The organism is Shewanella jiangmenensis (genome assembly GCF_018596335.1).
Classification (GTDB): Bacteria; Pseudomonadota; Gammaproteobacteria; order Enterobacterales; family Shewanellaceae; genus Shewanella; species Shewanella jiangmenensis.
Map to the genome: position 1 here is coordinate 1 of NZ_JAHEPS010000011.1, position 57,671 is coordinate 57,671.

The 57,671-nt window shown below is 52.2% G+C and carries 42 protein-coding genes (1 of these 42 running past the window's edge); 17 read left to right on the plus strand and 25 right to left on the minus strand.

What is annotated here, in order from left to right:
• Positions 1-107: 107 nt before the first annotated feature.
• The 11 genes from KJI95_RS19610 to KJI95_RS17820 all read right to left on the minus strand — a co-directional run bounded on the left by KJI95_RS19610 (position 108) and on the right by KJI95_RS17820 (position 16,585).
• Positions 108-341, minus strand: a complete 234-nt coding sequence (locus tag KJI95_RS19610) for a helix-turn-helix domain-containing protein (RefSeq protein ID WP_214508598.1) — start codon at positions 339-341, stop codon at positions 108-110.
• Positions 342-598: 257 nt separating this feature from the next.
• Positions 599-2,290: a hypothetical protein gene (locus KJI95_RS17775; RefSeq protein WP_214508549.1), complete on the minus strand. Its 1,692-nt coding sequence runs from the start codon at positions 2,288-2,290 to the stop codon at positions 599-601.
• A complete protein-coding gene (locus tag KJI95_RS17780) occupies positions 2,278-3,462 on the minus strand; it encodes an AAA family ATPase (RefSeq protein ID WP_214508550.1) in 1,185 nt (394 codons plus the stop codon). The genes KJI95_RS17775 and KJI95_RS17780 overlap by 13 nt, the downstream gene beginning before the upstream one ends.
• Positions 3,459-5,312, minus strand: coding sequence for a DUF1998 domain-containing protein (drmB, locus tag KJI95_RS17785; RefSeq protein ID WP_214508551.1), 1,854 nt, complete (start codon positions 5,310-5,312; stop codon positions 3,459-3,461). Before drmB ends, KJI95_RS17780 begins: the two co-directional genes overlap by 4 nt.
• Positions 5,302-8,484: a helicase-related protein gene (locus KJI95_RS17790; RefSeq protein ID WP_214508552.1), complete on the minus strand. Its 3,183-nt coding sequence runs from the start codon at positions 8,482-8,484 to the stop codon at positions 5,302-5,304. Before KJI95_RS17790 ends, drmB begins: the two co-directional genes overlap by 11 nt.
• Positions 8,484-10,136, minus strand: a complete 1,653-nt coding sequence (locus KJI95_RS17795) for a nuclease-related domain-containing DEAD/DEAH box helicase (RefSeq protein ID WP_214508553.1) — start codon at positions 10,134-10,136, stop codon at positions 8,484-8,486. Before KJI95_RS17795 ends, KJI95_RS17790 begins: the two co-directional genes overlap by 1 nt.
• A gap of 73 nt (positions 10,137-10,209) precedes the next feature.
• The gene (locus KJI95_RS17800) at positions 10,210-11,451 is read right to left on the minus strand and encodes a type II restriction endonuclease (protein ID WP_214508554.1); all 1,242 of its coding nucleotides are present in this window, start codon (positions 11,449-11,451) and stop codon (positions 10,210-10,212) included.
• Positions 11,452-12,150: 699 nt separating this feature from the next.
• On the minus strand, positions 12,151-13,929 hold the full coding sequence (gene dcm, locus KJI95_RS17805; RefSeq protein ID WP_349356756.1) for a DNA (cytosine-5-)-methyltransferase: 1,779 nt from the start codon (positions 13,927-13,929) through the stop codon (positions 12,151-12,153).
• A 73-nt stretch (positions 13,930-14,002) separates the two neighbouring features.
• Positions 14,003-14,563: a very short patch repair endonuclease gene (locus KJI95_RS19720; RefSeq protein WP_214508556.1), complete on the minus strand. Its 561-nt coding sequence runs from the start codon at positions 14,561-14,563 to the stop codon at positions 14,003-14,005.
• Entirely contained in the window at positions 14,529-15,896 is a 1,368-nt protein-coding gene (locus KJI95_RS17815) for an MvaI/BcnI family restriction endonuclease (RefSeq protein ID WP_214508557.1), read from the minus strand. Before KJI95_RS17815 ends, KJI95_RS19720 begins: the two co-directional genes overlap by 35 nt.
• Positions 15,897-16,405: 509 nt before the next feature.
• Positions 16,406-16,585: an AlpA family transcriptional regulator gene (locus KJI95_RS17820; RefSeq protein ID WP_214508558.1), complete on the minus strand. Its 180-nt coding sequence runs from the start codon at positions 16,583-16,585 to the stop codon at positions 16,406-16,408.
• 218 nt (positions 16,586-16,803) lie between these two features.
• Here KJI95_RS17820 and radC point away from each other — a divergent pair, with 218 nt between their 5' ends.
• The 5 genes from radC (at position 16,804) to KJI95_RS17845 (ending at position 20,079) form a co-directional block, all read left to right on the plus strand.
• Positions 16,804-17,277, plus strand: coding sequence for a RadC family protein (radC, locus tag KJI95_RS17825; RefSeq protein ID WP_214508559.1), 474 nt, complete (start codon positions 16,804-16,806; stop codon positions 17,275-17,277).
• Between the two features lie 216 nt (positions 17,278-17,493).
• The gene (locus KJI95_RS17830; RefSeq protein ID WP_214508560.1) at positions 17,494-17,856 is read left to right on the plus strand and encodes a hypothetical protein; all 363 of its coding nucleotides are present in this window, start codon (positions 17,494-17,496) and stop codon (positions 17,854-17,856) included.
• A gap of 75 nt (positions 17,857-17,931) precedes the next feature.
• The gene (locus KJI95_RS17835; RefSeq protein ID WP_214508561.1) at positions 17,932-18,351 is read left to right on the plus strand and encodes a DUF2787 family protein; all 420 of its coding nucleotides are present in this window, start codon (positions 17,932-17,934) and stop codon (positions 18,349-18,351) included.
• A gap of 231 nt (positions 18,352-18,582) precedes the next feature.
• Positions 18,583-19,143, plus strand: coding sequence for a tyrosine-type recombinase/integrase (locus tag KJI95_RS17840; protein ID WP_214508562.1), 561 nt, complete (start codon positions 18,583-18,585; stop codon positions 19,141-19,143).
• A gap of 210 nt (positions 19,144-19,353) precedes the next feature.
• Positions 19,354-20,079, plus strand: coding sequence for a lecithin retinol acyltransferase family protein (locus KJI95_RS17845; RefSeq protein WP_214508563.1), 726 nt, complete (start codon positions 19,354-19,356; stop codon positions 20,077-20,079).
• A gap of 38 nt (positions 20,080-20,117) precedes the next feature.
• On the opposite strand, the gene KJI95_RS17850 is transcribed toward KJI95_RS17845, so the two are convergent.
• Positions 20,118-20,717 (minus strand): inovirus Gp2 family protein, encoded by a 600-nt coding sequence (locus KJI95_RS17850; RefSeq protein WP_214508564.1) that lies wholly within the window; start codon positions 20,715-20,717, stop codon positions 20,118-20,120.
• Positions 20,718-21,148: 431 nt separating this feature from the next.
• Here KJI95_RS17850 and KJI95_RS17855 point away from each other — a divergent pair, with 431 nt between their 5' ends.
• The gene (locus KJI95_RS17855) at positions 21,149-22,078 is read left to right on the plus strand and encodes a hypothetical protein (RefSeq protein WP_214508565.1); all 930 of its coding nucleotides are present in this window, start codon (positions 21,149-21,151) and stop codon (positions 22,076-22,078) included.
• Between the two features lie 620 nt (positions 22,079-22,698).
• Positions 22,699-24,954, plus strand: a complete 2,256-nt coding sequence (locus KJI95_RS17860; RefSeq protein ID WP_214508566.1) for an ankyrin repeat domain-containing protein — start codon at positions 22,699-22,701, stop codon at positions 24,952-24,954.
• A gap of 291 nt (positions 24,955-25,245) precedes the next feature.
• Here KJI95_RS17860 and KJI95_RS17865 read toward each other — a convergent pair whose 3' ends face one another.
• From KJI95_RS17865 to yjjG, 4 genes are all read right to left on the minus strand, one after another.
• Positions 25,246-26,202: a transporter substrate-binding domain-containing protein gene (locus tag KJI95_RS17865; RefSeq protein ID WP_214508567.1), complete on the minus strand. Its 957-nt coding sequence runs from the start codon at positions 26,200-26,202 to the stop codon at positions 25,246-25,248.
• A gap of 117 nt (positions 26,203-26,319) precedes the next feature.
• A complete protein-coding gene (gene pulA, locus KJI95_RS17870) occupies positions 26,320-30,645 on the minus strand; it encodes a pullulanase-type alpha-1,6-glucosidase (protein WP_214508568.1) in 4,326 nt (1,441 codons plus the stop codon).
• A gap of 65 nt (positions 30,646-30,710) precedes the next feature.
• On the minus strand, positions 30,711-33,686 hold the full coding sequence (locus KJI95_RS17875; RefSeq protein ID WP_214508569.1) for a TonB-dependent receptor: 2,976 nt from the start codon (positions 33,684-33,686) through the stop codon (positions 30,711-30,713).
• A gap of 424 nt (positions 33,687-34,110) precedes the next feature.
• Complete coding sequence (gene yjjG, locus KJI95_RS17880) at positions 34,111-34,803, minus strand: pyrimidine 5'-nucleotidase (RefSeq protein WP_214508570.1); 693 nt, start codon at positions 34,801-34,803, stop codon at positions 34,111-34,113.
• A 191-nt stretch (positions 34,804-34,994) separates the two neighbouring features.
• Between yjjG and KJI95_RS17885 the strand changes: the two genes are divergently transcribed.
• On the plus strand, positions 34,995-35,363 hold the full coding sequence (locus tag KJI95_RS17885) for a response regulator (protein WP_214508571.1): 369 nt from the start codon (positions 34,995-34,997) through the stop codon (positions 35,361-35,363).
• A gap of 345 nt (positions 35,364-35,708) precedes the next feature.
• A complete protein-coding gene (locus KJI95_RS17890) occupies positions 35,709-36,338 on the plus strand; it encodes a paraquat-inducible protein A (protein WP_214508572.1) in 630 nt (209 codons plus the stop codon).
• Between the two features lie 20 nt (positions 36,339-36,358).
• Here the strand turns inward: KJI95_RS17890 and KJI95_RS17895 are convergent, their stop codons facing one another.
• Positions 36,359-37,651, minus strand: coding sequence for an ATP-binding protein (locus KJI95_RS17895; protein WP_214508573.1), 1,293 nt, complete (start codon positions 37,649-37,651; stop codon positions 36,359-36,361).
• 3 nt (positions 37,652-37,654) lie between these two features.
• On the minus strand, positions 37,655-39,079 hold the full coding sequence (locus KJI95_RS17900) for a sigma-54-dependent transcriptional regulator (RefSeq protein WP_214508574.1): 1,425 nt from the start codon (positions 39,077-39,079) through the stop codon (positions 37,655-37,657).
• Positions 39,080-39,338: 259 nt separating this feature from the next.
• Between KJI95_RS17900 and KJI95_RS17905 the strand changes: the two genes are divergently transcribed.
• Genes KJI95_RS17905 through KJI95_RS17915 form a run of 3 tightly spaced genes read left to right on the plus strand, consistent with a single transcriptional unit; the run spans position 39,339 to position 43,752 of the window.
• The gene (locus KJI95_RS17905; protein WP_214508575.1) at positions 39,339-40,592 is read left to right on the plus strand and encodes an efflux RND transporter periplasmic adaptor subunit; all 1,254 of its coding nucleotides are present in this window, start codon (positions 39,339-39,341) and stop codon (positions 40,590-40,592) included.
• Between the two features lie 30 nt (positions 40,593-40,622).
• Positions 40,623-41,348, plus strand: coding sequence for an ABC transporter ATP-binding protein (locus KJI95_RS17910; protein ID WP_214508576.1), 726 nt, complete (start codon positions 40,623-40,625; stop codon positions 41,346-41,348).
• A gap of 1 nt (position 41,349) precedes the next feature.
• Positions 41,350-43,752 (plus strand): ABC transporter permease, encoded by a 2,403-nt coding sequence (locus KJI95_RS17915; protein WP_214508577.1) that lies wholly within the window; start codon positions 41,350-41,352, stop codon positions 43,750-43,752.
• A gap of 212 nt (positions 43,753-43,964) precedes the next feature.
• Here KJI95_RS17915 and KJI95_RS17920 read toward each other — a convergent pair whose 3' ends face one another.
• The 3 genes from KJI95_RS17920 to KJI95_RS17930 form a co-directional block, all read right to left on the minus strand.
• Positions 43,965-44,252 (minus strand): PDDEXK family nuclease, encoded by a 288-nt coding sequence (locus KJI95_RS17920; RefSeq protein WP_250885940.1) that lies wholly within the window; start codon positions 44,250-44,252, stop codon positions 43,965-43,967.
• Positions 44,253-44,358: 106 nt separating this feature from the next.
• A complete protein-coding gene (locus KJI95_RS17925; RefSeq protein ID WP_214508578.1) occupies positions 44,359-47,499 on the minus strand; it encodes a DEAD/DEAH box helicase in 3,141 nt (1,046 codons plus the stop codon).
• A 400-nt stretch (positions 47,500-47,899) separates the two neighbouring features.
• Positions 47,900-48,403 (minus strand): lactoylglutathione lyase family protein, encoded by a 504-nt coding sequence (locus tag KJI95_RS17930; RefSeq protein WP_214508579.1) that lies wholly within the window; start codon positions 48,401-48,403, stop codon positions 47,900-47,902.
• 303 nt (positions 48,404-48,706) lie between these two features.
• On the opposite strand from KJI95_RS17930, the gene KJI95_RS17935 reads away from it, so the two are divergent.
• Both KJI95_RS17935 and KJI95_RS17940 read left to right on the plus strand, forming a co-directional pair.
• On the plus strand, positions 48,707-49,741 hold the full coding sequence (locus KJI95_RS17935; protein ID WP_214508580.1) for a LysR family transcriptional regulator: 1,035 nt from the start codon (positions 48,707-48,709) through the stop codon (positions 49,739-49,741).
• Between the two features lie 48 nt (positions 49,742-49,789).
• Entirely contained in the window at positions 49,790-50,503 is a 714-nt protein-coding gene (locus KJI95_RS17940) for a sulfotransferase (protein ID WP_214508581.1), read from the plus strand.
• 75 nt (positions 50,504-50,578) lie between these two features.
• Here the strand turns inward: KJI95_RS17940 and KJI95_RS17945 are convergent, their stop codons facing one another.
• The 4 genes from KJI95_RS17945 to KJI95_RS17960 form a co-directional block, all read right to left on the minus strand.
• Positions 50,579-52,030 (minus strand): MFS transporter, encoded by a 1,452-nt coding sequence (locus tag KJI95_RS17945; RefSeq protein ID WP_214508582.1) that lies wholly within the window; start codon positions 52,028-52,030, stop codon positions 50,579-50,581.
• Between the two features lie 401 nt (positions 52,031-52,431).
• A complete protein-coding gene (locus tag KJI95_RS17950; RefSeq protein WP_214508583.1) occupies positions 52,432-53,499 on the minus strand; it encodes a phosphotransferase enzyme family protein in 1,068 nt (355 codons plus the stop codon).
• Positions 53,492-54,355 carry an NTP transferase domain-containing protein gene (locus tag KJI95_RS17955; RefSeq protein ID WP_214508584.1) on the minus strand — a complete coding sequence of 288 codons (864 nt, stop codon included), beginning with the start codon at positions 54,353-54,355 and terminating at the stop codon, positions 53,492-53,494. Before KJI95_RS17955 ends, KJI95_RS17950 begins: the two co-directional genes overlap by 8 nt.
• Before the next feature lie 104 nt (positions 54,356-54,459).
• Entirely contained in the window at positions 54,460-56,235 is a 1,776-nt protein-coding gene (locus KJI95_RS17960) for a hypothetical protein (protein WP_214508585.1), read from the minus strand.
• A gap of 175 nt (positions 56,236-56,410) precedes the next feature.
• Between KJI95_RS17960 and gmk the strand changes: the two genes are divergently transcribed.
• From gmk to spoT, 3 genes are all read left to right on the plus strand, one after another.
• Positions 56,411-57,034 (plus strand): guanylate kinase, encoded by a 624-nt coding sequence (gene gmk, locus KJI95_RS17965; RefSeq protein WP_214508586.1) that lies wholly within the window; start codon positions 56,411-56,413, stop codon positions 57,032-57,034.
• Between the two features lie 76 nt (positions 57,035-57,110).
• Positions 57,111-57,389 carry a DNA-directed RNA polymerase subunit omega gene (rpoZ, locus tag KJI95_RS17970; protein ID WP_214508587.1) on the plus strand — a complete coding sequence of 93 codons (279 nt, stop codon included), beginning with the start codon at positions 57,111-57,113 and terminating at the stop codon, positions 57,387-57,389.
• An 18-nt stretch (positions 57,390-57,407) separates the two neighbouring features.
• Positions 57,408-57,671, plus strand: the 5' portion of a protein-coding gene (spoT, locus tag KJI95_RS17975; protein ID WP_214508588.1) for a bifunctional GTP diphosphokinase/guanosine-3',5'-bis pyrophosphate 3'-pyrophosphohydrolase. The gene runs 1,836 nt beyond the window's last position; 264 of the gene's 2,100 nt are visible here — the first part of the coding sequence; the start codon lies at positions 57,408-57,410; its stop codon lies beyond the right edge, outside the window.

Genomic DNA, 57,671 nt, shown 5'->3' on the forward strand with positions numbered 1-57,671 from the left:
TGGGGTTGTTAGTATGCAACATGAGAGTTACCTCTTTTGTTTTGATTGAAGATTCGACACCTTTATCAAAACGGGTAACTCTCACCTTTTCAAGATGATGTGTCAGATCAAGTCGCGACTAATACAGCTAACCTTATTAGAAAGCCCGACCTGTCGGTCTCAAGAGCCTGTAGCAACTTATCAAGTGTATCCAAGGTGATGTTTCGACAACATCTTTCGACACCGGAGATAAATGTCCTATCAATACCAGACATTCGGGCCAATCTCTCCTGACTAAGCCCTTTCTCCAATCTAACTACTTTCAAAAGCTCTGCAGTCTTAACCCTTAACTCAAGCTCCATCTCTCTTGACACTGCCGCCCCCTTTTTTAAACCTTCTGGTCGAAGTGTAAACCTTCCCTACCGCAGTGACACCTCCTTTCAGGGCTTTTTGTATAAACGGCTGGGGTTAATTGGTCAGCTCTGCATTATTGATGACCTAAGGAAGCCGCTGCTCACCATAAACATGGCCTTGTGGCAATATTGCCACAAGGCCATGTTTATGAATTAGTTTGGACCAATCTAGGCTTTGTATATACAACAACATCACATGCATAGAGTCAGTAAAAATCTATCGCTGAAGTCTCTCTCTCATAGCTATCCGCTCTACTAGCAACATGCTCCAAATGAGCAATCAGCTCCTTTTCATCCATAGTGCTCTGGATCTGATCAACGGCAACAATAACTGCCTGCATCGACTCATCAATGGCAAAACGACAGCACATACCAGCGCTGCTGTTTCTTAGCAAAAGGTCATATAGCCTTTCTTTAACCAATTTAGCTCCTTTATCCTTGAGCCCCAAGCAGGGCGAGTAAAAGCGGAGCACTACATCTTTGTCTGTTGCAGATTGACTTTTAGCAACATATACCCGCTGTTTTCGCCCTCCAGGAAAGTCTATCTGTGTCCACAGGCATTGGTGCTCATGATTATAATGAAGCTGATAATTAGCTCCTAGAGCTTGGTAATATACCTGCGCGAGGACTGGGTCAGGCTCACTGGACCACTGCCTGATGACCTTGCCTTGGTACAGGAGCTCATACTTGGCAACCAGCCCCTCTGGCTCAGGACACCGAGTATAAAGAAGCTGCTCTTGAGTCCTTCCCGTCAAACGTTCAAGAACCGATGCGATAAATCTGAAATACAGTTTTGCATCTTGTTGCAGAAATGAGCGCAAATTCTGGTGACCGCAAAGCGCTCCTAAAAAACAAGCTGCCAACAATTTCACCCGTGGACCGGGGCGCAGCGAGGACGTAGCAAGCTTCCCGAACCGTATAGGATTGCTTCTCAAAGCAAGCAATACTACTGCCCGCTTGATAAGGCTGTTTTCGTCTCTAAGTTGGTCAACACCATTCTCAGAATCAAATATATGTGAAATCTGCCGTAACCAATTGGCAATATGGTGGCGTGCCTCATCGTCTAGCTTTTCAGCCTTCTTCTGAATCACTTCTATAAGTTGATCTTGAGTAAACGCATCCGGTCCTGCCAGCTTAATGCAGTAATCAAATACTGTTCTTAACAGCCAGCGATCTACCTTAGCTTTAACACCGACTGCATCACCGGCACTGATCATCAGTAAATTTTCACGACACAATGAATCTAATCGTTCATCATTGCCAGTGGCTACCGCTTCGACCAAGAGTATTAGGATCTCTATACTGCTACTCGAAAACTCATAGAAGTTGAGCATGGCTATGACGGAGCCCAGTCTTTCTATGCTATGCACCGGCTCCTCGGCATCGATTATTCTTACGACCGCCTCGCCTTGATACCATTGCGGATACCCAGCTTCTGCCGTAGCAAAATACTCTTCACCGAAAGTTTTCTCACTAATGCTTCTAACGATGAAATCTTCTCTTTCAGCAGCATTTCTGAAAACGATTCGCTTCAAATATTTAAGAGGAATTAGACCATTAACAACAACCAACTCACTAAGCGCTTGGCCTGTATCGCTGGCACCTTGAATCCACTCCATTAAACTGTCTGAAAACTCTAAAATGACCGGAAAATCAGGACCATCCATCGTCCACAAAGGCTTAAGCTCATCTGGAATAGAGCCCGCCACAAGAGGGATCGAACCATTGTACAGCTCCCTTGAATCATCTGTGTAACGCCAAGAACGATTGGAAGTAGTAACATACCCTGCATCCAAGATAGTTAGCAGATTGGTTCGGTTTGTAATAAACCGGAAGGTCACCAGTGACGGCTGTGAGGGGATATCAAACAGCTCCTTTTGAGTATTTAGTTCTTCCATTTCATCAATCCTTCATCTTCAGACGGCAACAGTTTGAGAACTCCAGGTTCATTGACTGAGTTTGAATAAGAAAAAGCCAAGTACGAACGAGCCCTTGAAGCCATTACATAAAGTTTCATTTTCATAAACTCTTCTTCCACTCCAGTTATTCGGTACTTATTCAGCTGAGGCACAAAAACAGCATCAAACTCAAGGCCTTTGCAACTTTTATCCGTCAACAGAGTGATTGAACCTTGTGATCCGAACACAAGGCGTGAAGCGTCTTTCCAATCCGGATGACGAGAAGCATACATCTGCAGCGACAACCGACTTCCCCTCAAAGGTCCCTCGAGCATTCGAAACAGTTCCATCTGATCATTCGCGCTGGAAACAAATACGCCTATATCTTGGTCGTCATTATTCTTCGCATAATTGGCAATAAATCGGGCTTCTTCTTCCAGAGAGTCAAAACGGCGCAGCTCCGGTATCTTGCCGCGCCGAGACTCAGGAAGAACCGGCAGTTTTTCAGGACTTCCGGTAAAAAAACATCGAACCAATGCTGCAATTTCATAAGTATTCCGGAAATTTGCAGTAAGCTGATAGAACTTCTCCGGAGGAATACCCAGCCTCCGGCTGATATCCTGAATGGTGGAATGACGCTCTTCTTCCAACCGCTGATGATGATCCGCTAACACAGTGATTGCAGGTACCTGCCCATCCTTGGCTTTGCGCAAAAGCAACTGGTAACCGACCAAGTCATAAAATCCCGGAGGGAAATCTTGCCCCTCATCTAAGATTAAATGCCCCCAATTAAGTCGTTCAGGATACTTCAAGTCCCCCTGCATAACGGCCTTCAAGGCTTCATCGAAGTCGTATTCAAAAGGCTTCAGCAAAGGTAGTGGTCGCCCGGCAGCCCGAAACCACCAGTTGTATACCCATGAATGCCATGTCTTGATATTTCTCTCTAGACCTGCATTTTGCAAAGCGAGTTTGGTATAAGACACCAGCACCTTGTTGAACATGACCAGAGCAAAGTCCCTGTTCATCTTTCTCAACATTAAGGCCCGCATGATCGCCAAAACGGTCTTGCCAGTACCCGGAGGCCCTGAGACCAAAACAGCTCCATCCATCGGCGCTTCTAAAAATATGCGTTCCTGTTCAGCACTGAGTTCGCTCCTGCCTGGTAGTCTCACGCTCCCACCTCCATCGCATGGGTAAACGCTTCAAAATAACCTGTCAGTCCTTCCTTGCCGTATATCAGTGTTCGATCTAGCAAGGAGTTCGCCGTCTCACAGGAAGTTTCCCCCAGCAATGTACAGGCATGGCAGGCCGCGCGATTCATTCCGCCGTAGCCTTGGAAGGGCAGTTCACTGCAAATAGGATCGTTGGAACACCAGCGCCCACGGTAAAGCGCCGTCTTCATAATTCCATAAAAACGATCCGGCTCACCTTCTCTGACCAATCCGCCCAGTGCGCCTTCGGAATCGCCGGAAGCGGTATATATGAGTATACCTGCCATGTCGTCGCTGCAGTAAATTCGCTCCGCCAGCGATGAAGATGAATAGCCACATTCAAAACACAGCTGGCGAATCAATAGGTGCGATAGCGTGTGAAGAAGAACGTATCGGGGGCTTGCATCGGGTAGTGACTGTCCAAGGCCTGATTGCATCTGCCGGTTACAAATTGATTCGGTCGCAGAGCGCCCAACTTTGCGCTCCCATGACTGCAATTCCTCGTTAGACAGGGACAGAAAAATGCCTTCACCGTAAGTCTCAACTGCTGGAAGCCATTCTGGTCGAGGGGTCAACAGGTTTGCCCCCATCATGTTGCCCCCTGGATCAAGCCGTCTGAACCCTCTGAATGCGCGTACAATTCTAATTCTGCGGGCTAGCACTATACGGTCAATAAGCTTTCTTAGTTTGGCCCAGCAGAGCTGTTCCTCAGCCGACAAAGTAAGGCCAAAAGCATTCAGATCAACCCGTTCTGTCGAAAACACATCGGACTGTATGCGATCGCGAGTGGTGAAGACATCCCACTCCTCTGCCTTGAGTCTAAGATCCGGCGAAATGGAAGTATCTTCCTCTATTCCGTCTTCATTCTCATCCTCACTCTCTCCTTGAAGATGACCGAAAATTTTGTCGTTCGATTCACCTATATCCGAGGCGATTTCAGACACGAGCTGCTGTAGAACCGCGTTTTTCGGATCAGCTAGCATCTCCCAAAGTTTAATCAGGAACTGATATTGTGGGTGCCTTTCAAGTGAATCTGTCCATATGTCCCGGAACTTCTCTGCATCTGACTGAATGTCCAATGCGGTAAGTGTCACAGGGAAATAAGCATTACTGGCACCTCGTTGGACAACCTGCGGTATTCGGTCGCAGTTGAAGGCATTTTCATGATGTTGCCATGGGTGGCGACCCGAGCAACGCCCCAAACCGTTATGTTTGAGAGCATCTTTTTTAGCAATATGGGTCAGTGGATTGCTGCTTTGGCAACTACGACATCGAATGCTCAACGACGCGAGTCCCCCGCCCTTCCTAGGGTCGGACAGAAACTCTAATTCACGATGTGTACACTTTTCCTGCTCTTCAGTTCTTGCGCCTAGATGAGCCCAGCGAACCCAGTCCAGATCAGCTATATGACCGTTTTCGCAAACGGCAATAAAGCGCATCGGAGCCAATCGTGTTTTACTCCCGCAATGTGTGCAGAGCGGAGGTTTACCGGGACGCTCGTCTTTCCAGCCCCACTGACGCATGCGCCGGCACCTAGGACAGAACAGCCATGCAGGGAAACGCATATAAGGTACGCTTTTGTTGAGATTCGCCTCTTCCCACTTGTTTTCAGAGGCTACGACCGGCTCACGCAGCTCTACAACCGAAAGCACTTGCCTTAATCTTGGAATATCTCGAATAGTTTCTGAAGCTCGGAGCTTCCACTCTGAGATATCCAGAGCGATGAAAGACTCATCACCGAAATCGAAAATACCACCAGGGCCGAACGGTGTGATTACCTGTCCTTTGCGAACCTTTCGTTCATTTCCCATTCTGACTTTCACCTCTCACATGCACGCTGCATTCACCATCGATACTCCTCATGGAGTTCAACGTTGCCCAAGGTATAGTGGGTTTGCCGCAGGTATGGGCAGCATAGCTGGCCAATAGCGGGTCAAAATTTTTGGCCTTCATCCCCCCTCCATAGACCAAGGCCTTCATTGCGCCGCCGGCAGCTGACGCTCGTTCATGCCACATATCAATGCAGCTGGTCATATAATCATTGATCAGCTTTTTTTCACGATCGCTGCCATCGGAAGCAGCCAGCATCCGCCTGAGCAGCATCTCCGAAAACGTTATGATCTGAGGATCATTCTTGTTAAAGCGCTGTGCTCCATTATTCCCGGAACAGCCTCCGCAGTAACGCATGACGATCACAAGTGCTGCATGCAACGCCCTTTCCATCGCCGGCTGTGCAAAAGGCGTAACACTGGTCGGTTCTACGGCTCGGTAAAGCGCTTGGTGGTAGGGCAGAAATCCCTCATAGTGAGAACGGTCGCGCGCTTTATTATTCGGATAGAACGCTAAAACTATCCCCGGAACCTTACCCCGCCCAACACGTGAGGACGCTTGGATGTACTCTGCTGTAGTCTTGGGCTGACCGTTCATCATGATCAATCCAAGACGGGGCACGTCGACGCCTACCGAGAGCATATTAGTACAGGGCAACACATCAACAGCCTCACCGCTGTCCCAACGATGTCCCAATTGCTTAAGTACCGTGGGTATTTCCTTAGATGGGATATTGGCCGACATTTCAACAGGATCAGTGGAGGAGCGAGCCTGCTCCTCCGACTTCGCCAGTACAGCGACTCGCTTTGGAATGTCGTCGCGAGAGAGTGTCATTGTTTTGCCCAGTTCACGCCGACTGTTATGAAAGATAACCTGCGTCCAATACGCATCTTTTGCGTCATCCGATAACGCCACATCCATGGGGGCCTGAGCCAGTGCAGCAGCGGTGCCCGCCAATGAGAAAACCGGAGATTGATGAGGGCTCAGTAGACCCGTATACATTCGCCCAGGAGATCCCGTTTCTTCGCGAGAGAAATAAGCGTCTTTGACATCGATGCCTGCAGGCGGGAAAACAGCAACCTCCCTAGCATAAAGTCGTCTGGCTTGCTCCGGTGCTCTTCGAATCGTTGCTGTGGCGGCGATATACTTTGGACGAGCTCCAGCCGAGGCCATAACCACATCCATAGCAGCTTCATAAAGGCCAGCCACCGTTCCCAAAGGCCCTGAAATCAGATGCAGTTCGTCCTGTATGATCAGCGAAGGAGGATGTCTCTCTCCCTGTTGACCGCCACAGAAAAAGGCTCGAGGTTCGTCCAGCCAAGTCAGACGGGCAAACTTGTCAACTGTTCCGACTAAAAACGATGGCGGATAATGATAAAGATGCTGATCGACAACGTTTATGGGCAGAGATTCGTGAAAATCACACTGTTCATCCGGACAGTGAAACTCAAAAAAACTATCATCACATCGGACACCATAGTGTGCTGCTTCCTCCTGTTTTTCAGGAACGATTCTACAACCGCACCATGGACATTGAAGAAGCTGGAACGGATTTACCGGGCTCAGATCATTGAGAAGCGTCTGATACTGAAGATAAGCTTCTTGAAAATCATTGGGGGACGTATCTCCTCCTACCCATAACCCTAAGGTAAAAGGTTCATCTCCCAAATCATCGCTATTAGAGCGGCGAATTTTTTCACAAGCACAAATAAGCGTCGATACACGTTGAAACTGCTGAGAGGTCAACAGGCGAAGCGTGTAGCGCTTGATAATAGCTGTACCGCCACCTTTGTCACCGAACGACATACGTCGCCAGAAAAGCTCGAACGCAGCTACTGCCAAATAGGCTTCAGTCTTACCGCCACCGGTTGGGAACCAGATTAGGTCAACCGTGTCCCTGTCCGTCGAGTTACGATTAGCTAAGGATTCAATAACCAGTAACTGGAAGGCTAACTGGAAAGGACGCCACCGAGATCGACGCCAGTCTTTGGAAGCGTAGTCTGGCTTACCATTTCCATGCCCCCTTTCCCTAGTGGTACCGGCATAGCCATCATGCGAGTGCACCATCTGCATCAACATGGCCAGATTGGCCATTTCAAAGCACTGCCGAGCACGAATATTGCAGGTAAGAAAATCCAAGCCTTTTTGCATTCGTTCCTTGGCTTGATCCAAGCGAGCTAGGATACGTTCAGCAGCTTTAGGGAATTTGCCAATTTTAGCTGCTTGGTGAGCCTGATTACCTATCCATTCTCCGTAGTGATCAATGAATGCCTGTAATTTTTCGCATTTATCTTCGAACGTAACCTCTCTATCAGCCAGATACTGGAGTGAAAATGCTTCCGATGTCGCCATCGAAGATCCTTGTGCAAAGTCGGCAGTGATTGGTGGCACCTCATAACGTGGAAGAAACGCACTTTCAGTACTGCTAACCACTTCAGCTTCTGTATTCCAATGGGCAGATGTTCCGTGCCCGATAGCATAGGTGCGCTTGCTGTCATAGATCAGCGCCAGCTCTTCCTCTTCGGTATCCCAGGAATAGCGATCGGGAGAAGGATATGCCAAAATAGCCTCTCCCTCGGGCTTGCAGCGTATCCACGTTTGATAGAGCACTTGTTGAGGTTCAAAACGGCCCTTTTGGTCGACAGCATTGGCATTGATCAACGTGACGGTTACCAGCCAGCCTTCCTCTTTTTTTCTCCAAATCGAACTTAACCGACCGTTGCCTTCCAAGACCTGATCTACCGAAGTTGATTTACAACTGAGCTGGTGCTCTTCGGGTTTATCACGTGTCGCAATCGCTCTCCTCTTCCAACTGGAAGAGCTCTCGTCCCTGTGGTTGTCATATACTGCTGCGCAGATAGAGACAGTGACCGAATCGGCTCGAGTAAAGAAGGAAAGGCCTATTGATGCAGGGAGCTGCTGATAGGCCATGCTAACAGGGTCGTCCGCTGCACTTTCATCAGGATCGTAGGCCGACTCATTATTACCTTGCCCTGCACCAGGTGGAAACAACACCCCCATTAAGTAACGCTCATCCGGACGGCTGGAGATTGGCAGCTCTTCTCTCTCCCCATTTGCCGGACCTATAAGCTGACGCTCAAGATAGGTCAATAGCGCCTCACGCTCTTCCGAAAAATTAACTGTTACTGTCATCAGTTTTCCTCATCCATTAGGTGAGCTCGCAAAGCCGGCAAATTATCGAGTTGATATTGGTCGAACTTCGGCTTGAGCAATTGGGGCACTATCAGGCTCACAACAGCATTTGCTCTAGTCATCCCAACGTACAGTTTTGAAATATCGGCCTTTAAGCCTTTGAACAGTTCAAGATCGACCAAGATAATGTAGCGATTCTCGAGCCCCTTGAAATCAAGCACACGACTAAACGTCACTGAGCTCTGATGCCACTGACAACCGGCAGTCGCATCCACAACCTGGAAACGTCTCCGCCACCGCTTATTGAGATTGCCGATCAGCGAATGCTCCCAGTCCGTCATTGACAGTACTGTAATATCACCTGGCAGTACGTGTTCGTCATCGATCCAACGAGTCAGTTTCTTTTCAACCTCATGTACAGCATCTGCTTCATCTAGACAGTAGATGTACTCCACTTTAAGCCCGTCGCCCTTAACCTTGGCACGACCGATATCTCCACCTGTCAAAAGCATGGTCGCCGTCGCTATCTGGCGTGTATTTCTACAGTTGTCATAAAGCGGCCAAGGTATTCCGGCCGACTGCAAATAGGCTTTCGCATCCGGCTCTATATCTTCATACATAGAGCCTTGGTTATTGCTGTCCATGAAAAACAGCCAGTGTCCTTTTTCAAGCCCTCCGTCGAATAGGCCATCAAGAAAAAGTATGGAATCCATGTCCAGAAAATCCTGGCCCTCATCAACCACCAGTACATCAAAGTCAGGCAGTCTTCCCTTTTGCGACTTTTCAATCAAAGCTGAGTAGTCAAGCACATCGACCATGCTCGTATTGAGCTTTTCACGCATGTTCCAAGCCAATACCGGACTTCGACAGATGTACAGCACTTCCTTCCCAGAGCGCGACAGCCGGCGGGAGGCTTCTGCAGCCAAGAATGTTTTCCCGGTGCCGGCTCCTCCCTCGACGACAACCCTTGGTTGGAGCAACAAACCATCAAGATAGCGATACTGATCTGCTGTGAGCTGAACAAGGTCTTCGACGGCGGTACCGACACGACTTATCAAGGCAGGAACGCGATCAAGATCAGGCCTCATAGCCTTTATCAGAGAAGCAACCTCGGAATCGGACAGCAGCTCCTTTCTGCCCGTTTTTTCAGACCAATAGCGATACAGCTTCTCAATCCAAACTTTACATTGGCGACGATCGTAGGTAACCGCATCAAAAATCAGGGCGGCATCCCACTCAACCGAACTTTCTTCAAAAACCACATCAGGAAACATCAATCCGAAGCCAAAATTAACCCGATTCAAGAGGTCTGTCGGTATCACCCCCTCCAACCTTTTTTGCAGTGCAAATCGAGCACTTCTGGCTTGGTCTAGCGGGCTCTCGCGTTTGATGTGATCTGCCCCCCCGCGGTCAGTCATCACCCACTGGCCCCGTTCGCAACGGACGCGTCCCCCTTTCACTTCCAAAACAAGAACGCCTTTGGGAGAAACAATTACAAAGTCTGCTTCCGCCCATTGTTTATAATCGTGCTCTGGCAAGTTAAGCGAATGAAGGGCTGTAGCACTGGGCAGCTCAGCCTCTTTTAATGCATCAAATATTTTTCTTTCCGCACTGCTGGGAAACTTGAAAACAACTTGTGGCAACGTATCCATACTGATTACCTACTTATAGATTCTCCGTGCTTTCTGATTAAATACACCATCACCGTTCATTTGCTTTCATCTACTACCTGACTTCACTAATGAAGTCTTTGAAAGTATAAAGGTACTCTCTTTGATTATCGGTGTATGTTTGCTGAATTGGTGCAGGAACCACTAGCTGGAGATATTCGTTCTGCATTTCAGATGTCTGGTCTTCCGATATTGCTGGCTGAAGAGTTATCAGGTGCTTCCTTTCAATCCTTTTGGCCTCTGCCAATACCTGACGCCAGCGATCTTTACAGGTGGTTTTTGCCCCCAGCATTCGGAGCTTTGATTCGTCGAATGATTCGTCATGGTAAGCAACTTGCCCAGGAAAAAGGAAGTCAGGAGTTCGCTTTCCTTCGGTTTTTGCGCCTCTATCGAAACTAACCCCGTTTAGAGTGAGTATTTCTTCAATGTGATTTTCGAAAGCGTGGCCACCTCTTGACTTCCGCCGGTTTTGCACGCTAAGCGAAAACTTAACAAACTCGTCGACATCATCTCCGTACTTGCCAAAGCCTTGCCGTAACCTTTCAGCAACAATGTGTCTCTCGAGTAGCCTGAATAAATTTTCTTCCTCATCCATCCAAGCTAGGAGTGCATCATCGGGAGAGTCAATAATATCAATGGCCCCAGAGTAGCAATCTCTTGCAAAGGAGGAGAAATCCCTAGTTTTTGGAAAAGAACCGCCAAATTTTTCAAGGATTGCTGCAAGCTTGTCTGAGTCGTCACTTCTCCCGGTATCAAGCTCAAGACCTAATTGAGCCAACATTACTCTGACAGGAAGCACGATTTCATTCTGTCGAAAAGGCACTTTTGTTAGCGAGAAATTTGTTGCGACACCGGAAGCACCAAAGAGTGCGCGAAGCTGCTTCTCTGCAGAGCTGTCGTGAGGTGCGAAAACCATTAGCAAAGTGTTTTCCCGGGTCAATGCAATCAGAAAGAAGTCACCCTCCTGTAACTGAGCTGTTACATCGTTATCTGTGTAGTACAAGCGGTATTCAGAAGAGCGATCAGGTTGGTTGTATCTGGTGTCATACCAAGACACTGAATCTTCGATAAGAACAGGTTCGTCAGAGTCATCCGTTATATAGCTAAGAACAGCTTTGAAATACCTCTTCTCGCCATCCAGAGGCAATCCCAGAAACTCAGCAAATCCGGCTTTAACTAATCCGCCTATTTCATGTTGATTTGACCCTTTGGTCGTACTGCCGGAGCGTGGAACATCAACCGCTTTTAAGTTTTTGATGGCAACAGCTTTGAATACATCGGTCAACTTTTCGTACATTCACTTTCCCTAATTCCGAGTGTTTATAAGGGGCTAATTAGTCCAGAAGCGAGCCTTCTTTTCCCCCTTATGGCGCACTCCCAACTCCTACTAACAGCCTGCAGGTCGGCTTACCTTCCAATTCACTTATTGACATCGCGCGGTCCCCGAATGCCAACGATGTTACCGAGCCAACGGTTGCTGCCTAACCTTAGAACGAACCAGACCAACTGAATTTCGTTAAAAGCAGTATTGATAAATCTCGTCAAAACAACAGCAAGTTAGCACCTTGGGCTTAATCAAATCTAGGCGTAGATCAAGTTTCTGTTGTAGCTCTCACAGCCTGAATAGAACTAAAGCCTTGTATCTGCTTATCTGTTGTTCATGTGCATATAAGAGGGAAGCTGAAGGGGGTGAGCGGATGGCTGTCCTTATTTTGATGCTGGCCGTGCCTTTGACGGCGTTAGCTAAGCGGTTCTTCCCTGACCCAAATTGTTTTGATGCACCGTTCGAGTGCAGTGCTGTGTGAATGGCAGCGGTCATCTATTTATAAGACGGTTATCCTAACTGTGACTGTATTGTTAAACAATAAAAAACCATCAGGCAAATAAGCGGCCGTGTACTGCGGTTGTAATAAAGAGAGGGTTGGTAGTTATGTGATAAAGAGCTACTGTGATAGTAAGTAATGAAAGAAGGGCGCATTTGCGCCCTTCTTTGCATTTAAGCAGCATTCTTTTTTCGATTTTTTTCTGCCACAACAACATCCCTGATATGTGGTGCCATGAGCTGGGCCACGGCTCTGAATACAGAAACCACCACTGAATTACCAAACTGTTTGTAAGCGTTGTTGTCCGCGCAAACGATTCTGAAATCCGTGTCGTTTTCAGTACGATCAAACTCTGGCTTCTCGAAACCCATCAGCCTTGCACATTCCTGCGGGGTCAGCCTTCTTGGCGTAAGGTAGGTAGGATCGAACTCTTTGGCATAACGGCCGTGCAAATCGTCGTAACGGCTTTCACCGTCCTTAATAAATTCCTTGTAATCTTTCTCGCTACAGCCCGGGTTTTGCGCCTTCATTTTTTCAGCATAGGCAATGGAAGCCACTTCACGATCAAGGTTCTTGCGAATAGCGTGCTCGCGGTTGTTATCCAAGTACTCCATAGGCAAGTTGTGCTGGTTGATTAGGATTTCCGAGCCGTCCTTGTAGTAACGTGCTGACAGGGTACGGGTCACCGCGTTTTCATCGTCTGGGTTTACCAGCCCGAATCCGAACCCATTGCCCTTGGTCTGGTGTTTCAGGGCATAGTGGTAGAGGTAGTTCCACAGGTTGTGCGTAAGGGTATATTTCTCTTCATCCTGCTCGCTCAGTTTGCAGAGGATATCCGCTACGGTGTAACGCTGTGGCGGGTAATGCTGGCTGACGTTTCTTAGGGAGAACTCACTCAGGGACGGCATCGTTTCCAGCAGGTCGTTGCGGATCCCAACCAAGACGATACGTTCACGGTGCTGCGGTGTGAAATGCTTGCCGTCGATAATGGTCGGCTCTGATGCTTTTCTTGCCCGCACACACTGAATGTCTTCTTCAATGCCGCCGGTCTCCCGGGTGCTTTTCTGTGCTGTGCCAGTAATGTCTGCCACATGATAGCCGAGTCGGTTAAGGGTGCGGATGATGGTAGCGAAGGTGTTGCCCTTGTCATGGCTTTTGAGGTTTTTTACGTTCTCAAGCACAAAGAACTTAGGCTTTCTTGCTTCGATGATTTTCTCTACATCAAAGAACAGAGTGCCCTGGGTATCACACTCAAAACCGTGCGCCCGGCCAAGTGAGTTTTTCTTCGAAACGCCGGCGAGTGAGAACGGCTGACACGGAAACCCAGCCAGCAGCACATCATGCTCCGGAATATGTCGCAGGATATTAGCCTTTTTCTCTTCATCACTAAGAGTGTGGACTCCGCTAAGAGTGATCTTGGTGATGTCCATCAGTGAAGTGTTTTTCTCCGGCTCACCCTCCTGCTTTTCCGCAAAATAGGGGTAAGGGTCGTTTTCCTCGTCTAGGAAGTACGGCAGTTCATTTTCATCCACATAGTGGTTGGCCAGATATGTTCGGCGCGCCTGGCGCTCATACTCGCTGGTAAAGACACACTTGCCGCCGATCTCAGCAAAGCCCTTGCGGATACCGCCGATACCGGCAAAGAGATCAATAAAGGTAAAGTCAGGATTGTCCCAGTGCACGGGCTTTGTTGGGAGCAATTTGCTACGGATGCACTCGATGGTACGCTCACTGAATATCAGGTCGCTCTGCTCTGGATTCTTTTTCCAGTGGTTAAGTTTTTCTCTGGTAACAACCGGGGTGATTTCCAGCGGACTCAGTCTCAAGGCTAGGTTTTTCTGATCGTAGATTTCGACCAGTAGCTTAAGTAGCTGATTGGTTTTTTCTTTCTGCTTCAGGATGCGTTCTTCATCGACGCGGTCGCCGTCTATGATGTATTCTCTGTGCTGCACAGACATTCCTCCTAGGGCCGTTTGTGTTAGAGCTTATCACACAAAATTCCCTTTTTTAAATTATTATGTGTTTTTATACAGTGGTTAGTATGCCTGTCATTCTGTCATTTTCTGTTTCGTTAAGACAGATCATCCCGCCGCTGTCGATAATGCCTGCCTTCGAGCCGCTTATTATCCAAGTTTCAACCAGTCTGGCTGTCGTCCCTTCAGGCAACCTTGCGTGGCCTTTCAGAGCACACTCCCAGATAACAAGAACCCGGATACCCAGACGATGCAATGCGGCGAGGTTTTTTCTGTCTCGGATGACGTTGCCGTTGAGTTTTTCTGCCCAGAAGGCTCTGCGTGTGCGGGGAAGCGTAAAAAGGTGACAGCCATGGGCATGCCAGAAACAGCCGTTGATAAAAACGGCGGCCCGGTGTTTACCCATCCATATATCGGGTTTGCCAGGAATACCGACTGGAGCTATGCGGTAGCGGAAGCCGCGCTGATACAGCGCCTTTCGGACAACAATTTCGAGGCGGGTATCACGCCCTCTGATTGCCTGCATATTTCTGCGTCTTTGTTCCACTTCTATGCCTTTTTCAAAGCCACTCTTGGGATTATTTGAGCAGATTGATTTCCTGTTTCTGCTCATAAAGGTGTGGAATCACCTTGTGAATTTGATTCACCCGCCACTGCGTACGGCGTTTGTTATTCTTCGGGTTGGCCGGGTCGCACTTCGGCGCAGGGTCAATAAAGATGGCATGGTCTAGGATAGCATCCAGCAACTTTTTCGGGTTAGTACCACGGCACCACACCACATCCTTTCCGAAGAACACCTCATACTTGTGACCGCTAACCTTCAGCTCTTTATTCTCGGTATTAATGCGGGTGGCTGGCACGTAAACGGCCTCGTTGTGTTTGGCGCCCCATCCTCCCAGAATCCGCTCCATACTCCACCCTGCGGCCAAGTTCCCGTCAGCATCGAACATCCCAATATATAGCTCTTCGCGATTAAGCTGCTTTGAGATACTTTCTTCCCTGTTATATCCCATTATTCTCAGCGTCAGACCTGACTTTGCGCTTCGCTTGCCTTCCTTGTGGACACCGGTCCAGCGCCATTCCCCATTCTTTTCATATCCATAGGTGGTCATGAATTTGGTGAAATCCTCTTTGTAGAGGCCCATATCCGGCTCGGTGGTCATCAGGGTCAGTTTTTTCGCCGTGTGCGCCTTCAGCTCAACACCCATGTAGTCTCCATCCTTGTTGGCGTTAGGGATGATTTCCAGCGCATCTTCCAGTGTGTAACCGCAGACTTGGTTACCGTTAAACGGAATCGTCGTGTTGTCAATTGTACGTCGGACACCCGGCATCCAGCGCTCAACCACAGCGGTCAGTTTCTGCTGCAGGTCATTTTCGTGAATGTAGGATTCACGCAGCAGCTTGATGACACCGGAGCCTTCAAATCCCGGGGAGGCGAGTACCTTCTTAAGCAGATTACCCTGGGGCATCACGATAATTGCAATTGCACCACCGTACTGCGTTCGGCCTAGGATCATGATGCGTTTAAGTTCTGGATTGGCCTTAGTGAATTCGACGGAGAGTGAAGCCGGGATTTCGGCTGTTTCTGTCTTGAAGCCACTGAGGCGCATTTCCGGGTACTGGGCGTAAATCAGCATTTTTACTTTCGGCGCACGAATTTCCCGCCCGTTATTTGTCAGCCAGGAAAAGTTCTTGAAAACTGCTTCAGGAATACTCCTTCCCCTGCTTTTTCCGCCCTTCTTGGCGCTAATTACCGGCCCGCGTTCTGCATACTCAAAGTCAAACAGCGAACCCAGCATGTTAAAATCTGATGACCAGCGAATCTGGTTCTGGTCATTGGCATTTTTTGGTAATACCTTGGCAAGCACATGGGTAAAGCGATTTTCAGGAAACAGTGCTAGGATCTGTTCAATATCCGCGAGGTGGTGCTCGTAGATCTCACTCATCGGCTTTCTCCGTTTCAGACATTTCTGAGGCTTCAGGACGCAGATTCCTCGGAATCTGCGTCCTGAAGAGTATCTCAATCGAGACACGTGACGGAGACAATATACCCAGCACCTATCAATAATATCAATCAGTTAGACATTCTTAAACCGAACGCAGTCAATGTATAGTTACCGTGTTCTATTAATTCAGGACAGTACGTAAGGTCGATTCTGAGCTTGAGCTAGATTTACAACACGATTGTGTTGAAGGGGGTAATGCTGGTTGTAAGGGTATACCTGGTGTTCATTGATGTCTTTCCTCACCTCAACCATGCATGGAAATACTGTAACAGGAGCCTTGCTGCCTAAGTATCATTCACTAATCTGATCTGATCTGAAAACATAGCTATACCGTGGACAATTTCTGAGGCGGTGAGGTCATTTTACAAAAGCTGCTCACTTTAGATCTGCTACAAAAAATTTTATCAAACCACACCGTATCAATCACATGCTGCTCAAACCGGAATGTCTCACTCCCGCTCTACAACACGCTCCATAATCCAAGCCTGCACTTCTTCTTCTACCCAAGCCACCAAACGGGGACCTAGTTTCACGGATTTTGGGAAACGGTCTTCATTCATGTAGTTATAGATAGAGGAACGGCCAAGACCGGTCAGTTCAGATACTTTTTTTAGTCGAATCAGCTTCATGATGAGCTCCGAGTTATTGAGTCATCACATATGCGGTGGCAGTAATTTTTAACTGTCCGATACCAGACGCTGTGCCCCTTCCTCCCCGCTTTCCCCTTCACGTGCCCACTCCTTCTGCCATATCCGCCGTTCACAGCCTGCCGAGGTTTCGAATATTTTTCAGACATATATCACCCCTGTGCATATACCCAGCATCTCGCCAAATCCATGGAGGCCCTATGCACAAATCCTTATCAACGCCCAAGGACTGCTGGTCACTGACCGCCAAGCAGATCCTCGAAACGGCGGCCAACATAGTCGCCGAGCGTTTTGTTCGCGAAGGCACCTTTAGCAATCCGCAAAGCACCAAGGCGTTTTTGTCATTCAAGCTCAACCAGCATGAGCGCGAAGTGTTCGCTGTGATGCTGCTGGATAGCCAGCACCAGCTGATAGCGTTTCGGGAACTGTTTTTCGGCACCATCGATTGCGCCAGTGTCTACCCCCGCGAAGTGGTTAAGGCTGTGCTGGAGACTAATGCCGCAGCGGTGATCTTTGCCCATAACCACCCTTCGGGCTCGCCCGAACCCTCACAGGCCGACCGCAAGATCACTGAGCGACTGGTCGCCGCGCTGCAGACGATTGATGTACCAGTACTGGACCACATCGTCATCGGCCAAGACTGTATCTCGTTTGCAGAACGCGGCTGGCTGTAACGGCTGCGGTTGCCGTCCACCAGCAAGCTCTCGCTCATCACCTCTTACTGGTTTCTTCACAGCCATGTTCCTAGTGACAAGTGCCAAAAGCATAACCCCTGCCCGCTCTGGTACCCCAAGCGGGACCAGAGCGCGGCAACCACACATCTAAAAGTTATCGACACACATCTACGGACATGAGCTCCCAGTCAGAGCCAATTCCCTTAAGGAGTCATCATGATTGAATTTACCGACAGTTTTTCTCAGGCTGCGGTAGCTGAGGCTTGCAGCGCCTCGCCGCAGCTGCTGAACCTGTTAGCCATCCAGCTCACGCTACCGGTGTTTTTCCGCCCGTTTGACGACGAGGGGCATATAACAGGCGCGCCCGAGATTAAGCCGCTCTGCAGTCTGCGTAAGACCGTGCTGTGGGTATCCGAGCGCGATCTGGTGGGGCATCTACCTAAAGAAATCACTTTTGTGCGCCAGAGTTGCTCATGCAATGACTACGGCCAGCCTGAGGGCGAGTGGCAGCGGATCATCAGCGGCGTTTACTACAACCACGGCAGTAACGAATCACCTGACTGGCGCTGCCATACCTGATTTTTATCCGTCATCACCCAACCATTCACTTCATTCCCAACCACACACCACCGCCCATTGGGCCAAGGAGTTTTTATGACCATCATCCCTTACCCGCATCTCACTCTGCCACCTTGCTTCTATCAGCTGCTTGGTAGTTACCTGAATCAGCGTGTTGAAGATATCGAAGACAGTGAAACAGACATGATCACCCTGCATTTTCGGGATCCGGACTACAGTGCCGAGGATGGCGGCTTTCATCCGGTCGAGATTGGTCTTGAGCGAGAGGGCAAAGACTGGCAGCTGTGTTACCTCACCGACTTTGCCTGGTCAGGCGGACCGTTTCCGGAGCTGGAGAAGGACATCGATTTTTGCTTCAGCGATGACCGGCTCTATCACAGCTTTATCGGCAGCTGTCATCTCACCCAGGCCAATGAGCTGCTGCAAACCTATCTGCAGAACTTCATCAGCTACGTCCAGAACGAAGTGTTCAAGGTTGAGCTCAAGCTGCATTGAGCGTTCGCGGCAATGAACTCTGACGGTACTGAGATTTGGCTGCACCAGTTCACACAGCATGAAATCAAGGCCGTTTGATGAATGGGCACCGGGCTTTGGCTCAGGTGCTCAAAAAAGTATTGTGGGTACCTGCCAAGGCCCGTCCCATGCGGGTTTCACAAAGGCAGGTGCTCACAATGATGAAATAGCATTTTTTAGGAACCTGAGCCCATAGGGCCAAAGGAGTCATTTATGAAGGAAGTCGATGCCATTAAAGATCATGACACCATCAAGCTTATCAGCTACCTGCTGGAGCGCCAGTGTGGCGAGCAGATGCGCGATGTGTGGGACATAGGCCTTAACCTGGCGCTGCGGATAAGCGACCTGCTGGCTATCCGCTTCAGCGACATTGAGGGCGATACCCTGCGGATCCGGGAGCGTAAAACTGGCAAGCTGGCGCGGATTGTGCTCAACGCCAAAACCCGCGAGCGGATAGCGGCCATTCGGGCAACACATCCGCTGCATGTGTACCTGTTTCAATCACACCGCAGCCCAGGAGCTTGCAATAGGCCACCCAGGCCACTGACGCGCCGCGCAGTGACCAAGGCATTTATGCTGGTGGGTGAAGAGCTGAAACTCGATCTCGGTACCCACTCAATGCGCAAGACCCGGGGCTATTGGTTGTATCAGCAGTGCAAGGACTTGGGCCGGGTGATGCGCATGCTGCGCCATCAATCCGAAGCCGTGACCTTAAGGTACATAGGGATCAGCCAACAGCAGATCGATCAGGATTTCCTGCAACTGGAGATCTGAGCTAGTACATCTGAGTTCAGCGGTTACTCCCCGCTCTTTCCCGTATAGCTGCCACCCAAATCTCCACAGCCCGACCTATTACCACCACAGCAACTGAGTTCTATCACCAGCAATACCGCTGTTATCTCCCCATTTCCCCACTAACTCACTCAACTCGCACCGAGCAACCCAAACATCGTCTGGCATTCGTCGCCGGACCAAGGAGCTTTTATGCCTGCGTTTTACCCCGGTGATCATCTGGTTACCAACATTGATGCTATAGGCTTAACCGAACACCACGGCCTGTATGTAGGCCATGGGAATGTCATCCACCTCAATAAAGAAGGCTTTGTCAGCGAAGTTTCGTTGATGAGTTTTGCCGAAGCGCAAACGGTACGCTGCATCGATACCGCCGATGACAGCGAGCTTGCCGTCAACCGAGCCCGCAGCATGCTCGGGCAGCATAACTATCAGCTGTTTCACAACAACTGCGAGCACTTCGTCAACTGGTGCCTGGATAAACCCTACTCGTCCGATCAAGTCAGTAACCTCACCCACCTTGCCGCCCAGGGCATTGCCCGCAGCGGCCTTGCCGGTGAAGTCGCCAAACGGGTAGCTGGAGGGCCACTTGCCACCACAGCCCTGGTATCCACCAGTGCCAAACTGGTAGCCGACTATCTGGGCGCACCGAAGAAGGTCAGCACCTTGATTGGCTATCCGGGTGATATGGTCGCCAAACCGATTGAGAGCCTTATCAACGGTGGCCGAGATACTCTCGATGACACCGTCCACCATCTGCAGCAAGGTGAACTTGGCGAAGCGACAAGGGCATTGGTTACAGGCAGTGCCAAAACGGTAGTCAACGCCGCTATCGTGACGCCAGCAAAAGTCACCGGACATGCCATCAAAACCGTTGCTGAGATCGGCAGGGATATCTGGTGGTGGCTGCACTACTGACGAGCTAAATCAAGGGGAGAAGACCTCTCCCCTCTAACTTAAAACACATGAACCTTCTGGCTACAACCAAAATTCCGATATTCATCATCAAGGATCTTAGTTTTATTTTTTGCAAGATAATTAAGCGCACTGTCGACTGACTGTCGCTGAAGAAAGTATTCAGGCGAGTTTATATTTAGGTAAAACACATTTCTAACAAAGTGTGCGCAACCATCAACCTCTATCTCATTCAAACCTAAAGCCGAAGCCCAAGACTCTATTACCATCGAACTTAGATTACAAATATTTAAATCGAATACTCCCCATCCATAAAAAACATCCTTACTGACAATTAATGCCAGATGATAATGATAATTCCATGCTTCATCTTTCTCTCTGACCCAAACGTACCCAAATGTCAGTTTATGATAATAGCCTCCACCTAACCTCTTTAAATCCATATATCGCTGAAGTCGATATTTCAATGAATCGAAGAAGCGCCTCATGTATGGATGATCATTCACGGTATAAATTTGTGGAAATCTCAAGTCAAACCGAAATACTGACAATCTAGATGACAACATCAAACCCCGTTCAATTACACAATTAATCCGCGACTGGTAAACTGCATTGTAAACCTTGTTATTAGCAACTCTCATGACAAACTCCTAAAATTGTTACATACAAGAGTTCATCCAAGTAAAAATAAACAGGAAAGCAAACTCAAAACAAGAGCATTATATTACCATACCGAAGACAAAAAATATTGAAACAGCATCAATCTCAGCGTCAAGCCAGATATTAAACTAAAAATAAACAAACAAATCATTTTGAAGTTAACCAGCAGCACACTTTATTATCCAGCTGAAATAAATTAAAAACTGAAAGATCAAGATATAAGATCGCATTGAGAATACCAATAACAGAAAACACATCAAAAGTGCCACATCCTTAGCCATAGCCATAGCCATAGCCATAGCCCGCCAAACCTGAGCTCACAAACAACCTTATCCAACATACAATACCGCTTGTAATACACCACATAATTAGACTAACATCTCTACATCAATCACCACTAAGTAGACATGCAATGATTGTAAACAAAGATCACACAAGAAAGACAATTGATGAATTTTGCAAGAAACTCTCATTGAGAGAATCAAATGCTTGCATTAGATATCTTGGAAATTCTGTTGACTATAGTGATGTGGTTGCGTCACAGGAAAAACTATGTTCGATACTTTTTAACAATGCACTAACTGACACCATGATGGATATGGGTCAGCTTTTAATTGGAAATAAAATTCAAGAACTTAAAGATTTTTTAAATAAAAATATCATTCCTGAATCAAGAGTGTCATGGATAAAAGAAATTAAAAGCGAAGAGTTATTCTTCTTTTATTTTATTTTGTTCGATTATGAAAAAACTCACTTTCCGATATTGAAACCTAAAATTACTCCCATATCAAACTATGATTTCGTTAATTTATTCAGTCAAGCAGGGGATTATAATTTTCAAGTAAAAGATCGCGACTATGCTGACAGAATAATTTCATTCTTAGACTCTACAATTTGTCCAGTAGAAAGTAAGTTGTCACTATTAAATAACATTAGAAGTATTTATCACACTTATCTATCTGAAGACTTACTGTCAAATTGGCTGAATAATAGAGATGCCGAAAGAATATATTGGACCGAATCATATCTAAAACAGAAGTATAGTTTTAATATCGAGCAATGGTTAAACCTAAATCAAAAAATATATAGGATAAAAGCATTTATATTCTTTCTGTTTTATGGTGATAGCACTAGTGATAAAGAGCTTTTCAAAATAAAAATTAAAAAAGCATGGAGTCAAGCAAAGTTCAGAGGGCTTGATAATCGCAAAAAGCCTTTCAATATCGTTATGGATAAATCAATAAAAGATAAATTGGACTTTCTTTCAAATAGTCAAAATAGACCACGAAATGAAATCGTCGAAGAGTTAATTAATACTGCTTACAATGAGTTGAATAAGTGAATGTGCAATCAGGCGGCAAGGTAACCGTTTGCCGCCTGTCGTACTGTTCTAAACACATCACCCCAACATTCACCACCACAATACGCCTTTAAAAACAACACCTTGTAAAATCCAGGATTTTCCCGCCACTCGCCTTGCTGCGCATCTTAGCCATTTCTGTTTTGATCGACAGCGCTCAATCCCGAGCGTTCAAAACAAGGAAAGCATCATGGCAAAGTCACAATCATCAGCACCATCTCAAGGTTCTTCAAAAGGCGGCGCACGCGGCCCATCCAGTCATCCAGGGCCAGGCGGAAACTGGCCCAGCACTACTGGTGGTAAATCTGGCGGTGGTCGCGGCAACGCTCCATCACGTTCGCGATAGTTTAAGGACGTCGGCCAAGCTATAGCTTGGCCGGTTGGAGCTTTTATGAAAAAATTTACGAAAAATAAAGATATAGACAGAGTTGTAAGGCAGGTCCTCAAGTTTGGTTGGCGCATCCGCTACGGAAAGAAACACGCCTCCCTCATTGCACCAAATGGACGGCAGTTATCAATTCCATCTACGCCCAGCGATCATCGTGCTTTCTACAATTTCAGCAGCGATCTGAAGAAACTACATCTACAACAAGGACCGTGTTATGCCTAAGAGCTCTGCAGATTTCCCTTTTCCCACCCCTTACGAGATCCTTCGAGCCATCGCGAATGCCATGGATTTCAAACACTCGAATAAATTGCTGGATGAGCGGGCATTTGAACGAAACTTTGATCGCCGTGAGCTTGAACAGGTCATTACACAAATAGGCAATTCAGTAGACAAGTCTATCGGTACCGATTTCAGTCAACTTTTGACAGAATCTATAAGAGAGCAATTCTCTGAGTACCTTGATTTTATTGGCAGCACATCGGCCTGCGGACTAAGAAGAGAGCAAATGCTACCGCTTTTAGCACAAGACCACTTGACCAGCGCCCTAGCCCAATTTGCTCTAAAAATTAAAGACACTTTCAAAGGTCCAGAGCCCGTGTTTCTCTTCAGTTTCGACACATCGGCGATTACCACTGTGCTGAATTGGTTCGAGAATGCCATTCCTGAGTGGGCAGGTTATGTCAAAACTCTGGAGAAACCAGACCGTGATAGGATCGGCTCATGGCTAAAAGGGAACGAACTACCTTCATCCCAATCAATAGCACTGCTTGACCAGAAAACACCTCCTGAAAGCCGAGATGCTCTCAAAATCAACTGGTCACAAATCAAGGCATTACTGGTTTGGGCACGGGCTATTGACTCAATACACAAGAGCATATCAACACGCGCCATTTTCGATGAGGTGCGTGCACTGCTCTGGGGGGCGCGCAAAAAATCGGTTATTTCGACAGCGATAAGAGACATTCAGCAAAGCGCTCAAATTCAGCTGGGTAGTACACTCGAACTCATCGGTCTTCTGCAGCATGAACTTAGACGGACAAGCACCAAAGAAAAATCGCCTGAGTTCTATTGGGAGGCTCTCTCACAGGCCAGAAAACTGTTGTCCGGTACAACTCACCATAAACCAAATCAGTACTGGTTAGACTGGCATGAAGCAAGATGGCACGTGTTCAGCGGGGATCTTATATCAGCGAATAAGTTTTACGAACTTGCCTTTCAAGACTGCTTATTCCGTGCTGGTATCAACCAAAAAAAAATAATTGAAGAAGCGCTCACTGTAGCCGCATGTCAACGCACTCCTGACAAGGTGTTCCTGAAACATCTAAAGTGGGCGCAGATCAACTTTGGCTACGATATTCCCTCTGTAACCTCAAGCCAACCCTCGAAGAAGTTCGATGATTCAATTGAACCCTGGGAGATCAAAATGTGGCAGTCGGCTTTTACAAAAACATTCCCCAAAGCAGGATGGTTTGCTGGCACTTCATATGACCCGTTGTCCTTGTATTATGGTTTGTTACTGGCTGATCCTGATTCGGTGCAGCCCGACTTTAGAAATCCCAATCGGGTAATCAAAGTAGGGGAGACGTGGAAAAAAAGCATGCCTCAACTCGTTTGGTTTTTATATACAGAACAGTATGATACTTGTGTAAAACTGCTGGAATGTGGAGCCAGTGTCGACGTATGCTCAGAATCTGACGAATCGCCATTAATGATGGCATTGGAACCGTTGAGGATTATTGACCCTTTACCCAGAAGTAATGATGAGCGATTTTTTTGGTTAATATGCAAATACTTACATAAAAAAGAAACTGTTAATATTCGTACTCAAAAGAAGCGAATTTTACCGATAATATCAGCTGTAGAATCTGGACGATTGGATATTGTTTTAAAAATATTGGAAATGGGTGCAGATCCTAACGGTAGAGGCGACACTGACGAGCAAACACCATTGAATGTGTGTTTAAAAATGATTGGGATTTTGAAAAATCCCAAAAGAGCATTGTCCAATCAGTTGAACATGGAGATAAACAACGAAGTATTGGACTCAATGAGGCGGTACAACCCAAGTTTTGCTGGTATAGCACTAGAAGATCAGTTGAATGTTTTGTCTGATCCGGTAAGAGCAGGATTCACAGACAGATTCCTTGAACAGTGGTTTGAGTTGATCACCAAATACTTGAACATTAACACAATGCGAGAAATAGCTTCTGTCTTGTTAAAAGCAGGCGCTGATACCAATGCAACTTTCCGAAGTCCGGTGAATGGTTATACCCCCCTAATGATCGCTGCCGAGCTTGATGAAGTAGAATTGTTTAAGCTAATGCTGATTCATGGCGGAGACCCAAAAAAGACATTCTATTGCTCCGGACTACAACAGCATTTGTCTTGTTTTGAGCTAGCGTCAGCTTACCAATCAAAACGAGTCATGAGACTGCTGGAAGACATCTCTCCAAATCTGCAGGGAGCATAACGATGGTTGAGGAAGCTTCCGGTGAAACAAAGGAATCTGTTTCACGCTTGTGCTGATTTATTCCTTAACATTCTGAATACTGAATGAATGCGGAAATACTGGTGTTGCCGGGTGGTGGGTTAATCGGTGGGTAAACATTGTAACCGCCCACCAACAGCCGACATATTGCATTGAATATAAAGATTATTTCAATTTCTATACACAAACAGATCCAGAACGTGGAGTAAGCGTCATCAGGATTTTCTCACCCATGCCAAACCCCCCGGAATATCCCAATCCGGGGGTTTATTTTTACTGATGACTCGCGTTAATTATCAATTGCCCAGCGCTGCAATCCGGATTCACAAACACCCCCACCTGTACTTCCATCAGGTGGGTGTCGGAAAACTGCAGCTGCGTTTGCCGTGCTTTGGGGATGGACGACTGCGCCAGCGCGTTGCTGTCGCCAAAGGCATAATCGACCCGGCCGTGCTCGAGCATTTTAAGGCCCGTGTCGATATCGCTGACGTACTCAACCGCAAGACCGGCATCGGTAAATTGCTTGATAAAATGACCATCAATAATAGAGCGCAGCACCGCCACTTTGGCGGGGGCAAGCTGGACTAAGCTGTCCCAGACAAAGGGCTCTGGAGCACTGCGGCGAAACAACCCCAGTGCAACCTTTTCATCCGACAGGGGCACAAATCGCGCCTGACCGCTGACTATGTCCGGCGGTGGGTAGAAGGAGGCGCACCAATTGCCTTCTGCTATTTCAGTTTGGGCGCGGGCCGAGGGCAAAAAGCGCGGCCGGATCTCAAGGGTGATGGCCGCATCCTGCAGATAGTCAGTCAGCACGGTAAAATTACTGCCGTTATTTGCCTGAGTTTTGGTGGTAAAAGGCGGGTATTCGACCGCGATAACCGTAAGTGGCTGCAAAGCCTCCTGATTGCCTGCAATTTCACTTCTATCAGCAGCGATGCCGTGAGCCGTTTTAGCGTGCACAGCTTCTTTGGTTTTTACCGCTTCTGTGGTTTGCACTGCCTCTATGGTTTGCACTGCCTGTGTGGTTTGCACAGCTTCATTGCTTGGCGCAACCTCAGTATTTGGCGCGGCTTCGCTGCCGGGCTCAGCCTTAAGCGCAGCGCTGAATACCGCCAACGCCAGACACATCAGTAACCTTTGCCTGCGGATAGCCGCGTTGGCGCTACGGTTGGAATATGTGTTGTTGGCGCTGATATTGGATTTGGTGTTGAAGTGAGCTGTGGACAAGGCAGCCTCCCTCGATTCGCTTTACCAAAAAGCTTAATCGGCGATGGCAAACTTTGCCGCCTGCGCCATAAAAAAGAGCGCCGATTGGCGCTCTTTGACTTGCTTGAACATCACAACTCAGAGCTTGGTCACCGTCAGTTTTGGCGAGCGGGGATCCGGCCCTTCAACACTGAAACGATAGCTGCCGGCTTCGCTCACATTAAGCTTAAGGTTGGCACCCTTGGCGGCAAGCGGCTCGGCCTCGGCCAATGTCACATCGGCAAGCTCGCCGGATACAGCACCAAAGTCCACCGTGCTCCAGTCGGCGCTGGCCACTTTAAACTCCACCGCGCCTGCGTCCAGACTGATATCGACGCTGTAGCGGCCGCCGCCCTGATACACCAGTGCGTTACCTGTGCCCCAGCCATTCATGCCGCCGCGCAGGTACACGCTGTTGCCGGCAAAAATGTCGGTTTTATACACGCTTAGCACAGGTGCGCTGCGGTCAGACATATCGAAGATAAAGCTGTACTCTGTGTCCTCATCGAAATTAAGGCTAAGGTTGCCGCCCTTGGCTGCGAGCGCCTTTTCGGTGCCCAGGGTCACGGAGCCATCGGCGTCGGCGCTGCCGAAGTCGACCGTGCTCCAGTCGCTGGAGGCAACCTTAAAGCCCTTGCTGCCGGCGGTAACCTGTACATCGGCGCGGTAAATGCCGCCGCCAAGGTAAGTGAGCTGATTGCCTGTGCCCCAGCCATTCATGTCGCCGCGCAGGTACACCTGCACGCCGGGGAACGGCTCTTCGTTGTACACCTTAAGCTGTGGCAGCTCCTTGTTGCTGGCATCCAGCGCAAACACATAGGTCGCGGCCGTGGTTACGCTGAACTTCAGGTTGGCACCTTTGGCTGCAAGGCTTTCACTCACCCCTTCATCCACCACGGCCACATCGGCCGACAGGGCACCAAAGTCCACCGTGTTCCAGTCTTCGCTGGCAAGCTTGAACTCGTAGTTACCGGCAGCGAGGCTGATGGCAACGCGATATTCTCCGCCGCCGACATAACTCATGGCGTTGGCGGTGCCCCAGCCGTTCATGCCGCCGCGCACATACACAGTGGTGCTGCCAAAAGGCACCACATCCGGCGCGCCCACAGTGGCTGTGGCGGCCAGGCCATCGCCCTGGCTGTCGCCCTGGGTTTTGACAAACACCGCCGTGGTGTACGCAGGCACAGTGAAGGTGCCCTCGTTATCACCAGCGCTGAAGAAGGCGCCGCGCACCCGGCTGTCGATTGAGGTTTGCTGCAGCGGATGCAGGCTGAAACCGGCGGCAGTGGGCACAGTATGTGACTGCTCATCGGCGGTGGCGTTAACCATTACCAGCAGCGCATCTATGTTCGGGTCGAGGTCGGCAAGCCCCGCGCCATCATCGATGCTCATCACAATCACGCCCTGCTTCTGACGCTTACCCACGTTGTGGAAACCCACCCGCGCTATGATGTCATCGGCGGTGGTGAGGCGCAGCAGCTTGGTTTGCTTACGAATTTGCAAAAACTCACCAAACACGCTGGAAGCAAACTGAATGTCGCTGCCAGACACAGCCGCATTGGGGTTGGCCGAAATGCCAGCGATAGTGCCCCAGTTGCTGCCGTTATCCTGTGCCAGCGGCAGACCCACGTTCCAGTTGTTGCTGCTCTGGCTGAAATCGACAAAGTTGAACCAGTCACCGGCATCGTAGCTGTTGCGGTCCATCGACTTGGAGCGCAGCATGTCGCCGCCAAGCTGCAGGAACGGAATACCCTGACTGAGCAGCGGCAGAGTGGCGGCGATATTCTGGGTGCGAACCCTGTCTTCCACGCTCATGCCGATGGGATGGCTGTATTGCAGCTTGTCCCACAGGGTTTCGTTGTCGTGTTTGGAGACATAGTTGATGATATCGGCCGGATCCTCAGCATAGGCGGTCGGCTGTGAGTTCCAGCTGAAGCTGCTGCCCTTGGCCGAGTTGCCGTTGAAGTCTTTCAGCACGTAGTTTTTCAGGTTGCCGGCCATCGACAGACGGAGGGTGTCCTGATCCCGCAGTGCTTCGTCGCTGGCGCTGCTGGCAAACAGCTTGCCGCCGCGAATGGCTTCGCGGATGCGATCGTTGTAGCTGCCCACTTCACTGCCGGCAAGATTCGCCTGGGTTGCCTGCTCAAACAGGCGGTTATCGGCAACCTCACCAAAGTTCCAGCCTTCGCCGTAGAAGTAGTTGTCTGGGTCTACCGCCTGCACCGCCGCGCGGGCCGCGAGCAGTTCTGACTTGGGAATATGGCCCATGATGTCAAAGCGGAAACCGTCGTAGCCGTAGTCCCGCGCCAGCGTGACCAGAGTATCGGTCATCAGCTTGGACATCATCACATGCTCGGTGGCGGTGTTTTCGCAGCAGGTAGAGCGCTGCATGTCGCCGCTGACCGGGTCGTATCTGTGGTAGTAGCCGGGCACCACTTTATCCAGCACAGAGTTGTCGTACAGCCCCGATGAGCTGGTGTGGTTGTAGACCACATCCAGCACGGTGCGCAGACCAATCTGGTGCAAAGACAGGTTCATGGCGCGCAACTCTTTTACCCGCGCTATGCCATCGGGGCTGGAGGCATAACTGCCCTCCGGCGCCATAAAGTGCTGTGGATCGTAACCCCAGTTGAAGCCATCCAGCCCGCGCATGGCCTGTATCAGCGCCTGGGCATCGCTTGAGCCCGGCAGCGCCTGCTCCAGCAAACTCTGGATGCTGGCCGCCTTGTTCTGGGTTTTACAGGCATCGGCGCCATCGTTGATGCGGGCACAGAGGGTGCCGAGGGTGTCGGTAATGTCCACCCGCTCTGACTCAAGCTCATTCACGGTCGCCATGTCGGTGGCAGGCAGCACATGGAAGTGGGTCAGGCCCTCGGCGGCAAGCTTGCTCAGGTGCTGCATCGGCGCACTGTCAAGCTCGGTAAAGGCCAGATACTTGCCACGGTTTGGCGCCGAGGTGCTCTCGTCGCGGATGCTGAAATCGCGGATATGGCCTTCGTACACCACCGCATCTTCCGGATCGGCAATGGCCGGCACCTCGTGATTGTCCCAACCTTCCGGCTTGGTGTCGGCGTCATCCAGGTTCACAAACTGGCTGAAGCGGCCATTGGCAGACACGTTGACCGAGTAAGGATCGGTGGTTTCGAGGGTTTCGAGCTTTTTACTGACCGGATGGTACAGCTTAAGCTCGTAGCGATAGAGCTTGCGGTCAAAGTCGCTGCCGGACACACGCCAAACGCCGCTTTGCACATCCTCAGTCATGGGCACTGATTTAATGAGCTTTTTATCGCTATCGTACAGCTTGAGCGACACCGATTGCGCAGTCGGCGCCCACAGGGCGGCAGTGACTGTGCTGCCATCGTATTGCACCCCGAGCGCGGCTTCGTTGGCATCCGCCTCGCCGCTGGTGTAAAGCTCATCCAGCGCCTTGGCCGTTTGCACATAGGTGGCATAAAGCGGCTTGCCATCAGCATCATAGGAGGCCATCACCAGCTGGCTCTTACCAAGCTCGCGGGCCTTGTCGTCACTCACATCGAGGGCAAAGGCATTCCAGCTCGCGATAGCGGGCGCGCGGGCCTTTTGGGCGTCGTCGAGGCTGGTCTGGCTCAGTTCAAATTGCTCGCCGCTGACGCCGGTCTCATCGCTGATACTGAGATCAGCCGCCTTGGAGGCATGCAGGCTCACTTTGGCGACGCCTTCATCGCTCTGATCCCACACAAGGGTGTGGCGATCAAGCCAGTGGGCGCTCATGCCGCTGATGCTGGCGGGCTGAGCGCCAAGGTTCAGAATGGGATACTCAAACACAGATGGAGTGGCGTGCAGGGTAAAGTTCATCCGCACAAACTTGGCATCGTCCTGCTTGAGCGGCATCTTGAAGTCGCCATCCCCCAGCGCCTTGCCCGAGCCTTCGGTGCCTATGTGGATGATAAAGTTACCGCATTCACCATAGCCGGGTTTGAGTTTCACAATCCAGTAGGCGCCGTAGTTCGGATCTATGCCATCAAACTCATGACCGTTGGCCCAGTCGCTGCTGTCAAAAGGCGCTGCATAGGCATCGCAGCTGTCGCTGTTCCAGGTATGCAGGCGGTAGCCGTTGTACACAGGATCATTGGGAGTGTTGCTGGCGTCTTTCGGGCGGTTGTAATACAGCACGGCCTCATCGGCGGCCGGAAAATACACCGGGTCCGGCAGCGTGGGGTCGGCGCCCACCACACATTGCTCGTTTTTGGCATCGGGCACTGTGGGCGGAGTGCATTTAATCGGTGGCGGCGCCACGCACTGGGTACCGCTGGCATCGGGCACCATGGGCACATCGCAGGTCAACAGTACCTTGCCCGGCTCAGAAGAATCGCTGCCGCAGCCACCAAGGACAAGCGCCCCCAGCAGCACCGCACACAGACGAAAAAGGTTGGTCTTACTCAGCATAAGCTGTGTCTCCCCTCAAAAAAGGTACATGAGCGGCCGCATGGCGACCGCGGAGCAAATCTCGATTACATGGCATAGGTGAACCCCAGGAAAAACTGGCGTCCGAAATACTGCAGGGTGCCGGTTTTGGCCTCGGTGCCGAAGTAGCTCTTGGTGGGCTCGTCGGTGAGGTTGTTGACCTGGAACAGCACCCCGAAGGCGTCGTTCACCTGATAGGAGGCCTGATAATCCACCACGGTTTCGGCGTCGAAGTTCACTACCTGGCTGTTAATCGCCACCTGCTCGGACACAAAGTCAGAGCGGTAACGGGCGCTGATGCGGGTATCAAACCCTTCGTAGCCGTAAAACAGCGTCAGGTTAGCCACGTTTTCGGATAGGCCTTCGAGTGACTGGGGCACCGAATCACCGCCGAGGCTGGTGAGCTTTTGCACTTCGCTCTCGGTGTAGGAGTAACTGGCATTAACGCCAAGGCCATCGAAGGGCTCTGGCAGGGAGGCAAACACCTGGGTGTAAGCAAGCTCGACGCCACGGATATAACCGCCGCCGGTGTTGTTGACCGCCGTGGTGTAGGTGCCGTTGGTGGTTTCAATCTGCTCGCCGCTGACCGGGTCGATGATAAACGCCGGCACGTTGAAGCCATTGCCGCGAAAATCAAATTCCTCAATCGCCACAGTGTCGATAAAGGAGTCAATGTTCTTATAAAACAGCGCCGCCACCAGCGCGCCTTCTTCAATGTAGTGCTCGTACGACAGGTCATACTGGGTCGCATAAAACGGCTTGAGGAAGGGGTTATTGGTACTGGAGCCATTAATCTCGCCATCGTCGTTGACCGAGGCGCTGATATCCCCCGCCAGACGGTTGATGGGCGGCCGCGACATCACCTTGGCGGCCGCAAAGCGGATTTGGCTGTCGTCGGTGATTTTGAAATTGAGGTTAAGCGACGGCAGATAGTCGGTGTAATCAATACCCACCACGGTCGGCGCATACAGGGAGTTGACTATGCCGTTCTCATCGACAATGTACTGGGCGCCGAGGGTCGGATCGCCGCCGACATTCTGCAGCATGCTCGCCGACTGACTGGTATCGACCCGGCGCACACCGATGTTACCGGTAAGGGGCACCGAGCCAAGTTCGGCGTCTATGTTCAGCATCACGTAGGCCGCGAGCACCTCTTCATACACCTCGCCGCTTTGCAGCACAGACCAAGAGTAGTTGGTCGTGTAACCCTTGGGATCGAGCACCCCATCGGCGTTACCCCAGGTTTGCACCGGCTGCGGAATACCCGCCGGGAACCAGGCGTTCAGCGCCTGATTAAGGTCAATCGCAAGATAAGAGGGGAAATAGCTGAAATCCCCCTGCCAATCGACCTTGGTGACCATCTCAGGGGTTAAGCGCAGCGGCGGCTCAGTGCTGGAAAAGCCGCCATCGTTACCGTACTCGAACACCGAGCGATCGTTACTGTAGGTTCGGTCCGACCAACGCACGCCAAACTGCAGCGACTGGGCCCAGCTGCTGTCGAAATCGTATTCCAAGTCGAGGCGATATGCGGTCAGTTCATCTTCGTTTTCATAGGGATAAATGCCGTACTTACTCACCATCACCCGGTTGATATCGGAGAAGGCATCGGCCTGACTGAAGCCCATGTCCGGCAGGTTAAGGCCGTTCAGTAAATAGCTGATGGAGACGTTTTCATCGAACATCGGCTTGTCGGCGTTGGCATCCACCGCCACGTTGGACCACAAAAGGCCGTTACGGAAATCGCTGCTCGCCTTGGATAAAGACACGTCAAAGGCGGCGCGGAAGGTTTCGCTTATCTGCCAGTTGGCGTTGAGGCCGTAGCTGTCGACGGCATCGAAGTCCTGGTTGTCGTCGTTTACCAGCTCGACCCGGGTATAGCTTTGGCTGGTGCGGTTGAAGGTGCCGCCAATCACCGAGTTGCCATCCAGCACCGGATTGGCCACCGCAGCGGTGGGGCCGCCGAGTTTCACCCTGAATCCCCGGGCAAAGGCTTCGCTGTCAAAACGGGACAAAAAGGCATCGGCCTTGAGGGTAAAGGCATCCACAGGTGCCCACTCCAGCGCCGCCATGTAGCCATTGCGGATCTCTACCCCGCCAAGGTGCTGCAGCTCAAACCCTTCGCTGATGTACTCGTTGCCGGGATTGGCATCGGGGCCGTCGATGTCATCAAGCTTGCCGTCCACATCTTTGTTGTCGGCGTAGGCAAGGCCAATAAACTGGGTCGCCACGCTGGGCTGATCGAGCCGCGCATAGCCCAGCGCCAGCCCCAGGGTTTCATCGAGAAACTTGCCCTGATACGAAAAACTCACCCGGCTGCCGTAATCCTCGGCGCCATACACTTCACCGGCGCGGTCGTTGTACATGCCGCGCACGTTGGCGGTGAAACTTTGATCTTTTGCCGCCGCCAGCGGGCTTGCGGTGGCAAGCTCCACAGTGCCGGCGAGGCCGCCTTCAATCAGCGAGGCCTTGGGCGACTTGTACACCGCCGCCGAAGAAATCAGCTCTGACGGATACTGGTCAAATTCGATGCTGCGCGAGCCGCTGGTTGACACCTGCTCGCGGCCATTGAGGGTGGAAAACACAAAACCGCCGGCCATACCGCGGATATTGATTTCGGCCGCCTGCCCGCCGGTACGCACCGCCGAGATCCCGGGCAGGCGCGTGAGCGCATCGGCCATGGACACATCGGGCAGCGAGCCCAAATCGTCCGCCGACAGCTGCTCAGACACGGTATCGCCAAAGCGTTTGGCATTGAGCGAATCAATCAGGCTGCGCCGATAGCCGGTGACCTCGATGACTTCCATCGGCTCGGCGTCATTGGCTTTGGCGGCGGGTTTATCCGCTGCTGGCTTCTCAGCTGCTGATGCATCGGCGGCGCCCTGAGCTGTGGCAGCGGGTCGCTCCACGGCTGACTTATCGGCTGCAGCCGCCGTGGCAGCTTCGTCTGCCTGCGCCCACAGCATGCCGGGCAAACCGGCAGCCGCCAACGCCAGCGTCAGGACGCTGGGTTTGAATTTGAACATAGAAAATCCCCCTGAACTGGCGAGTGCCGAAGCACCAATGCCTTATGGCTGCAATGCTGCAGCCTTATCAACGCTCCTTGTACCGCCAATCCCAAGGGAGCACCTTGTCATGCTTAAGCAATACTAATTCCGGTTAATTTCTAAGCTCAATCCAATGCATACGTATTCACAACAATTAAGCAACAAATGAGCATCACACCGCCCCGCCAGCGCAAAGGCAGAAGCAGAGGCAGAGCAAGGGTGATTAAACTCAGAAAAGAGCGGGTGGATAGCTGCGTGAAGATCATCTCGGCCATGTAACGGTAACTGTCAGCAGTTAATGCAGTCAGCCGTTAATGCTGACTGCTGTTGACGCTGCCCGTCGTTAATGCTGATAAACAAAGAGCGCCAAAAGGCGCTCTTTGTTTATCATGAGTAGCAGATGTCAGGATGCAAGAAACGCCTGCAGCTCAGCGTAACAGCGCACTTCGAAATGGGGCGCTATGCCGCTGTCATTGGTTTTGGCGCCGGGGTTGTACCAGCAGGTATGCAGCCCGGCATTGAGGCCGCCCTGAATGTCGCTCGACAGGGTATCGCCCACCATCAGCACCCGCTCGCGGGCGGGGTTGCCCATGGCATCCAGCGCATGGTCAAAAATCGCCTTGTCGGGCTTGGCAAGGCCGACTTCTTCTGAAATGACCAAGAGTTCAAAGTGTTCGGCAAAGCCGGTGCGCTCAAGCCGAATGCGCTGCAGCTCGGTAAAACCGTTGGTGATAATGCCAAGGCGGTAGCGGCCTTTGAGGCTTTCAAGCAGCTCGGGCACCTGTGGCAGCGGCGCACAAATGTCGGCCATCGCCTGCAAAAAGCCTGAGTTAAGCTCGCCCGGTGCCACCCCAAGCCGTTCACCCCAGAGGGTAAATCGCTGCTCCTGCAGGGTTTTGGCGCTGATGCGGCCATCCTGATACGCAAGCCACAGCGGCTTATTCAGCTGTTGATACTCTTCGTAATGGGCCGTATCGAAATCCACCTCGAAACGGGCGAAGAGGCGCTTAAGCCCGGCAAAGGCATCGAAATGAAACAGGGTTTCATCGGCATCGAATAACACCCAGTCAAAACTGCGTGGCTGGCGTTGGGACATAAAACTCGGCTCCGGAAACTCAAACAGCAGGCATTGTAAGCCAAGGCGGCCGCGCCCCCAAACCTTGTGCCCTGAAACTTTGCCTCTGCCAGACGCACAGTTGACGAATGAGTTGACCATAAAAATCGCCACAGGCGCAAAGCTGCTATTATTTTCACTGTTCAGACAGTAAAGCCAAGGCGGGAGAACCTATGGAAAAGGCAAAAATTCTGGTCATTGATGACGACCCGGTAAGCATCAGCGTACTGCTGTCAATTCTTGGCGATCAATACGAAGTCACTTCGGCCAATGCCGGCAGCGTGGCGCTCGAACTGCTCAGCGTATTGCGCCCCCACCTCATACTGCTCGACATCACCATGCCCGACGTCAATGGCTATCAGGTGCTAAGCGCTCTTAAATCCGATGCGGCCACCGCGAGCATTCCAATTTTGGTGATTAGCTCACTGACCGAGCCATCAGACCGCGAATTCGCCCTGAAGCTTGGTGCCGACGACTACCTCACCAAACCCATAGCCCCCAGCACTGTGTTCGAGATGACCTGTAAATACCTGGGCAGTTAACCCAGGCACTTAACCCGGTCGCCATCTGCCCGCATCAGTGATGCGACTGACTTAATCCCCGCTGCCCCTCTCAGACTTTGTTACCGTCGCAAGCCGTGGTATCACTGTATTTCTGGTTAGCAAAGAGCTGAAAATAAAAGAGCTGCTAATAAAAGCTCAAAGCTGGCTAATCGCAGAACTGATGAGGTTCGGCTGATGCCTGCAAAGCAGCTTCTTTTGAGCGGCTCGATTATGCAAGCAGCAGGCGTTCAGCCTCCCTTCATCCCCTGTGGGGTAAAACCTGCCTGCATTTTATTTAACTCCACGACCCGGCGGCCTGCCGGTGGTCGTGTTTGCGGAGATTCTATGACACCCCAAAGCAAATGGCCGCAGCTGCTGCTAATCCTTATCGCCCTCGCCCTGCTGATCCCGGGCCTGAGCCTGCCGATGCTGAGCCTCGATGGTCAGGCCGACAAATCCAAATTCGCCCAAACCACAATCGAGCTCATGACCGATGATGGTGACGTGCGCGGCATTCTCGGCTCCATGTCGGCGTTTTTGGGCTTTAATCAGTTCGAAGGTCAGGTCGAGATTTACCAGAAAAGCCGCAGCATCCTTGGCACCATCAGCGACCTTTTCAACAGCGGCAACGTGCTGGTCGGCATCCTTATTGGCACTTTTTCAGTGGTGATCCCTACGCTCAAACTCTTATCGCAGGCGCTGCTGCTGTTTGTCTCAGGCACCCTCGCCCGTGGGCTCAAGGGTTTTATCGATGCCATCGGTAAATGGAGCATGGCCGATGTGTTTGTGGTGGCGATTATCGTCAGCTACCTTGCCGGTAACGCCAAAGGGCAGATGGGCGAACTCATCATCATGAACGCCCAATTTGAGCCCGGCTTCTGGTACTTCACCGGCTACTGCCTGTTCGCCATCGCCTCCAATATGATGATGAGCAAACGAGAAACCAACGACACATTACACAGGGCTGAAAACTGATAAAAACAATGCCATGCGTCTCAGCCAAACCTGAGGCGCAGGCAGGCGCCGCTGGTTCTTGTCACCAGCAGCAGGTCGCCGCCGTGGTTGACCATGATTTGCTTGGCGAGCGCAAGGCCAATGCCTGAGCCCTGGCGCTTGGTGGTAAAAAATGGCACAAACATCATCTCGGCCGCCTCGGGGGTCACGCCGGGGCCGTTATCTATCACATCCAGCAGCAGCATCGAATCGTTCTGATGATGGCTGACAAGCTCGATACAGCCGCGTGCGCCCGGCATCAGCGCAATCGCCTCGATGGCGTTTTTCACCAGATTGATCAGCACCTGCTCTATCTGGCTTGCATCCAGCATCAGGATGCGGCCGTCACTGACATCGCACACCAGCGTCACACCCGCCTCGCGGCACTGGGTCTCCAGCAAGGGCCGCACGCCATCAAGCAGCTGCGCCAAGGTCATGGGCTGCAGCACCGGCCTTGGTATGGCCGCCACCTTGCGAAATTCCTGAATAAATTGCCCCAGATGATGGGTGCGGCTCGCCAGTGTCTTGAGTGCCAGCGCAAGGTCGTCCTTGTCATCGTCAGTCTCGAAACACAGCCCAATTGGCATAAGCCCCTGGCAGGTGTCGGCAAGGGATGCCAGCGGCGTTATTGAGTTGGCGACCTCGTGTGTCAGCACCCGGGTGAGGCGGCTGTAGGCCTGCTGCTCACGCTGATTGAGCGGGTCGTGAATGGATTGAAGTGTCACCAGCCGGATAAGCCTGCCGAGGATCTGCGCCTCGCTTACCTGCAGCGAAAGTGTGTCCTGCCGTCCTGCGCCCTGCCAGGGCAAGGTGGCACGACCCACCCGGCTCATCTGCGCACCAAGCTCCCCAAGGTCGGCAAGCGACTGACACTTAAGCCCCAACAGCCTTGTCGCGGCGGGGCTTTGCTCCAGCACCTGTCCATCACCATCGCAAATCAGCAGCGCCAGATCGGTATGCAGCAGCACCTGACGTAAAAACTGCGCCTGCTCGCCTGCTTCGCCGCGGGCCTGCAATATTCGTTGCCGCGCCTCTTCAAACAGCCGCTTGAGCGGATGTTCTGAGTTAAGCCCAAGCGTACCGTCGCCATTGGCAAGCGCCCTCAGCAGCTGCTCGGGCAAGCGCTGCTCGCGCCGAAAGGCCACCAGCAGCAACCCCACAAAGCCACAAATCAGCAGCAGCACCGCCAGCAAGGATGCCCCCATGCCCTGCGTCTGCCACAGCCAGTGGCCGGTCACACTCAATAGCAGCAGCATCATCACCGGCAGAATAATTTTGAGCATCAGGTCTTTCATGGCTCAGAGTCCGTATTTTTCCATGCGCCGATAGAGCGCGCCGCGGGTGAGCCCGAGCGCCTTGGCGGCGTGACTGACATTGCCCTGAAAATGGCGCAGCGCCGAGGCTATGGTGTGGTGCTCGACCCGCTCAAGGTCAAACACAGGCTCACCTTCATCCTGCAAGAGTGGGCCAACCGGGGCAGATGCATTGGCAAACGCTGCGACTTCTGCTGCAACCGGCAACTCGCTGCGGGCGGCAAACAGCAGCGCCGTGTCGAGCCGGTCACCATCGGCCAGGATCACCGCCCGCTCTATGGCGTGGGACAGCTCGCGCACGTTGCCGGGCCAGGGGTAGGCCCTGAGTTCATTCAGTTGCGAGGGCTGCAGACGAAGTTCACGCCGGTACTTACGGCCAAAGTGCTCAAGATAGTGATTGGCAAGCAGTTCAATATCTTCCGGCCGCTCGCGCAGCGGCGGCAGACGGATTTCGATGGTATTGATGCGATACAGTAAATCCTGACGGAAACGGCCATCGGCCACCGCCTGAGGCAAGGCCTCGTTGGTGGCACAGATTAAGCGGATATCGGTATGAATCGGCTTGTTGCCGCCCACCGGCGTCACCTGACGGTTTTGCAGTGCAGCCAGTAACTTAACCTGCTGCTCCAGCGGCAGGTTGCCGATTTCATCCAAAAACAGGGTGCCACCACTGGCAAGCTCAAAGCGGCCAACCCGGTCGGCGCGGGCATCGGTAAAGGCGCCCTTTTTATGACCAAAGAGTTCGCTTTCCATCAGCGAGCCCGATAAGGCTCCCATGTCCAGGCCAATAAAAGGCCCTTTGGCGCGCAGGCTTTGCTGATGAATGGCATGGGCGGTCAGCTCCTTGCCGGTGCCGCTCTCGCCGCTGATAAGGATATTGGCATCGGTTTGCGCCGCTTTGGCAATAATGTCAAACACCTGCAGCATGGCCTTGCTGTGGCCAAGCAGATTTGGCACCGCGCCCGACATCACCTGACTGAGCCCCTGGGCACGGCGCGCCACCTGGCCCAGTGCCCGCTTGTCGCGGCCATGATTGAGCGCGGTGGCTACCGTGGTCAGCAGCTGCTCGTTCTGCCACGGCTTGGAGAGAAAGTCGGTTGCGCCGCACTTGATGGCCTCCACTGCCCGCTGCACGTCGCTGTAGGCGGTCATCAGGATCACCGCAATGGCGGGGTCGAGGGCGTGGATTTGCTTAAGCCAGTAAAAGCCTTCCTGACCGCTGATGGCATCGCGGCTGAAATTCATATCCAGCAGCACCACATCCACCGCATGCTCGGCCAACGTTGCCTCGATGGCGTGGGGGTCATCCAGGGTCAGCACCCTTTCATAGTGCTGTTTCAACAGCAGGCGGGTGGCGAGCAGCACATCCGGGTTGTCATCCACCACCAACAGGGTCGCGGCTTGTTTCATGGCGCATTGTCCTTTTGCGTCGTTTTGAACATCTGATATAAGCATGTTAAGCGAAGGTTTCAGCCTACCCCAGCGATAACAAAGTGTCCATAAATGGACGTTTTGCCACGTCCAAAGTGTTCACCAATGGACACCCGCCCCTATCGCCACGTCTCAAAATCAGCCTATCACATTGAAATTAAACAACTTAAAAACTTGGCACAAGGTTTGACTATATCTGGCATCACCACAGTTAGCCTGTGCCCAAGGAGACAAGACCATGGACAAGAAAATCACCCAACCCGGCTGGAAACGCTCATTCAAGGCCAGCGCCATCGCAGCCGCCCTCTTTTCAGTTGCCGCCATCGGCTACGCCTTCAGCAGTGGCAACAGCGGCAGCAGTCAGCATGTGGCGCTGCAGGGGCTGGATCTGGCCGTGGTCAAACAGGGCGTGTTTCAGGACACCCTCGCCGTGCGTGGCCGGGTGCTGCCAAAAACAACCGTGTACCTCGACAGCGTTGCCGGCGGTCAGGTGGAAGAGCGCCTGGTGCAGCATGGCGATTATGTTGAAAAGGGTCAGCCACTGCTGCGCCTTGGCAACACGGCGCTGCAGCTCGAAGTGATGAGCCGCGAGGCCCAGGTCACCGAGCAGCTGAATTTTTTGCGTAACACCCAAATGACCATGGAAACCAACCGCCTGAACCTCAAGCGCGACCTGCTGGAGACCGAGCTGCAGATCCGTCAGGCCAAGCGTCGGCTGAATCAAATCAGCCAACTGGTCGACAAGGGTCATATCGCCAAGGACGATTTTTTGCAGCTGCAGGAAGACCTTAAATATTACGAAGAGCGCCGCAAACTCACCCTGGAGCAGCAACTGCAGGAAAACAGCATCCGCCAGCAGCAGCTCGCCCAGCTCGAAGACAGCGCCGCCATGCTGCAAAAAAACCTGACGCTGGCCCGCAGCAACCTCGACAACCTGCTGGTGCGCGCCCCGGTGTCCGGCTTTTTGAGCGAGCTTAATGTGGAAGTGGGCGAGTCCAAGGAGCGCGGCGCCCGCCTCGGCCAAATCGACGTGCCCGGCGAGTTCAAACTGGTGGTGCAGCTCGATGAGTTTTACCTCAATCAGGTCACTCAGGGCATGCCCGTTAAGGTAAAAACCGCCAAAGGCGCGGTGGAAGCCAGCATCAGCCGGGTCGATAACCGGGTGAATCAGTCTCAGTTTCAGATTGAAATCGCCCTGCCCGCCGACGTGCAGGACATCCGCCGTGGCCAGAGTCTCGATGCCGAGCTGGTGCTGGGGCAGGAGCGGCAAAATGCGCTGCTGCTCAAGCGCGGCGCCTTCTTCTCAAGCACAGGCGGCAACTGGGTCTATGTGGTCAGCGGTAACGGCGACAAGGCCGAAAAGCGCGCCATCCGCCTTGGCAAACGCAATCAGGATTTCTTCGAAGTCACCGACGGACTCGAGCAGGGCGAACAGGTCATAGTCTCGGGCTACGGCAACTTCGATAAAGCAGATACACTCAATCTCAGATAATTGAATATCACAGAATATTAGGGACATATCATGATTAAGCTCACCAACCTTTCCCGCGTGTTTCGCACCAGCGATGTCGAAACCACCGCGCTGGACCAGATTAACCTGACCATCAACAGCGGCGAGTTTGTGGCCATCATGGGGCCATCGGGCTGCGGCAAATCCACCCTGCTCTCCATCCTTGGCATGCTGGATTCGCCCTCAGACGGCAGCTATCAGTTCGATGGCAAGGAGATAAGCCGGTTCGGCGAAAAGCAGCTCGCCAGCCTGCGTAAGTCCAGCATCGGCTTTGTGTTCCAAAGCTTTAACCTGATTGACGATTTAACCGTGTTCGAGAACGTCGAGCTGCCGCTGCAATATCAGCAAATCGGCAAAGAGGAGCGCAAACAGCGGGTCGAGGCCATGCTCAAGCGGGTGGGCATAGATCATCGCGCCGACCATCTGCCGCAGCAGCTCTCCGGCGGTCAGCAGCAACGGGTGGCGGTAGCGCGGGCGCTGGTTATTCAGCCCAAACTCATCCTTGCCGACGAACCCACTGGTAACCTCGACTCCAAAAACGGCGAAGAAGTGATGCAGATGCTGCGGGAGCTGAATCAGGAAGGCACCACTGTGGTAATGGTGACCCACTCAGAAAAAGAAGGCAGCTACGCCGACCGCCTGGTGCGCATCCTCGATGGCAAGGTGCTGTTGGACAGAGCCAAACAGGCCGCCGCCCATCAGCCGGTAAATAGCAGCGTCAGCAGCGAGGTGGCCTAACATGTTACATAACTACCTTATTACGGCGCTCAGAAGCTTTGGCCGCCACAAACTGCACTTTATCCTCAATGTTTGCGGCCTCGGCATTGGCCTTGCCGCCGCCATGCTGATTGCCCTGTACGCCAACCTCGAAGGCAACTACGACAAACAGCAGCCCCATGCAGGCAATGTATGGCGGGTCGAGCAGTACTTCTCCCAGATTGGTGCCAAGGTGCCGCTGGCAAACCAGAACGTGCTCAATCGCCTCAGTAACCTGCCCGGCATCGAGGCGCTGTATGTGCTCGAATCGCGCCCGGTGGGCGATGAGTACCGCGTCGATGGCAACAGCTTTAAGCTTGATGCCATCATGGGCGCTGAGCCGAGCATCCGCGAGCTGCTGAACATAGAGGTGCTGGATGGTAACCTCGAGCAGGCGCTTACCGCCCCGGATGCCATCGCCCTGAGCCGCAGCAACGCGATTAAACTCTTTGGCAGCGTGCATGCCAGCGGCAAAACCCTGCAGCAGGGCGAAAAGCGCTGGACTGTGGCCGCCGTGTTTGCCGATTTGCCGCAAAACACCCACTTTGCCTTTAACGGCCTGGTGCAAAAGAGCCCGTTTTCCGATTTCTTTCGCAATAACGATGGCTATGCCTACCTGCGCGTAACCCCGGGCACAGACATAGACGCCCTGACCAAAGCACTGCAGCAAGGCTACCTTGAACTCGCCTACCCCGGCGCCGACAGCAACATAGTCGCCTTGAGCCTTGCGCGCCTGACCGACATTCATTTAAACGGCGGCGAGCGTTTTGAAATGAAAACCACAGGTTCGCGCAGCGCCATTTATATCTGCATAGGGTTGAGTGTGCTCTTGGTACTGCTGGCGGGCTTTAACTTCGTCAATATGAGCATTGCCCAGTCGGCCCGCCGCGCCAAAGAGGTTGGGGTTCGCAAGGCCATGGGCGCCGGTAAGGGCCAGATTGTCAGCCAGTTTTTGACTGAATCTGTGCTAACAACCCTCATTGCCGCGTTGCTGGCCTGCGTGTTGGTAGAACTGAGCCTGCCCTGGTTCAATCAGTTGGTAGAACGTGAACTTACCCTCAACTATCTGTCGGTGTTCGGCCTTGGCATGCTGGCGGTGGTGCTTATTACCGGCCTTGCCGCCGGTGCGTATCCGGCGCTGTTTATGGCGGCCTTCAGCGCCAAACGGGTGCTCAGTGGCGACCTTGAGCGCGGCAAAACCGCCATCGCTGTTCGTAAAACCCTGCTCACCCTGCAGTCCGGTTTGTCGGTGGCACTCATCATAGGCGCAGTGCTGTTGCAGCAGCAGCTGCAGCACCTGCAAACCCTGCCTGTGGGTTATCGCCACGAGGGCAAAATTCAGGTGGTGGATATCGACTCATCCAAGCTGATGTATACCCAAAACAGCCAGTTACTGGAGCGGGTGCGCGCCATTGATGGCGTAAAACAGGTGGGCGTGGTGGATATCGACATCACTAACTCCTTTAACTCCTCCATGGAATTAAGCTCCGCCAATGGCGTACTCGCCAACCAGAGCGTGCCTTTCATCGGCATGGGCATGGATGCCAGTAAACTCATGGGGCTTGAGCTGATTGCCGGGCGCGATTTCAGTAACGCCACCGCCAGCGACTGGTTCCACCTGCCACGGGAAGGCGAAGCGGCGGCGGCTGCGCTGCTCACCGAATCCCTTGCCCGTCAGGCCGGTTTTCAAAGCCCCGAAGATGCGATAGGCGCCACCCTCACCACCCGCGATGGCCGCGATACCCCCTTCACCCTGACCGTGGTCGGCGTGGTAAAAGACATCCGCGTTGGCTCCGCCCGCGGCGAGCAAGCCGCGCCGATTATCATCTGCGGTTACACTGTCAACTGGTACAGCCGCCTGGTGATGGATATCGACATGCAAAAGCTGCCCGCCATCCGCGACGAACTCGGCACAGTGCTCGGTCAGGCCATCAACATGTATGCCCCGGCTGTTGAAGTGCTGTCGCAAAACTATGCCGCGATTTACCGCAACGACGCCAAAATCGTGCAATTGGTGGGGGTTTTCAGCGTGCTTGCCATAGTGCTTGCCTGCTTCGGCACCTTTGGCCTCGCCTCCTTCTCGGCGCTGCGCCGCCAAAAGGAAGTATCGGTACGCAAGGTACTCGGCGCCTCACGCATCAGCATAGTCAACCTGCTCGCCAAGGAGTTTTTAACCCTGGTCGCCATCAGCGTAGCGCTCGCCTTTCCGCTCACCTTCTATCTGGTGGGAGACTGGCTGGGTAACTTCAACGAGCGCATCGACCAATCCCTGTGGGTGTACCTGCTCGCCGCCACCGCCGTCGCCGCCATCACCTGGATTACGGTTGCCAGCATCGCCTTCAAGGCCGCCAGCAGCCAACCGGCGCAGATCTTGAGGTATGAGTGAGTAGGGGTTCGAGGGGCTAGGTTCTGGGTTCTGGAATCGAGGTTATGGGTGATAGATTCTGGCGTCGTGTTTCTTGCGGCCCCATGACCTTCACCCCAAATGAAGCAAACGACAACATGGATGTTGAAGTCAAAACCGAGTGCGCCCACAACACAGATAGCCATTGAAGAAAACCGTCAGTGGCTTTGATTGCGAATAGCGTATTCCTCAGCTCATGAGTTTTGGGTGTTCTCATGGGAAGGGAAAGGTATTTCCAGATAATGGCTACCGGATTCCAGCCACTGGGTGATTTCCTGCAGCACCTGAAGTTCGGGCAACTTTTCTGTCCCCTTGAGCGCACACTCCCACAACAGCAGCACGCGCCAACCAAGCTCCCGGCATTTTTCGATGTTCTCAAGATCCCGCTGACGATTGCCAATCAGCTTCTCCCGCCACCACTGCGGCCCACGGCCTTTAGTAGAGGAAGATACAGGGAATTGAAAGAAACGGCATTGATGCATATGCCAGAAGCAGCCGTTTACAAAGATAACAGCACGGCTTTTGATGGGTGAAAAGGGGGAAAACCAGATCAGGTTTTCCCGGTAAGCGTTTGTCTACCGAAACACCTCAGCCCATAGCCAATTTCGCAGCCTGTTGCCACATAAAGTTCGGCATAGGGTCTTTTAATCTCCAAGTGATACTCATAGGCTGAGAACCTGTATGTGATACATATTCCACTTCACCGAAATTGACAAAACCCATAGTACGACCGTGTTCATCTTTGGTTTGCTCACGAACAAACAAAAACAGGCGTTTACCAATTGTTTGATGTTGTATGTATTCCAAACCACGCCCTTTGTCCGGCCTCGCACTGTTTTGTGATTGCCAATGAAAAAGGTGTTCGTTAATCGCGTAATCGTGATACATGGTGGTAGGCGAAAACTGCTTTTCATTTTTGTCTAAAGTGACGAACATTAGTTCAATGTTCTGGTCTTTAGGCACAAATACACCTTCTCGCGCTGGAGGTTGACGTTCAAACGTTGTAGCCCCAAATGCAACCAATATTTGTTCACGCGCATAGCGCGCATGCAACTTTAATGAAACCTCAGGCAGAGAATGCATTGTCCGCTGCTCGTGCTTAGTCTGTGCTAGTTGCCAATTTAAAACGTCCAATAACTCTACTTTTAGCTCACGAGAATTTAGATTGGCTAAGCTCTGTTCAATAGAATCAAACCCACATTCTGACCCAGTTTGCTGCCAGAAGTCGTAATGACACATTAAAGCATAACGATGACTCAATTCCCCTATGGAAAAGTTGGTATAGCAGAGCTGCTTTAAGAAACTCAGATAAGAGTGATCATCGCAGGTCAAAATTCGATTATGGATGGCCTTTCTAAATATATTCAGCAGTTTTTCATCTAGTGTATTTTCATTAACTTCATCTTTGGCTTTTTGAACAAGCTCAGACCAACTACCGCGTTTATAGAGTTCATTAAGATCAATATGCGGGTTTAGTGTTAAGAAGTTCGAGAGTGTTAACGGCAGTGTAGAATGCTGTGGATACTGTCGTATCATCGCAACTAGGCGATTTGGCGTAAGCGAAGCTTTGCGAATATTGCTGAGCACCATTTCTTGAGTGAGCTTACTCAACTCAATTCGACAGCCAAGTGGTGCATGAGGAAAGCCTTGCCTTATTTCATCACTGATAGCGCGATGACCTTTACCAATTAACGCTCTAAATTTATTTGAAAAATCATATTCTGGGTGTGAGTTACCAACAAAGTCCAGTACGGTGCAGCACTCTTTCCCCTCAGCTAAGCGCAATCCACGCCCTAGCTGTTGCAAGAAAATAGTTAAACTTTCTGTTGGCCGCAAAAACAGTAAGGTATCGACTTCGGGAATATCGACACCTTCGTTGAAGATATCAACCACACAAAGCACGTTAATGTTTCCAGAGCGAATAGCTTGCTGCTTTTTTTGCCGATCGTTTCTGTTATCACTAGTCAGCACATCAGCATTGACCCCTTTCAGTAAAAATTGCTTTGCCATGTATTGCGCATGCTCTTTACTCACGCAAAAAGCTAAGGCCTTCATTTTTCTTGTATCGGTAATTATCTCCTGCATACTCAGCAAGATCTTGTTAAAACGGACTTGATTGTGGGTGTAAAGATTAGTCAGTTGAGCAATGTCGTAACGCCCCCGACTCCACGCAATGTCGCGAAGATCAGTATCATCATCAATACCAAAATACTGAAAAGGACAAAGATGGCGGCGATTAATCGCTTCAGGCAAACGAATTTCAGCCGCAACCACACCGCAGAAATCCACTAAAATATCACCACCATCATGTCTCTCCGGTGTTGCAGTCAAGCCGAGTAATATTGCGGGTGAAAAATATTCCAATACCGGGCGATAAATATTTGCAGCAATATGATGAACTTCATCTATAACTATGTAGTCATAAAAGTTTGAAGTCAGGTTAAGTTGACTCAGATTATTGTTCAGTGTCTGAATTGAGACAAACAACTGCCGATAATGATTCGGCTTATGCAAACCAACCCACAACTCGCCAAATTGACCATTGCGTAAAACACCACGATAAGCTTCTCTCGCTTGTTTTAGGATTTCTTCTCGGTGCGCGACAAATAAGAAATTTGCTTGCGGCTTCTGTTTAATAAAGCGTGAAAAATCAAAAGCTGAAATCAGGGTTTTTCCAGTACCTGTTGCTGCGACGACCAAATTGCGAAACCGCAGGTGAACACTACGCTCAACCGCTAGTTGTTCCAAAATATCGCTTTGATGAGGGAACGGGGATATATCAAAGAAGTGTGTAGCGCTACACTCATAATCACCACACTGCTGACTCAAGGCTTTGTTGAGTTTTTCGCGACTCGTTGTATCACCATCAAAATGTTCAAAATCATTGGATTCCCAATAGGTTTCAAAGGTACTCAATGACTTATTAATAATGTGTGGAATTTCTTGAGACGTAATTTTTAAATTCCACTCCAGACCATTTGTTAACGCTGAATGGGAAAGGTTGGAAGACCCGATATAGCCGGTGTGGTAGCCAGTGTCTCGCAAGAAAAGGTAGCTCTTTGCATGTAGACGCTCACGCTCGGAGTTGTAACTCAACTTCACTTCGGTATTCGGTAAACTGGCCAAATACTCAACAGCTTTGGCGTCCGTAGCCCCCATATATGAGGTAGTAATTATTTTTAGCTCGCGACCACTTGCAGTAAACTCTTCCAACTCTTTTCGAAAGATTCGGATTCCGGCCCACTTAATGAATGACACTAGCCAGTAAATTTTATCCGCAGATAGAATTTCTCTTTTTAATTCAGATTCAAGAGACAATCCGGCATTGCTGCCACAAAAGAGCTCACTTTGAGTTAAACCTGTCAGCGGGAATATGTCGTTTATGTACTTTTTAAAATCAGCTGAAACAGGATTTTTAAGTTCATATAATGCAGTAAGAATTTTTCCTTGACTAACAAGCAAATTATCTTCGATAAAATCGTCATCTTGAATTTGTGTTTTTAGCCATAAAAGCAACTGATTGGAAAAGGCAATTTGCTGTTGCAACCGATCATCACCCGTAGGGACAGAGTCAATTGCGTATTGAAGAATGTTTGCTAAGAAGCGGGATAACCACGTTGATGCTTCGCTACTATTAAGCTCTCGCTCACCCACATAAAATTGCTCTCGGTCAATTCGACTAGCTATAAGCTGCGTTATAAGCTGCTCATAGATCCCAACTTGTTGCATACGTTCCCTTTATAGTCTCAAGCACCTTTCAGCCGCATACTATCTCACGTTTGCAACCCTTCGCCTAAGAATTACCCTTCCCTGTATAAAGATTCGTGGGAATAACACGTCACTCCCAGATTGCACTGCACTCTAATCCCGCTCGAAGCGGCTGAGGGTGTTGCTGAAAATGGCATAGCGAGGCATGGATGCCGACGCAGCGCCAGTCGAATCAGGGAAGAGCGTCTGGCGCGTTAGCCAATTTTCAGCATAAGCCCGAAGGAGTTGTCCGTTTCGTCGCGGGTCGCAGGGGGATTGGACAAGGGGGCAAGTCGATACTGCCCCCTTTCCTCGGGTGTGGGTTGAAAACCCGCGACCTTCCGGCCGCTGCAAGCGGCCAGTCCCGCAGGGACGAAAACTCTCAGCCTGTATAGGCGCCACTCGAATAGTGCAACTCATAACTGTGGCTGTAGATCTCAAGGATATTCCCGAAAGGATCTTCCATATAAATCATGCGATAAGGCTTTTCACCCGGGTAATAGTAGCGCGGGGCTTTCATGCGCTTTTTACCGCCAGCGGCGACGATTTTCTCGGCCAGGCCTTCGACATCCGGGTCTTGTACACAGAAGTGGAAGATACCGGTTTTCCAGTATTCGAAGTTGTTTTCCGGGTTCTCCTGATTTTTGAACTCGAACAGTTCAACGCCGATACGATCGCCGGTAGACAGGTGGGCGATGCGAAAACGCTCCCAGCCGGGGCCAAAAACATCGGTACACATTTCACCTATGGCCGAATCGTCCTCCACCACGTCGGTAGGCGGCATGATGAGATACCAGCCGAGCACTTCGGTGTAAAACTTTACCGCGGCCTCAAGGTCGGGCACTGAAATACCTATGTGGGAAAAGCTGCGTGGATATGTGTGCATGGCTAACCTCGTTGTGGAAATCATCTAGTTAAACAGGAGGGGCAATGGCTGCGGCATTGCCCGATGCACAAAGAGTACGCCTGAGATAGCCCAATGAAAAATTATCATATATTCTGACTTTAATAATTTTTTGTTATCCAAATTTCCAGCCTGCAAAACGCGGCCTATGACAATAAAAGCGGCCTGACTTTATGGTTAGCTTTAGCGCAGTGACGCATAAAGCGCAGCGGCAAAGCATAGAGAGCAGCGGCGACTCGGCGTAAAACGCCAAGCTGGAAATCAGACCCATTGAGAGCGGATATCATGCTTAACCCACTGTGGCTTAAGACCTTTGTCACCCTGGTCGACACCGGACACTTCACCCAAACGGCGAGCAAGCTGTTTATGACCCAGCCCGGGGTAAGCCAGCACCTGAATAAGCTCGAGCAGGCCTGTGGCCACCAGCTGCTTATTCGCAGCCGCAGTGGCATAGAGCTGACCGAAGCGGGTTCGCGGCTGTATCAGTACGCACTCGAGCAGGCCAAAGCCGAGGCGGCGCTGCTTGGCAGTTTGGATGAAGACAACCCCTACAGCGGCGTATGTCGCCTCGCCTGTTCAGGCGCGCTGGCGCAGCTGCTCTACCCCCGGCTTTTGGCGCTGCAGGCCGAGCATCCCGCACTTAAGGTGCATGTTGAAGCGGCGCCCAATGCCCGCATCATCAATGAGGTTCAGCAGGGCGAAAAAGACCTTGGCATTATCACGGCGCCGCCACCGAGGGGACTGTTTAATGAAGTTGAAATAGGCACTCAGGCGCTGTGTCTGGTGCTGCCGGCAAGCGCCAAAGAGGTTAGAGAAACCAAAGAGAAAGAAGAAAGCAGCGCCAGCGCCGAGACCAGAACAAGTGCCAACGTCAGTACCAGTGCCAATGACAGCGCTAGTGCCAACGCGAAAAGCCCCGACCTGCCCTCAATTGCCGAGCTCAAGGCGCTCGGGCTTATCAGCCACCCGGATGCGGCCCATTATCTGTCGCTGTTTTTTGCCCACAGTAAGCACGAAGGCTATCAAAATGCCTTTGCTGAAGACTTCCCTGTCAGCAGTTATATCAACCAGTTAGGGCAAATCCTGTTACCTGTGTCCCTTGGGCTTGGCTTTACCGTGCTGCCGCTGTCGGTGGCCGCAGCTTTCAGCGACCAGACAAAGCTCAGCCTGTTTGTTGGCAAAGAGCGGGTGTTTGAGCCGCTTTACCTTATTCACAAGCGCCAGCGGCAACTGCCCGCCCGATTTGATACCATCAAGGCGCTTATTCAGTCGGAACTTATTCAGGCGGCGCTTGCAGCAGGTACTCGCCAAGGCGACTGAAGCAGAAAGCAAAAGCCACCAAAGCGCGCCCAAACCGAGCGATATTCGATGAGTCAGCCATTCAACAAAATTTTTATTATCGGCCTGCCCCGCAGTGGCACCACCAGTGTGTGTGTGGCGCTGCTGGAGGCCACGCCCAAAGCCGGACGTGCGCCGCTCAAGGTGGCGCACATGGCCTTTACCAAGGCGAGCTTCGAGGCGGCCGATGCCATTGCCGATGCGCCCGTGTTCAGTGACTATCAAAAGCTCGACAAACTCTACCCCGGCAGTAAGTTTGTTTACCTTGAGCGCACAATCGATAGTTGGCTGCCATCGATGCAACGATTACTGGAGCGCATGCTGCCAAAGCTTGACCCAACCGCCAAAGGCGCGTTTCACCCCCAGCTGCGGCGCAGTTTTAATGAAGTGTTTGAGCTACATAAGGCCTTTAATCCGCCGCCAACCTTTAATCCGCCACCAAATAGCCACTTTAATATTCTCGCCGATGCGCACCTGAGCCTGTGCTTTATAAGGCATGAGCAGCAGGTGGATAGCTACTTTGCAGGACGTGACGATTTACTTAAACTAAACCCCGCCGCGCCCGGCGCGCTGGCGGCGCTGCACCGCTTTTTGGATCTGGCAGAGCTTGATGACGATACCCCCTTCCCGCACCTGAATCAGGCCGGCAGAGTGGCAGGGTTTGATGAATTCAAGCACCCGAACAAGGTGCCGGCGGAGCTTTCCGGCCCCGAGCGGCGCGCGTTTTTTGCCTATGGGAAATAGAGGTTCTGGATTCCAGATTCCAGGTTCTAGGCTCTAAGTTCCAGGTTCTAAACTCTGGATTCTAGACGCTAGCTTCTACTCCCCTTCTCCCGGGCGCTTTCGCACCACGGTCAGAAAGTCCAGCGCGACGCCACTGATGGCGTTAAAGCCGCGAATGCGAAACACCAGCTGCAGCAACTTAGGTCTTGGCCGCAGTTTGGGCTCTACCGAGCGCGGGATAAACCACAGGGTCACAAAAGTGCGCAGCACAGTTGAGACCAAAAACACCACAAAGATAGGGCTGCCAAGCTGCCAGCCGCTGACATCCATAAACGCCTGGGCGTGGGTCGCGATATAGCCGCCCACCATGGCGCCCACAAACACCAGTGCGGCGCTGAGTGCCGACTGCACCGCCGCATAACTGGCAAAGTCGGAGCGATAGGGGCGAATGTCGTACAGGTAATTGGCGGTACTTAGAGTAAAGCCGCTCCAGGCAAAGCCGGAAAACGCCTGAATAGCCAGAATGTACAAATAGTTATCCGAAAACAGCCACAACAGCGGCAGGCTGGGAATAAGGCTTGAGGTGATAATCATCACCAGCCGGTTGCCATAAAGGTCGCTGAAACGGCCCCAGGCTTTAAGGGTAACAAACTGGGTCAGAATCGAGGCCACGCTGGCACCGACAAACTCCAGATAACTGAAGTGCAGCTCTTCGAGCATATACACGGCAAAAAACGGTGCTGAGATGGCCACCATGGCCTGCATTCCCGCCACAAACAGGCTGTAATGGCGAAAGGTGCTGTCTTTCCAGGCCTCTTTAGAGCTGCCAAGAGTTCGCACAAATACCCCGGGCGTGCGCGCCTCGCGCGGCTCAGGGTCGTGCATTTTCCAAAAAAGCCAGGCAGAGACCCAGCGCCCTATAGCGGCGATGGAAAACAGCAAGCTGAAACCGAGCCAGGCCATGCCAATACTGTCGGTAAAACTCAAAATGCCGCCACCGAGGAAAAACACCGTCAGCGACGAGGCCATGGTCAGCCGGGTGCGTGCCGCAAAAAAGGCGCCGCGGCGCCGCTCGGGTACGATAGCGCCCATCCAGGCCCGCCAGTGGGGCTGGATCAGATTGGTAAAGCCATGATAAAGCGCGGCAAGTGCAATAAAAATCCACACCCCATGCTCAGGGCCAGATGCCTTATCGCCGTGGGTGAACTGCGCCGCCAACGCCCCCATGGCCAGCACCACCAGCGCCTGCAACGCAGCGCACAGACTGATAAACCATTTGCGGGCAAAGTGGCTGGCAAGCCACACCGACATTAACTGACTGATGGCACCAAAAAGCTGCGGCAATCCGCTGACCCAGGCCATTTGCCCCAGGGTGGCACCGATAAAAATCGCGAAGGCATTGAAGAAGTTATCTGAGGTGGCGGTCATCGCCGACGAGGCCACCGCCTCCTGCTGGCTGCGCTTTAAGGTCAATCTGAGCCAGTGGCTGCGCTGTGTCCGGCGACCCGGGGTTTCAACTGGCACGGTAGTGGTGGCAGAGCCTGACATAATTCAGTGGATGGCGATCTCGGGGTGGGGAAATTATGGCCAGTTCTGTTGCGCCATGCAACCAGCGACGCTCTCACAACAAACCGCCAGCGCCACAGCGAGCATCGCAATCAGCAGCGAGCAGCCAACATCAAAGAACGCAGCGCATTCAGCACCAGCGTAATCAACAAGCTGAGTCTGTGTCTGCCTCGGGGATGAGCATGAGTCTGAATCGGATGTGGATCTGGGGCTGAGTCTGCATTGAAACGCAAGGCTAAAGCCAACTGACCTCACCAGCACTGGTTGCGACTAGGCAAGATTTTGCTCAGCCCAGCTTTTCGGCTTTTGTTTCGTTCAGGCAGTTGTTCAGCTACAAAATGCAAACACCACCCGCAGGTGGTGTTTGTTAAGCTTTGGAGCGCTTAGCAGCCGACGCAGGCTTTCAGCTCATCGGCCTGGGTCAGCAGGCTGCGATACAGGGTAAACTGATTGGCGGCGCGGTCGAGGTTGTGACCTTCGCGGTGCACATGGAAATACACATCGCCATTGAGGTGATCGGTCAGGAAGCGAATGCCAATCATCAGGCACATAATGCGGGCACCAAGCCAGAGGCTGCTGCGCTCGGACTCCTGCATCACATCACCCAGCTCAGCCAGATAGCCGCGGCAAATGGCGGCAAAAATCGCCGGACGCACCTGCACGCGGTCAAGATTGGTGCTGTCTTCGGCTTCGGGCGAGGTAAAGGTACGCACCATGTCGCCAAAGTCGTACATCAGATGGCCCTTCATGCAGGTGTCCAGATCGATGATGGCCATGGCAGAATCATCACGCTTATCAAAAAGCATGTTGTTGATTTTGGTGTCGTTATGGCAAACACGCAGCGGCAGCTTAGGCTCAAGCTCGGCAAGCTCATCCAAAAGCCCCTGCTGGCTCAGGGCAAAATCGACCCAGTCGCGGCAACCATCGAGACGACCGGCCTTATTGTCGCGCACGGCCTGCTCGAGGGCGGCGATCCGGCCCGGCAGAAAGTGGAATTTTGGGATCACATCGCCAATCTGGGCGGCATCAAAATCGCACAGGGCGCGGGCAAAGTGGCCAAAGGCGCGGGCAGCCTGCTCGGCCTGCTCTTCATTGCCAACCACCTCGATGCTGCTTGAATGCTTAAGATAACGAATCGCGCGCCAGAAACCGGCTTCACCCAGATCCACCGCCAGCTCGCCCTCGGCAGTTACCTTGGGGCTGACGACCTTAAGGCCGTACTCGGCGCCTTCTTTTTCCCCCAGATGCTGGCTGATAAGACCGGCGTTTTCGACCAGCGTCCAGGGAGTCTTGAACACGTCAGTGTTGAGCTTTTGCAACACCATGTTGCCTTCGTCCCACGACACCAGATATGTGTCGTTGATATGGCCATTGCCCAGCGGGGCAATCTTGGCAGCACTGCCTTCCAATCCATAGTGGGGCAGAACCTGCTGCCGGATAGTTTCAATCACGCAATAACTCCATCAATCTTGATTTTACCCGTGGAGCGTCCTCGGCATAGGTTACCCCCAGCCATTCCCCTTGGGCGGTTTCTACCCGAACCTCTTGACCCCGGTCGATACAGGACTGCACCACGTGGGGAAGATAACATTCCTCCCGAGCAGAAGGCGATGCAAAAAGAAAGGATATTAACGCTTCTTTCACCTTGCTGACAACGCTGTCATCAAATCCCCACAGGGTCATGGACACAGGCACAGCGGCGTCAAGCGGCAAACGCTCCCCTTCGAACAGGCCACAAAGCCCCTGCTCTGTTTGTGAAATCTCTGTGAATTCCTTAACTTGCTTTAAAAGCCCTGCCTCAACGGCGCAGATGCCACGATTAACGCCGCCATGCTCCGACAGGGTCGCCGCCAACGGATAGGCCACCATCAACCAGCCGCCGCGACCAAGGCCGCGGGCCATTTGGACAAACGCATCATCGCCGTAATAGTCATCGGCGGTGATCACTGCAAAGGGGCCAGCCAGTAAATCCCGGGCACAATAGAGTGCATGGGCCGTGCCCCAGGGCTTTTGCCTTCCTGCGAGCAGCGAAGGGATCGCCTCAGCCGCAACCGGCAAATCATCCATGCACTGAAAGCAGTAATCGACCTGAAAATTTGCAGGCAGCCGCGCGAGCCTCGCCTTCATCTCCTGCTCGATTTCGGGGCGGATGACCAGCACAGCGCGGGAAAATCCGGCCTTGATGGCGCTTTCAATTGAAAGCTCCAACATGGTTTCGCCATCGGGCCCGAGGGCTGCAAGCTGCTTATTGCCGCCGAAGCGACTGCCAAAACCGGCTGCGAGTATTACCAGAGTAAGGTCTGTCATAGGAGTCAATGCATAGGTGTCAATGTCAGGAGACCAACATCAGGGGCCAAAAGAACTGAGGCGAGAGTGTACGCCACCCTCGCCCCCTGCGGCCAGTGTCGATATCAGGGTGTGAGCAGCGCCGCAAATCGGGCGTTGCTTTCAATCACAGCCTGGCTGCCTTTGAGGCCAAAGGCCTGACCGCACAGCTGCACGTTTCCACGCAGCGCCAGGTCCTTCACTATCGCCTGGGTATCCAGCGGCGAGAAACGCGCCTCGCGCATGCCGTTTGCCGAGGTAACAGTAAGCGGACGATAGCGATTGCCGTTGTTAAAGAGTGCGGTAGCACAGTAACGGTCGCCCTCGCCGCTCGCCAGCGACCACAGGGTCGCAGCATCGGTGATTTGCCCTGACCAGCCAAGGATCAGCGCTTCCCCTTCAAGTTTCAGGGTTACCCCGGACTCCAGCGTTACGCTGCTTACCTGCACATCGGGTGTTTCAGTCTCTGCCACCTTGGGCGCCTCATCCGGCGCCTGGGATATCCGCAGTGTCAGCCAGCTGCCACCGGCAATCACCAGCGCGGCAGCGGCGCCGGAGAGGTAAAAGCGCCACCAGCGCTTGAGATGGAAATAAATCGCTTCCATCAGCACTTCGAGCGAACCTTCACCGTTAAAGGCGTCACTCCAGGTGCGCTCTTTTACCGCTCCTGGCTGCGGCTCAGTCTCATCGCCGGCAAAGGGTTGCCAAGTGGGTTCATCCCGCTGCCCGTCTTTACCGCCCGAATACGCGTTACCGCCCGAATAAACTTCGTCATCGGCCTTCTTGCCGAAGGGCCACAAGCCCTTGACCTTGCTGACCATACCGCCGGCTGAGTCACGCAGTGACGGACGCGGCTCGTCGGTGCGCCGAACGCGCGGCTCGGCCACCAGCCCAAAATCGTCGTCTTTGGCAGACAGGAAGCGGCCACCGGGCCCACCGTCGGCGGCCAGGCCCTGACTCTGGCTTTGAACCGGGCCCTGATCCCAGCGCTGATCTAAGCTCTGATCTAAGCCCTGGCCATAAACCAGCCCATCATAGTCATCGCGATGTTGGCGGCGAGCAGACTCCCTTGTTTCAGGGCGCCAGGGTTCGCGAGCCGCCTGATAGGCAGATGCCTGCGGCTTAACACGCTCATCTGAGTGAACATGCGCAGCCGATGCGCCATACCCGCGCCTGTCGTCGCTGTACTGAGAAGCTTCAGCATCGGCAGCGGCGTCGTCCGCATCATGCCTTATTTGATCAAGCGCTTTTGCACCACGACGTTCCAAGTCACGGCCGTCAGGATAACCATCTTCGGCATTCGCATCACGGCGGTGGCTGGGCTGATGCTGACTATCGTCTGCGCTTTCATCCCTGTCGTCATCGCGCTCATCCCAGTCGTCGTCGCGTTCAGCCTCGTCGCCCTCTGAAGCATACTCAGAATCTTCTGATTCACTTAGCACCGGCTCGCGCCGTGGCAGCACAGGCTCCTTTGCCGGCATTTTGGGATGCCAGAAGCCTTCGTCATACTCCTTCACCGGCCTTGATGGCAGCACGGCCATCAGCAGGGTAACGGCAAGCCCCATGGCAAAGCACACCAGCGCAAAGGCCAGGTTCCAGCCAAAGGCAAGACACAGCAGCCACAGCGGCAAGGGCGCAAGCGCCGCCACCAGATAACCGCGGGGACGCACCGCATCGCGGCAGCGACGTTTAAGCGACAGCCCAAACACAGCGCCAAGCACCAGACCGGGAAGCCACAGCCAATGACCGGCACCAAAAAGAACGGCCAACAAGCCGGGGGCCGTGTAAGTCACCAATCCTATGGCACCGGTACGCCGACCGTTATCGAATCCATCCAAACTGAAAAAGCTGCCAAGCTTCAAGGTGAACCTCAAGAAATCAGTCGTTAATGCTCGCAGCCTATCCAAATTTTGCCCGATTGTCAGCGTTAACACGCTGCAACTGGCGCAGATGCCAGCAGCAAGAATATAATAGTGGGCTAAATGTCCATTTCAGCTGGCCAAACTTAAGGGCTCAGCACAAGCGAAAGGCCCATCGATGAGCAAGCGCGGAAACCTCTACATAGTGTCGGCACCGAGCGGCGCCGGTAAATCTTCTCTGATTTCAGCGCTGCTGAAAGATAAACCCGCCGACATGCAGGTGTCAGTGTCGCACACCACCCGCAACCCGCGTCCGGGCGAAGAAAACGGCGTGCATTATCACTTTGTCAGCGTCGACCAGTTTAAAGCGCTTATCGACCAGAACGCCTTTTTTGAATGGGCCGAGGTATTTGGCAACTTTTACGGCACCTCGCGGCTCACCGTGCAGGACACCCTGGAGCGCGGCATCGACGTGTTTCTCGATATCGACTGGCAGGGCGCGCAGCAGGTGAAAAAACTGATGCCAGAGGCTCAGGGCATTTTTATTCTGCCCCCAAGTCGCGAGGAGCTGGAGCGCCGTCTGGTGGGTCGTGGTCAGGACAGCGCCGAAGTCATCGCCTCACGCATGGCACAGGCGGTGTCGGAAATGTCCCACTTCAATGAATATGAATATGTTATCGTGAACGATAATTTTGATGAAGCGCTCGCCGATCTTCGGGCTATCATCCGCGCCGGGCGCTTAACCTTAGCTGGTCAAGCCCGCACCCACAGTGATATGCTTAAAGGTCTGTTGGCAGACTAACTGCCTTAGTGTACACTTTTGCGTCATTTTTTCACTGGACCGGTGGTTAAGCCGGCTAATTTGGGAGTTCCGTTACATGGCTCGCGTAACTGTAGAAGACGCCGTTAAGCAGATCGGCAACCGTTTTGACATGATCCTGGTTGCGGCCCGCCGCGCCCGTCAAATTGCCGTTCAGGGCAAAGACCCCATGGTGGAAGAGCAAAATGACAAGCCAACCGTTATCGCCCTGCGCGAAATCGAGAAAGGCCTGGTGAATTCCAGCACTCTGGATGCCGATGAGCGTCAGAGCGTGCGTGAGCGCGAAGCCGCTGAAATCGCCGCCGTTGCTGCTATCGCAGAAGGTCGCTCACTGTAATATCCGGAGGTATGCCACTTGTATCTGTTTGAAGGTCTTAAGGAATCAGCTTCCGCTTACCTCGACAGCGGCCAAGTGGCATTACTCAAACAGGCTTATCAGGTTGCCCGCGATGCCCATGAAGGGCAGATGCGCACCAGTGGTGAACCCTATATCACCCATCCGGTGGCGGTAGCCAAGATTTTGGCCGACATGCGTCTCGATCACGAGACCCTGATGGCCGCCCTGCTGCACGACACCATTGAAGACACCCAGGTCACCAAAGACGATTTAACCGAGCTG

Excerpts from the sequence above, each read along its gene's own strand:
- gmk (WP_214508586.1), top strand. The coding sequence starts at position 56,411 with ATGAGCAAGCGCGGAAACCTCTACATAGTGTCGGCACCGAGCGGCGCC.
- radC (WP_214508559.1), top strand. The coding sequence starts at position 16,804 with ATGCACAAATCCTTATCAACGCCCAAGGACTGCTGGTCACTGACCGCC.
- KJI95_RS17945 (WP_214508582.1), bottom strand. The coding sequence starts at position 52,030 with ATGTCAGGCTCTGCCACCACTACCGTGCCAGTTGAAACCCCGGGTCGC.
- KJI95_RS17935 (WP_214508580.1), top strand. The coding sequence starts at position 48,707 with ATGCTTAACCCACTGTGGCTTAAGACCTTTGTCACCCTGGTCGACACC.
- KJI95_RS17830 (WP_214508560.1), top strand. The coding sequence starts at position 17,494 with ATGATTGAATTTACCGACAGTTTTTCTCAGGCTGCGGTAGCTGAGGCT.
- KJI95_RS17845 (WP_214508563.1), top strand. The coding sequence starts at position 19,354 with ATGCCTGCGTTTTACCCCGGTGATCATCTGGTTACCAACATTGATGCT.
- KJI95_RS19610 (WP_214508598.1), bottom strand. The coding sequence starts at position 341 with ATGGAGCTTGAGTTAAGGGTTAAGACTGCAGAGCTTTTGAAAGTAGTT.
- KJI95_RS17840 (WP_214508562.1), top strand. The coding sequence starts at position 18,583 with ATGAAGGAAGTCGATGCCATTAAAGATCATGACACCATCAAGCTTATC.
- KJI95_RS17885 (WP_214508571.1), top strand. The coding sequence starts at position 34,995 with ATGGAAAAGGCAAAAATTCTGGTCATTGATGACGACCCGGTAAGCATC.
- KJI95_RS17890 (WP_214508572.1), top strand. The coding sequence starts at position 35,709 with ATGACACCCCAAAGCAAATGGCCGCAGCTGCTGCTAATCCTTATCGCC.
- KJI95_RS17900 (WP_214508574.1), bottom strand. The coding sequence starts at position 39,079 with ATGAAACAAGCCGCGACCCTGTTGGTGGTGGATGACAACCCGGATGTG.
- drmB (WP_214508551.1), bottom strand. The coding sequence starts at position 5,312 with ATGGGAAATGAACGAAAGGTTCGCAAAGGACAGGTAATCACACCGTTC.
- KJI95_RS17875 (WP_214508569.1), bottom strand. The coding sequence starts at position 33,686 with ATGTTCAAATTCAAACCCAGCGTCCTGACGCTGGCGTTGGCGGCTGCC.
- KJI95_RS17790 (WP_214508552.1), bottom strand. The coding sequence starts at position 8,484 with ATGACAGTAACAGTTAATTTTTCGGAAGAGCGTGAGGCGCTATTGACC.
- KJI95_RS17860 (WP_214508566.1), top strand. The coding sequence starts at position 22,699 with ATGCCTAAGAGCTCTGCAGATTTCCCTTTTCCCACCCCTTACGAGATC.
- rpoZ (WP_214508587.1), top strand. The coding sequence starts at position 57,111 with ATGGCTCGCGTAACTGTAGAAGACGCCGTTAAGCAGATCGGCAACCGT.
- KJI95_RS17940 (WP_214508581.1), top strand. The coding sequence starts at position 49,790 with ATGAGTCAGCCATTCAACAAAATTTTTATTATCGGCCTGCCCCGCAGT.
- KJI95_RS17955 (WP_214508584.1), bottom strand. The coding sequence starts at position 54,355 with ATGACAGACCTTACTCTGGTAATACTCGCAGCCGGTTTTGGCAGTCGC.
- KJI95_RS17775 (WP_214508549.1), bottom strand. The coding sequence starts at position 2,290 with ATGGAAGAACTAAATACTCAAAAGGAGCTGTTTGATATCCCCTCACAG.
- KJI95_RS17925 (WP_214508578.1), bottom strand. The coding sequence starts at position 47,499 with ATGCAACAAGTTGGGATCTATGAGCAGCTTATAACGCAGCTTATAGCT.
- KJI95_RS17855 (WP_214508565.1), top strand. The coding sequence starts at position 21,149 with ATGATTGTAAACAAAGATCACACAAGAAAGACAATTGATGAATTTTGC.
- KJI95_RS17920 (WP_250885940.1), bottom strand. The coding sequence starts at position 44,252 with ATGCATCAATGCCGTTTCTTTCAATTCCCTGTATCTTCCTCTACTAAA.
- KJI95_RS17910 (WP_214508576.1), top strand. The coding sequence starts at position 40,623 with ATGATTAAGCTCACCAACCTTTCCCGCGTGTTTCGCACCAGCGATGTC.
- KJI95_RS17815 (WP_214508557.1), bottom strand. The coding sequence starts at position 15,896 with ATGAGTGAGATCTACGAGCACCACCTCGCGGATATTGAACAGATCCTA.
- KJI95_RS17930 (WP_214508579.1), bottom strand. The coding sequence starts at position 48,403 with ATGCACACATATCCACGCAGCTTTTCCCACATAGGTATTTCAGTGCCC.
- KJI95_RS17800 (WP_214508554.1), bottom strand. The coding sequence starts at position 11,451 with ATGTACGAAAAGTTGACCGATGTATTCAAAGCTGTTGCCATCAAAAAC.
- KJI95_RS17835 (WP_214508561.1), top strand. The coding sequence starts at position 17,932 with ATGACCATCATCCCTTACCCGCATCTCACTCTGCCACCTTGCTTCTAT.
- KJI95_RS17820 (WP_214508558.1), bottom strand. The coding sequence starts at position 16,585 with ATGAAGCTGATTCGACTAAAAAAAGTATCTGAACTGACCGGTCTTGGC.
- KJI95_RS17895 (WP_214508573.1), bottom strand. The coding sequence starts at position 37,651 with ATGAAAGACCTGATGCTCAAAATTATTCTGCCGGTGATGATGCTGCTG.
- KJI95_RS17905 (WP_214508575.1), top strand. The coding sequence starts at position 39,339 with ATGGACAAGAAAATCACCCAACCCGGCTGGAAACGCTCATTCAAGGCC.
- yjjG (WP_214508570.1), bottom strand. The coding sequence starts at position 34,803 with ATGTCCCAACGCCAGCCACGCAGTTTTGACTGGGTGTTATTCGATGCC.
- pulA (WP_214508568.1), bottom strand. The coding sequence starts at position 30,645 with ATGCTGAGTAAGACCAACCTTTTTCGTCTGTGTGCGGTGCTGCTGGGG.
- KJI95_RS17795 (WP_214508553.1), bottom strand. The coding sequence starts at position 10,136 with ATGGATACGTTGCCACAAGTTGTTTTCAAGTTTCCCAGCAGTGCGGAA.
- KJI95_RS17915 (WP_214508577.1), top strand. The coding sequence starts at position 41,350 with ATGTTACATAACTACCTTATTACGGCGCTCAGAAGCTTTGGCCGCCAC.
- KJI95_RS17850 (WP_214508564.1), bottom strand. The coding sequence starts at position 20,717 with ATGAGAGTTGCTAATAACAAGGTTTACAATGCAGTTTACCAGTCGCGG.
- KJI95_RS19720 (WP_214508556.1), bottom strand. The coding sequence starts at position 14,563 with ATGAGCAGAAACAGGAAATCAATCTGCTCAAATAATCCCAAGAGTGGC.